General features: G+C 70.5%; 52 protein-coding genes and 1 pseudogene. 38 read left to right on the top strand and 15 right to left on the bottom strand.

The window, feature by feature from the left end; translation table 11 throughout:
• The first annotated feature begins 338 nt into the window (after positions 1-338).
• Entirely contained in the window at positions 339-584 is a 246-nt protein-coding gene (locus UK23_RS14705) for a hypothetical protein (protein ID WP_045312064.1), read from the top strand.
• 199 nt (positions 585-783) lie between these two features.
• Positions 784-2,793, top strand: a complete 2,010-nt coding sequence (locus UK23_RS14710; protein WP_045312097.1) for an APC family permease — start codon at positions 784-786, stop codon at positions 2,791-2,793.
• A 1-nt stretch (position 2,794) separates the two neighbouring features.
• On the opposite strand, the gene UK23_RS14715 is transcribed toward UK23_RS14710, so the two are convergent.
• The 5 genes from UK23_RS14715 to UK23_RS51530 form a co-directional block, all read right to left on the bottom strand.
• Positions 2,795-3,505, bottom strand: a complete 711-nt coding sequence (locus tag UK23_RS14715; RefSeq protein WP_045312065.1) for a hypothetical protein — start codon at positions 3,503-3,505, stop codon at positions 2,795-2,797.
• A 93-nt stretch (positions 3,506-3,598) separates the two neighbouring features.
• Positions 3,599-4,360, bottom strand: coding sequence for a hypothetical protein (locus tag UK23_RS14720; protein WP_045312066.1), 762 nt, complete (start codon positions 4,358-4,360; stop codon positions 3,599-3,601).
• A 144-nt stretch (positions 4,361-4,504) separates the two neighbouring features.
• The gene (locus UK23_RS14725) at positions 4,505-5,629 is read right to left on the bottom strand and encodes a PrsW family intramembrane metalloprotease (RefSeq protein ID WP_045312067.1); all 1,125 of its coding nucleotides are present in this window, start codon (positions 5,627-5,629) and stop codon (positions 4,505-4,507) included.
• Entirely contained in the window at positions 5,626-6,144 is a 519-nt protein-coding gene (locus tag UK23_RS14730; RefSeq protein WP_045312068.1) for a hypothetical protein, read from the bottom strand. The genes UK23_RS14725 and UK23_RS14730 overlap by 4 nt, the downstream gene beginning before the upstream one ends.
• Before the next feature lie 380 nt (positions 6,145-6,524).
• Positions 6,525-6,701 carry a hypothetical protein gene (locus tag UK23_RS51530; RefSeq protein WP_156213108.1) on the bottom strand — a complete coding sequence of 59 codons (177 nt, stop codon included), beginning with the start codon at positions 6,699-6,701 and terminating at the stop codon, positions 6,525-6,527.
• 132 nt (positions 6,702-6,833) lie between these two features.
• On the opposite strand from UK23_RS51530, the gene UK23_RS14740 reads away from it, so the two are divergent.
• Complete coding sequence (locus UK23_RS14740) at positions 6,834-7,310, top strand: hypothetical protein (protein ID WP_045312070.1); 477 nt, start codon at positions 6,834-6,836, stop codon at positions 7,308-7,310.
• A gap of 60 nt (positions 7,311-7,370) precedes the next feature.
• Positions 7,371-8,864 (top strand): hypothetical protein, encoded by a 1,494-nt coding sequence (locus tag UK23_RS14745; protein ID WP_156213109.1) that lies wholly within the window; start codon positions 7,371-7,373, stop codon positions 8,862-8,864.
• A gap of 46 nt (positions 8,865-8,910) precedes the next feature.
• On the opposite strand, the gene UK23_RS14750 is transcribed toward UK23_RS14745, so the two are convergent.
• Positions 8,911-9,540, bottom strand: coding sequence for a response regulator transcription factor (locus tag UK23_RS14750; protein WP_045312072.1), 630 nt, complete (start codon positions 9,538-9,540; stop codon positions 8,911-8,913).
• A 168-nt stretch (positions 9,541-9,708) separates the two neighbouring features.
• Here UK23_RS14750 and UK23_RS14755 point away from each other — a divergent pair, with 168 nt between their 5' ends.
• The 4 genes and pseudogenes from UK23_RS14755 (at position 9,709) to UK23_RS54990 (ending at position 14,672) form a co-directional block, all read left to right on the top strand.
• Entirely contained in the window at positions 9,709-11,667 is a 1,959-nt protein-coding gene (locus UK23_RS14755) for a putative adhesin (RefSeq protein ID WP_045312073.1), read from the top strand.
• Between the two features lie 54 nt (positions 11,668-11,721).
• Positions 11,722-13,977, top strand: coding sequence for a sigma-70 family RNA polymerase sigma factor (locus UK23_RS48630; protein WP_052684669.1), 2,256 nt, complete (start codon positions 11,722-11,724; stop codon positions 13,975-13,977).
• Between the two features lie 22 nt (positions 13,978-13,999).
• Positions 14,000-14,311, top strand: a pseudogene (locus UK23_RS54985) (response regulator); the annotation flags it as partial.
• A gap of 193 nt (positions 14,312-14,504) precedes the next feature.
• Complete coding sequence (locus UK23_RS54990; protein ID WP_231114510.1) at positions 14,505-14,672, top strand: LuxR C-terminal-related transcriptional regulator; 168 nt, start codon at positions 14,505-14,507, stop codon at positions 14,670-14,672.
• Positions 14,673-14,685: 13 nt separating this feature from the next.
• Here the strand turns inward: UK23_RS54990 and UK23_RS14770 are convergent, their stop codons facing one another.
• On the bottom strand, positions 14,686-14,985 hold the full coding sequence (locus tag UK23_RS14770) for a hypothetical protein (RefSeq protein WP_045312074.1): 300 nt from the start codon (positions 14,983-14,985) through the stop codon (positions 14,686-14,688).
• 157 nt (positions 14,986-15,142) lie between these two features.
• Between UK23_RS14770 and UK23_RS14775 the strand changes: the two genes are divergently transcribed.
• Positions 15,143-16,330 (top strand): ABC transporter permease, encoded by a 1,188-nt coding sequence (locus UK23_RS14775; protein WP_231114508.1) that lies wholly within the window; start codon positions 15,143-15,145, stop codon positions 16,328-16,330.
• Positions 16,327-17,019 (top strand): ABC transporter ATP-binding protein, encoded by a 693-nt coding sequence (locus UK23_RS14780; RefSeq protein ID WP_045312075.1) that lies wholly within the window; start codon positions 16,327-16,329, stop codon positions 17,017-17,019. The genes UK23_RS14775 and UK23_RS14780 overlap by 4 nt, the downstream gene beginning before the upstream one ends.
• Before the next feature lie 9 nt (positions 17,020-17,028).
• Here UK23_RS14780 and UK23_RS14785 read toward each other — a convergent pair whose 3' ends face one another.
• Entirely contained in the window at positions 17,029-17,790 is a 762-nt protein-coding gene (locus UK23_RS14785; protein WP_045312076.1) for a DUF4389 domain-containing protein, read from the bottom strand.
• 456 nt (positions 17,791-18,246) lie between these two features.
• On the opposite strand from UK23_RS14785, the gene UK23_RS14790 reads away from it, so the two are divergent.
• Positions 18,247-18,438: a cold shock domain-containing protein gene (locus tag UK23_RS14790; RefSeq protein WP_045312100.1), complete on the top strand. Its 192-nt coding sequence runs from the start codon at positions 18,247-18,249 to the stop codon at positions 18,436-18,438.
• A 51-nt stretch (positions 18,439-18,489) separates the two neighbouring features.
• Here the strand turns inward: UK23_RS14790 and UK23_RS14795 are convergent, their stop codons facing one another.
• The 4 genes from UK23_RS14795 to UK23_RS14810 are packed head-to-tail and all read right to left on the bottom strand — an operon-like array spanning position 18,490 to position 23,313.
• Complete coding sequence (locus tag UK23_RS14795) at positions 18,490-19,509, bottom strand: NAD-dependent epimerase/dehydratase family protein (protein WP_045312077.1); 1,020 nt, start codon at positions 19,507-19,509, stop codon at positions 18,490-18,492.
• Positions 19,506-21,389, bottom strand: a complete 1,884-nt coding sequence (locus UK23_RS14800; protein ID WP_045312078.1) for an AMP-binding protein — start codon at positions 21,387-21,389, stop codon at positions 19,506-19,508. Before UK23_RS14800 ends, UK23_RS14795 begins: the two co-directional genes overlap by 4 nt.
• Positions 21,386-22,279, bottom strand: coding sequence for a hypothetical protein (locus UK23_RS14805; RefSeq protein ID WP_052684670.1), 894 nt, complete (start codon positions 22,277-22,279; stop codon positions 21,386-21,388). Before UK23_RS14805 ends, UK23_RS14800 begins: the two co-directional genes overlap by 4 nt.
• Before the next feature lie 2 nt (positions 22,280-22,281).
• The gene (locus UK23_RS14810) at positions 22,282-23,313 is read right to left on the bottom strand and encodes a 3-oxoacyl-ACP synthase III family protein (RefSeq protein ID WP_156213110.1); all 1,032 of its coding nucleotides are present in this window, start codon (positions 23,311-23,313) and stop codon (positions 22,282-22,284) included.
• 685 nt (positions 23,314-23,998) lie between these two features.
• Here UK23_RS14810 and UK23_RS48635 point away from each other — a divergent pair.
• The 4 genes from UK23_RS48635 (at position 23,999) to UK23_RS14830 (ending at position 28,745) form a co-directional block, all read left to right on the top strand.
• Complete coding sequence (locus UK23_RS48635) at positions 23,999-25,402, top strand: sigma-70 family RNA polymerase sigma factor (protein WP_052684671.1); 1,404 nt, start codon at positions 23,999-24,001, stop codon at positions 25,400-25,402.
• A gap of 378 nt (positions 25,403-25,780) precedes the next feature.
• On the top strand, positions 25,781-26,479 hold the full coding sequence (locus UK23_RS14820) for a helix-turn-helix transcriptional regulator (protein WP_045312079.1): 699 nt from the start codon (positions 25,781-25,783) through the stop codon (positions 26,477-26,479).
• 14 nt (positions 26,480-26,493) lie between these two features.
• Positions 26,494-27,660, top strand: coding sequence for a sensor histidine kinase (locus tag UK23_RS48640; RefSeq protein ID WP_052684672.1), 1,167 nt, complete (start codon positions 26,494-26,496; stop codon positions 27,658-27,660).
• A 227-nt stretch (positions 27,661-27,887) separates the two neighbouring features.
• Positions 27,888-28,745, top strand: a complete 858-nt coding sequence (locus tag UK23_RS14830) for a hypothetical protein (RefSeq protein ID WP_045312080.1) — start codon at positions 27,888-27,890, stop codon at positions 28,743-28,745.
• A 41-nt stretch (positions 28,746-28,786) separates the two neighbouring features.
• Here the strand turns inward: UK23_RS14830 and UK23_RS48645 are convergent, their stop codons facing one another.
• On the bottom strand, positions 28,787-29,749 hold the full coding sequence (locus UK23_RS48645) for a helix-turn-helix transcriptional regulator (RefSeq protein WP_052684673.1): 963 nt from the start codon (positions 29,747-29,749) through the stop codon (positions 28,787-28,789).
• Positions 29,750-29,971: 222 nt separating this feature from the next.
• On the opposite strand from UK23_RS48645, the gene UK23_RS14840 reads away from it, so the two are divergent.
• Positions 29,972-32,860, top strand: coding sequence for a non-ribosomal peptide synthetase (locus tag UK23_RS14840; protein ID WP_045312081.1), 2,889 nt, complete (start codon positions 29,972-29,974; stop codon positions 32,858-32,860).
• On the opposite strand, the gene UK23_RS52650 is transcribed toward UK23_RS14840, so the two are convergent.
• Together UK23_RS52650 and UK23_RS14845 are read right to left on the bottom strand one after the other, a co-directional pair.
• Positions 32,853-33,008: a hypothetical protein gene (locus tag UK23_RS52650; protein ID WP_196777743.1), complete on the bottom strand. Its 156-nt coding sequence runs from the start codon at positions 33,006-33,008 to the stop codon at positions 32,853-32,855. The two genes, UK23_RS14840 and UK23_RS52650, sit on opposite strands and share 8 nt — an antisense overlap.
• Before the next feature lie 2 nt (positions 33,009-33,010).
• Positions 33,011-33,670, bottom strand: coding sequence for a class E sortase (locus UK23_RS14845; protein WP_156213111.1), 660 nt, complete (start codon positions 33,668-33,670; stop codon positions 33,011-33,013).
• Positions 33,671-33,950: 280 nt separating this feature from the next.
• Here UK23_RS14845 and UK23_RS14850 point away from each other — a divergent pair, with 280 nt between their 5' ends.
• The 22 genes from UK23_RS14850 to UK23_RS14945 all read left to right on the top strand — a co-directional run bounded on the left by UK23_RS14850 (position 33,951) and on the right by UK23_RS14945 (position 57,600).
• Entirely contained in the window at positions 33,951-35,354 is a 1,404-nt protein-coding gene (locus UK23_RS14850) for a hypothetical protein (protein WP_156213112.1), read from the top strand.
• A 1-nt stretch (position 35,355) separates the two neighbouring features.
• A complete protein-coding gene (locus UK23_RS14855) occupies positions 35,356-35,748 on the top strand; it encodes a PAAR domain-containing protein (protein ID WP_156213113.1) in 393 nt (130 codons plus the stop codon).
• A gap of 284 nt (positions 35,749-36,032) precedes the next feature.
• Entirely contained in the window at positions 36,033-36,650 is a 618-nt protein-coding gene (locus tag UK23_RS14860; RefSeq protein ID WP_045312083.1) for a helix-turn-helix transcriptional regulator, read from the top strand.
• 331 nt (positions 36,651-36,981) lie between these two features.
• Complete coding sequence (locus UK23_RS48650; RefSeq protein ID WP_052684675.1) at positions 36,982-37,623, top strand: Pvc16 family protein; 642 nt, start codon at positions 36,982-36,984, stop codon at positions 37,621-37,623.
• 115 nt (positions 37,624-37,738) lie between these two features.
• Positions 37,739-39,283, top strand: coding sequence for a phage tail sheath family protein (locus tag UK23_RS14870; protein ID WP_045312084.1), 1,545 nt, complete (start codon positions 37,739-37,741; stop codon positions 39,281-39,283).
• A gap of 30 nt (positions 39,284-39,313) precedes the next feature.
• Positions 39,314-39,793 (top strand): phage tail protein, encoded by a 480-nt coding sequence (locus UK23_RS14875; RefSeq protein WP_052684676.1) that lies wholly within the window; start codon positions 39,314-39,316, stop codon positions 39,791-39,793.
• Complete coding sequence (locus tag UK23_RS14880; RefSeq protein WP_045312085.1) at positions 39,793-40,182, top strand: hypothetical protein; 390 nt, start codon at positions 39,793-39,795, stop codon at positions 40,180-40,182. Before UK23_RS14875 ends, UK23_RS14880 begins: the two co-directional genes overlap by 1 nt.
• Positions 40,179-40,346, top strand: coding sequence for a DUF6760 family protein (locus UK23_RS54580; RefSeq protein ID WP_330770105.1), 168 nt, complete (start codon positions 40,179-40,181; stop codon positions 40,344-40,346). The genes UK23_RS14880 and UK23_RS54580 overlap by 4 nt, the downstream gene beginning before the upstream one ends.
• 16 nt (positions 40,347-40,362) lie before the next feature.
• Positions 40,363-43,467, top strand: coding sequence for a DUF4157 domain-containing protein (locus tag UK23_RS14885; protein ID WP_082114662.1), 3,105 nt, complete (start codon positions 40,363-40,365; stop codon positions 43,465-43,467).
• Positions 43,468-43,476: 9 nt separating this feature from the next.
• The gene (locus tag UK23_RS14890; RefSeq protein WP_045312087.1) at positions 43,477-44,007 is read left to right on the top strand and encodes a phage tail protein; all 531 of its coding nucleotides are present in this window, start codon (positions 43,477-43,479) and stop codon (positions 44,005-44,007) included.
• A gap of 13 nt (positions 44,008-44,020) precedes the next feature.
• Positions 44,021-44,485: a phage tail protein gene (locus tag UK23_RS14895; RefSeq protein ID WP_045312088.1), complete on the top strand. Its 465-nt coding sequence runs from the start codon at positions 44,021-44,023 to the stop codon at positions 44,483-44,485.
• Positions 44,486-44,495: 10 nt separating this feature from the next.
• Entirely contained in the window at positions 44,496-45,356 is an 861-nt protein-coding gene (locus UK23_RS48655) for a LysM peptidoglycan-binding domain-containing protein (protein WP_156213115.1), read from the top strand.
• 2 nt (positions 45,357-45,358) lie between these two features.
• Entirely contained in the window at positions 45,359-47,269 is a 1,911-nt protein-coding gene (locus UK23_RS14905) for a VgrG-related protein (RefSeq protein ID WP_045312089.1), read from the top strand.
• 10 nt (positions 47,270-47,279) lie between these two features.
• The gene (locus UK23_RS14910; RefSeq protein WP_231114509.1) at positions 47,280-47,699 is read left to right on the top strand and encodes a GPW/gp25 family protein; all 420 of its coding nucleotides are present in this window, start codon (positions 47,280-47,282) and stop codon (positions 47,697-47,699) included.
• 15 nt (positions 47,700-47,714) lie between these two features.
• Entirely contained in the window at positions 47,715-49,658 is a 1,944-nt protein-coding gene (locus UK23_RS14915) for a putative baseplate assembly protein (RefSeq protein WP_045312090.1), read from the top strand.
• Positions 49,655-50,179, top strand: coding sequence for a phage tail protein (locus UK23_RS14920; RefSeq protein ID WP_045312091.1), 525 nt, complete (start codon positions 49,655-49,657; stop codon positions 50,177-50,179). The genes UK23_RS14915 and UK23_RS14920 overlap by 4 nt, the downstream gene beginning before the upstream one ends.
• Complete coding sequence (locus tag UK23_RS54585) at positions 50,176-52,647, top strand: discoidin domain-containing protein (protein WP_052684678.1); 2,472 nt, start codon at positions 50,176-50,178, stop codon at positions 52,645-52,647. Before UK23_RS14920 ends, UK23_RS54585 begins: the two co-directional genes overlap by 4 nt.
• Positions 52,648-52,706: 59 nt before the next feature.
• A complete protein-coding gene (locus UK23_RS51535) occupies positions 52,707-52,850 on the top strand; it encodes a hypothetical protein (RefSeq protein WP_156213116.1) in 144 nt (47 codons plus the stop codon).
• A gap of 12 nt (positions 52,851-52,862) precedes the next feature.
• Entirely contained in the window at positions 52,863-53,603 is a 741-nt protein-coding gene (locus UK23_RS14930; protein ID WP_045312092.1) for a hypothetical protein, read from the top strand.
• Positions 53,604-53,628: 25 nt separating this feature from the next.
• Positions 53,629-54,870, top strand: coding sequence for a hypothetical protein (locus tag UK23_RS14935; protein ID WP_156213117.1), 1,242 nt, complete (start codon positions 53,629-53,631; stop codon positions 54,868-54,870).
• 61 nt (positions 54,871-54,931) lie between these two features.
• Positions 54,932-56,512, top strand: coding sequence for a M4 family metallopeptidase (locus tag UK23_RS14940; RefSeq protein WP_082114664.1), 1,581 nt, complete (start codon positions 54,932-54,934; stop codon positions 56,510-56,512).
• A gap of 68 nt (positions 56,513-56,580) precedes the next feature.
• Complete coding sequence (locus tag UK23_RS14945) at positions 56,581-57,600, top strand: lytic transglycosylase domain-containing protein (RefSeq protein WP_052684679.1); 1,020 nt, start codon at positions 56,581-56,583, stop codon at positions 57,598-57,600.
• Positions 57,601-57,671: the final 71 nt, after the last annotated feature.

The following is a 57,671-nucleotide window of genomic DNA, read 5'->3' on the forward strand; positions in this document are numbered from 1 at the left end:
GGTCTCGTCCGCGACAGCTGCGGCCGATGAGCACAGAGGCGGCACCGCCGGAACGCCCGAATGCGCGCCTGGTGTCCGGCCACTCCCTCCGTGCCTCTCGCCGGCGGCTCTCGTCGAACTGACCGGCAGGACGAGGCCTGGGCGAGGTACCCGTGGCAGGGTCTGTCCACTCAGGCGCAACCCGAAAGGGTTACTGCACAGCGTGAGCACCGCCACTGACAGCGATGAGTTGCTAGGTTGCGGTGGCAACCAACTCGTGGAGGTCCGGGGGTGAGCCCATTTCGGGATTCGGAAGCGATCGGGGTGCCGGAAGTGGTGACGAGGACCTTCTCAACCGGGTGCGGTCGGGCGACGTCGAGTCGTTCGCCGAACTGCGCAGGACGCGCGAGGATGAGGTCGTCGAGTGGGTTCGGTTGCTCACCGCGACCGAGGCGGATGCGCGGGTGCTGGCCGCGCGGTCGTTCGACCTGACGCTGCGGCGGTTGACCGCCGGCGGCGGACCGCGGCGCGACCTCGTGTCCTATGTGGTCGCCACGGCGCGGTACCTCCTGTCCAAGAAGGACGATCTGGCGGATCAGGACTGACCTCCCGGCTGCGCGTCGCGGTGCGCGAACGGGCAGTGAGCCGGAGCTTGCCCGCCGTTACGGTTGGTCGGCGGCGGGGGGCCGGGGACGGTGTGGGTGTGTCGTCGCCGGCCGTGACGGGCTGAGACTCACGGCATCGCCTCCCCGCCGCGTCCCGCTCGGCAGCGCCCGTCGCACGACTGGGTGGTTGGGGGTGCTCGTGACCAGTACCGGCCCGCGGCTGAAGCGGCTGTTGATCGGCAGCCCGGTCCGCAGTGACCGGCGCGCGGAGACGCTGCTGCCGAAGCGGCTGGCGTTGCCGATCTTCGCGAGCGACCCGCTGTCCTCGGTGGCGTACGCCACCCAGGAGATCATGCTGATCCTCACCCTCGGTGGCCTGGCGTTCCTGCATCTCGCTCCGTTCGTGGGGCTCGCGGTCGCGCTGCTGCTCGTCGTCGTGGTCGTGTCGTACCGGCAGGTCGTGCGCGCCTACCCCGGCGGGGGTGGTTCCTACGAGGTCGTGTCGCGCAACCTCGGCGCGCCCGCCGGCATCGTCGTGGCCGGTGCTCTGCTGGTGGACTACGTGCTCACGGTCGCGGTGTCGGTGACCGCCGGGGTGGACAACCTGGTGTCGATGCTGCCCGCGCTGCACCAGCACCGGTTGCTGCTCGACGTGGCCATCATCGCCCTGCTCGCGGTTGTGAACCTGCGCGGCGTGCGGGAGTCGGGCAGGGTGTTCGCGCTGCCGACCTACCTGTTCGTCGCCGGTGTCCTGGTGATGATCGTGGCCGGGCTGGCGAGAACGGCCGCCGGTGCGGCGCCGGTGGCGGAGAGCGCCGGCCACGCGATCAGGCCGGAGCTGGTCACCTCGAACACCGTCGCGATCGTGTTCCTGGTGCTGCGCGCCTTCTCCTCCGGCTGCACCGCGCTGACCGGTGCCGAGGCGATCTCCAACGGCGTGCCCGCGTTCAGGGAGCCCAAGGCTCGCAACGCCGCGCGCACGATGACGGTGATGGGTTTGCTCGCGGTCGTGATGTTCGCCGGTGTGACCGCCCTCGCCGTGATCGCCGATGTGCACTACACGCAGAACACCTGCGATCTGGTGGGATTCGCCGGTGACTGCGCGACGCAGCCGCAGCGCACGGTGGTCGCGCAGCTCGCCGCGGCCGTCTTCGGCGGCCACGACACGATCGCCTATCACTACCTGCTCGGCAGCACCGCGCTGGTGCTGGTGCTCGCCGCCAACACCGGGTTCAACGGCTTCCCGTTGCTCACCTCGATCCTGGCGCGCGACAGCTACCTGCCGCGTCAGCTCGCCACCCGCGGCGGCAGGCTGGCGCTCTCCAACGGCATCCTGCTGCTCGCCTTCGTCGCGATCACGCTCGTCCTCGTGTTCGGCGGCTCGTCGACCCGTCTCATCCAGCTCTACATCGTGGGTGTGTTCACATCGTTCACGTTGTGCCAGACGGGAATGGTGCGGCACTGGACCGCGCGGCTCGCCGACTGCCCGCCTGCCGAAAGCGGGCGCGTCCGCCGCGCCCGGCTCGTCAACGCGGTCGGCGCTGTGATGACAGGTGTCGTTCTGGTCGTCGTGGTGCTGACGAAGTTCACGCACGGCGCGTATCTCGTGGTTCTCGCGATTCCGTTGTGTTGCTTCACAATGCTCGCTGTGCGCAGGCACTACCGGCGGGTCGGGCAGGAGCTCGCGCTCAACGGCGACGAGGACGAACCGGTGACACGGGTGCACGGCATCGTTCTCGTCGCGGCGTTGCACAAGCCGACCTTGCGCGCACTCGCGTTCGCCCGCGCGACCGGGCCGGCGTCGCTGACGGCCCTCACCGTCGCTCTCGACGGCGCGACCACCGGCGAGCTGCGCGAGCGGTGGGCGCAACGGGTGCCCGACGTGCCGCTCGTGGTGGTCGACTCGCCGTATCGCGAGATGGCCCGGCCAGTGGTCGAGTACGTCCGCCGGTTCCGCGCCGCGCACGGCGACGACCTGGTGTGCGTGTTCGTGCCCGAGTACGTCGTCGGCCGGTGGTGGGAGGCGTTGCTGCACAACCAGAGCGCGTTGCGGCTCAAGGGCAGGCTGCTGTTCGAGCGCGGCGTGATGGTGGCGAACGTGCCGTGGCACCTGGAGTCGAGCAGCCGCGACCGGGTGGACCGGCCGCGGCCGGGCGATCTGCGCCTCGGCATCGCCCGCGCCGCCGATTCGTCCGAAGTGGACGGCTAGCTCAGAAGATGGCCGATCTGCGGGCCTTCGTGCCGAACGGTCCGTGCGCGAGCATGCGCATCTGCTCGATCTGCTTGCGCAACTTGGGATAGCCGCGTCCCTCGCGCTCCGCCCAGCGGACCAGCTCCTCCAGGTAGTCGGCCTCCTCCCGGACGAGTCCCGCGAGCTCCAGCCACAGCTCACCGAACCTGTGACCCAGCGCGGTGACCGTCGCGGGAGCGGGCACAGGCGTCATGCTGTGCTCGAGGATGTCGTTGAGCTGGTCGGGTGTCAGCATGCGGCCGGCGAACTGGGTCCACAGGTCGCCGTACTCGCCGACGGTGAACACGACCGCGTCGAGCTGCTTGCGCAACAACACGATGTGCTCCACCCCGGACAACGGTGCGAGCACGCCGTCGAACAACATCACGAGCTCCCGCAGCGGTGACCTCAGGTCGTCGACGTGGAACTGCTCAGGGGTGTGCGGCGCTCCGGTGCCGTCGTCGGTCGCCGCACCGAACACGGCGTTCGCTTGCCAGACGAGCGCGCCCGCGGCGAACCGGCTGAGCTTCGCCGCGGACGGCAGCGCGAGCAGCGCCTCGTGCTGACGCACCACCCACCTCTCGATGTCGTCGAGCCTGCCCCCGTCGGGCGACTGGTTGAACTGCTCGACCTGACGCGCGAGCGCGCCGCCGTCGATTTCCGTGATCAGCAGGGACGCCTGCAGCTTCAAGGTGGTTCCTAGTGCTCTTCTGTCCGGTGCGAAGGGCACGTTCGTGCCACTGGACGGCACGAACGTGCCCTTCGCACCGAAAATGGTCAGGGGTCAGCGCGGGGCGTTGAGGCGCAGCACCGCGCCGGTCGCGAGCTCGCGCTGCCTGTCGGTGTTCCACGTGAGCTGCTGGGTGCACTGCTCCGCGAGGGTCTGCAGTGCACCCATCCGCGCGAAGGTCCACTCGTTCACCGCCATCAGCGCCTGCGGGATCAGACCGGTGCCACCGGAACCGGTCAGCGCGGCCGCCGCGGCCGCCAGCGTCTCCTGGCTGGAGGTCAGCAGCGCCAGGGCTTTGGCGCGGTGCTGGTTCCACTGGTTGGCCGCGCGCTGGATGTCCGCGTGGTACTGGCGGACGATGGTGTGCACGTTCTCCAGCTCCGGCACGTGCCGCAGGCGTTCGAACACCGAGACGAGAACCTCCATGCCCTCGTCGATCCGGTCGGTGTTGATAGTGGGAAGGTGCAGGCTCATCGCTTCGTTCTCCAGTGCCTCGGAGGCCACGAACGCGGCGGTGGTCGCCCGGCGGCCTTCCTCGGCGACGGCACGTTGCGCCTCGATGGCCCGCATGATGTTCATGATCACCGAACGCGTCTCGCCCAGATGCGCGACGAGCTCCTCGGCCACCTGGGTCGGGCGCTCGTCCGCGTCCTCGTACGGTTCGGCGAGTTCGAGGAACTCGTCGGTCAGCCGGTGGTAGACCTCGATGAGGTCGTTCAGCCGGCCGCCGTCGACGTCCGCGGTGGCGAGCAGGTCGGCGTCGATCTCCGAGTCGGAGCCGGAGCTGGAGTCCGAGAGGTCGTGAGGTGGGTGCACACCACGAGGATCAGGTCGCCGGGCGCGCCTGTGCGATGTCCTCGAGGGCACTCGCGGAGGCACGCCCGAGCACCGGATGGACTTCGGCTCGTCGTGTGAGGGTGACGTGTGCCGGCGGACGTGAGCAGTTCATCGGTGAGCCGATCACGCCGTGGCCGCGGAGCTCGGTACCTCATTCCGCGGCAGGGCTTTCAAATACCAGATCTGGGCGCGGTACTTCTCCGCCGAAGCCTCGTCGAAGCCCACCATCGGCACCAGGCGCAGTTGCGCGCGCTGGAGCCGGCGCATCCGCTTCTTCTCCTCTCCGCGCAATCCCTTGCGCGCCTTGCGGCGAAGGCGGCGAGTGCGCAACGACACCGCCTCCTCGGAGGTGATGATCCCGTCCCGCTCCGCGGCAGCCGTCGAGGTGAACCACCGCCATTCCGACCGCATGGCGCGCCGGTAGACCAGGACGACGACGATCACGGCCGCGGCCACCTTGACGACGACTTGCGCGGTGACCACGGCTGGAGAACCAGGGGCGTCGGCGTTCCACATGAAGTGCAGGCCCCAGCTCAGAGCGAACAGCGAGACCGCCACGGCCGAACGCCGGCTGAACGACCTGTCGCGACGCGTCAGCGCGTAGCCGACGCCGAGGCCGCAGATCGCGCTGTACACCCAGTGCGACGTCCCGGCCATGAGGGTGCGAACGCCCAGGGTCACGAAGCCGGCGCTGTCCGTGTCCACGCTGTTCAGCGCCGAGTTCCAGGCGTAGGTGATGTTCTCGAGCAATTGGAAACCCAGCCCGGTGCAGGCACCCAGCACGAATCCCTGCATCGGCCGACGGACGAACGGACGTCCGATGAGGACGATCGTGACGACTCCCAGCGTCTTGAGCCATTCCTCGGTGGACGCACCGGCGATCGGCGGTGTCCACTTCTCACCGAACGGCGCGCCGTACCAGTCTGCGAGCAGCTCCTCGATGTGCCCGTTGGCGAATCCGGCGATACCGGCTGCGACGAACGCTCCCCAGAGGAATCCGGCGACCAGCAGAGGTGTGGGAGTGGCGCGGAACAGGTCGATCCTGCGCACCACGAAGGTGATCACCAGCCCGAGCAGGACGGTGGCGAGCACGACCAGTGCGGTCAGCCCTGGCATGGCGAGCACCGGATCGGTGGCCTCGTCGACGATCAGGGCGAAGCCGAAAGCGGTGAGCGCGAGGTACACCCAGAACACCCACAGCCTCGGTTGCCAAAAGGGTCTGGTCGTCTCCGAAGTGGTGGTGGTCATGACGCCTCCTCGATGGACTCGATCATCCTGACGACGTCGGCGGCGTGTTCGTCGGAGGACGGTGTGTGCAGCCAAAGCACGCTCATGACCGCCTTGTTCTTCGAGAGCACGACGAGCTCACCGAGCCTGCCTTCCGCCACCGCGACGCCGCGCAGTGCCGCGAACTCCTTGCGCGTGCGGAACTCCGCGCCGTCGGCGACCTCGACGCCGCTGCGGTCGAAGGAGCGCGCAATGCGCCCGAAATGCCTGCGGGGCTCGTCTGTCGTGGCCTTCCTCGCCTCGAAGAGCACGGTCGCGTCGCCGCGCTGCACGGTGGCGGTGCTGGACTCTCCTGGGTTGACCAGGACCCATCCCGGCGACACTTCGACGCGAAGCTTCTTGTCCTGCGCCTCGAGCGTGAGCCACCGCGGTGCTTCGATGTTCTCCGTACGAGGCGAAGCGCTGTGATCCAGCAGGGCCGCGCCGCCCCACGGCAGCACGGCCAGAACGAGAACGACTACAGCCCAGATCTTCATGGAGGAAGTGTGAAGTGGGTCGCTCCGTGCACCACTGGACAGCGGGGCAGTCGCGCGGGCACGCGCCTGCGGGAACATCGGTCTGTTGAGGACAGACGCGTGTCGCGGCACGCAGCAACGGCACCACGCACGAACACTTCTCAACGGTCCTGAAGGTCAGCGCCACTGGCTGCACGGGGACGAAGCGGTGAGCCGGAGTGACCGCGGTCCGGACGCGCCGTTCGGGCGGGCGCGACGCTGCCTTTCCGCGCGGCAGAAGGACTTCTGGAAGCGATTGCGGTTCCCGGCGGACGTGGATCCGTCTCCAGGAGGTGCCATGTGGCATCGCTGTGCAGCCCGCGATCGGGTTGCAGCCGAGGTCGCGGCCGATGCGGTGGTCGTCACCGGCGGTGGGTCTCCGCGACGTGCGTGAGCTCATCCGCCGGCTGGCTGAGGTCGCTGAAGAGCTGTGCTTCGGCCACCCAGAGGTCGACCTCGCGTGCGGCGCGACGCAGTCGCACCACGGTGACCGGTACGACGACGGCCAGCAGGACGAGTACCGCGACTATGACGAACACGGGGACCTCCTCGTTGTCGTTCGCTCTTACTGACCACCACACGGCACACGGCTTACGGCCGGAACACTGCTGATTTCGGGCCTGAGAAGTGCGGTCGCCGCGTGTCTCACCGGTGAGTGGAGGTTGGTCGAGATGAAGATCGGCACCGAAGCGGCGGTCACGTCGCTCGACCGGCACCTGACTGCCGCGCGGGCGGCTCAGCTCGACCACCAGGCACTGCTGGGCTGGCCGACCGCGCTGGAGGCCGGCGTGGTGCGACTCGTGCCCGGTGGTGAGTGCGGTGCCGCCCAGGTGCCCGCCGTCACCGGCCTACTGGTCGCGGAGATGCTGCGGGCACGGGGAAGTCTGCCAGCCGCCGTCACGCAGGGCGCGGGGTGGGGTCTTCCTCACCAGAGGACCTCGTGCGGACACGGAGGCGCCGCCCGAGATCGCGCACGTGGCCAGGCACGTCGACGGGCCGATGTTGCTGCCACCGTCGGTCGCACCGGACGGCCGGGTGCTGTGGGCGGTGCGGCTGCGTCGGTCCGTTGCCCACCGCCGCAGGTGTTCGCCTCACTGCGGCTCACGCTCGGGGCTGCGCGGGACGTTGCACGAACGAGCAAGCTCTGAGGAGCTGCCGACTCCTAGCGTCGGACGGGACACGGTCGCCGTGGCCTGGGAGGGCGTCGAATGAACGGACGTCGGATTTTGCTGGCCGGAGCCGGACATGTTGATCCGGCTGCGCACGTGCTCGTGCCGCCGGGCCACGTCGTCCACTTGAGCACACCGTCCGAACAGGACGTTCGAGCCGTGGTGGATCGGGTGGCGTCGGCATCCTCGGGTGACGCGGGCGCGGATCGCACCTTCGGGTTCGCGGAGGAACCCTCGTCGTGCCCGAACGCCCGGTTCGCGCCGCTGCCGAAGGAGTCGTTGCCGGAGCACGTGCCCGCCGACACCGTGGTTGTGCACGCCGACGATCCGCGTTACTACGTGGACGACCGGATGCGGGAGCTGTGCGACCGGCCTGCGGACTGCGCCGGCGAGGGCAGGCACGTCTGCGGTGGGTGGTTCGCGCTCTTCCCGGAGGCGGTGGAGTGGCACGTCGTCGTGGCGCCGACGTGGCCGCAGGAGGAGGAGAACGACGGCCACCTGCTGGAGTGGATCACGAAGTGGGAGGACGGCACGTGGCTCGCCGACGACGCGAGCCGGGCGCTCGCCGAGCTGGCCGAGCACGACCTGGACGTGTTGCGGGACAACGAGCCCGACGTGCTGGCGTTTGCCGAGCAGGCGGCGCGGCTCTACCCGGACGGGCTCACGGACGCCGCGCTGCGGGAGCTCGCCGCAAAGGTGTGCCTCGACCGCGTGCGCGCGGTGACGACGGCGGAGGTGCTGGCGTGCGCGACCAGTGGCCTCGCGGACGTCGCCGACCCCGGGCAGGTAGCCGATCCGGTGTTGCGGCGGGCGATCGGTGACTGGCCGGTGGCCGAGGACGCGGTGATGGTGCAGGTGCTGCCCGACGGCAGGCGCGTGCTGTCGGGACCACGTGCACTTGAACCCGGCTCGTTCTGGCGCCAGCTCGCCGAAGCACACGACGACCTCGTGGTGGGAGTGCCCGCGCCACCGGTCGACCTCGCGGGTGTGGACACCGTGCGGGAGCCCGAGATCATCGCCGGATTGACCGCCCAGGTGCTGCACGCGGTGCAGGACTACCACGAGACCGGGGCGCGCGAAGCGCTCGTGCGACTGGACGACGTGCTGGTGGCCCGGCACGAACGCCTGCGGGTGCTGGAAAGCGCGGCGATGGCGGAGTGCGCGGACCGGCTGGAGGAGTGGCGGGAGGCCGTGCGGTCGGGTTTTCCCCAGGTGCTGCCGGACCTCGCCGAGCTCGCCGAGCTGGCCGAGCACCCGGACCTGCTGGACGCGGTGCACGAACTGCACCGCGTCGACGAGGAAGTGCGGCGCTGCTGGGAGGTTCGTGGCGCGGGCACCGATGCCTCCGAGGTGCTGCACCACGCGGCCGAGCTGCGCGCGACGCTGGAGTCGTTGGGGAACAGGGCGATGGAGCCGGTGGCGGCCGCGACGCGGGTGTTGCGCGAGATGCCGGGTCTGGTGCGCAGGGCCGAGGACGACAACACGGCCTTGCGGGCTCAGGTCGAGCAGCGCATGGCGTACGCGTCCGGATGAGCGCCCGGTGACCACCGGGGCGGGGAGGTCCGGTGGTCACCGCGACTCAGAGATAGCCCTCCTGCATCGCGTACGCCACAGCGTGCGCGCGGTTGCGCAGGTTGAACCGGCGCGTGATGTCGTGCAGCACGTTCTTGATCGTGCGTTCCGAATAGGACAGCTCGAGCGCGATCTCCTTGGTGTCGAGCCCACCCGCGATCAGCTTGAGCACGGAGATCTCCCGCTCGTCCAGACCCGCCGTGGCGGAGCTCTGCTGAGGGGTGGTGCCGCCGCTGCCCTGGATGCGGGTGATCTGCCGCAGCAGGCGGGTGACGAGATCGGGCGGCAGGGCGGCCTGACCGGACGCGACCCGCGACGCGGTGTTCACGAGCTGCGTCGGTGTCGCCTCGTGCCGCCACACCAGCGCGCAGACGCCGTAGCTCACCGCGGAGAGCAGTTCCTCCTCCCGCAACGAGCTCACGACCAGGACTATCCGGTTGCGACTGCGCCCGTGTGTGCGGCGCAGCAGTCTTTCCAGATCCTCGTCCAGCTGGGCACCGACGACGAACACGATGGTCTGCTCGTCGACCTCGTGCTCGTCGACGAGCCGGATGGCGTTCTCGTAGCGCAACGACGCGCTGACACCGAGCTTCGAGATCGTGTCGATGCTGTCCACCAGAACGGGAATGCGGTCCATGGCTGCCTCCTGGCCTCGTTTCAACGGAGAAGACAGCCTTCGAGGGAAGTGCTTACGGGCGTTTTCCGAATTCGGTTCGCGAGATGTGCACCAGCGACTGCCCCTTCGGCTCGGCGGTGCCGCCCTCACCGCGCCTACGTTCGGGCACGTGGCCAGGAGTGCGTTCAGATGAGCCGGGGCACGGTGTTCCTCATGGGACACGGGGCCGTCGCCGACGGCGAGCACGCCCGAGTGCCCGCCGGCACCCGGCTGCACCTGTACGCGTTGGCCGGGGAGAACCTGGCGTGGCCGGTGGGACTCGCGGCGGTGAGCACGGCCGGTGCGAGCGGCGCGCTGACCGTGGTGACCGGGTCGGGCGATGAAGCGATCATGTGCCCGAACGTCACGCTCGGCCCGCTGAGCCCGTCCGACGTCGAACAGGCGCGTGCGATCGCGCCCAGCGGCGTGAGACTGGTGCTCGCCGGCGAACAGGGCGACACCGGGGTCCGGCCGTTGTGCGACCAGCCGGACGTGTGCGGATCGGCCGCCGGCGAGCACCGTTGCACCGGCTGGTTCGGGGTGCTCGCCGACGCGACCGACCTCCACCTGCTCGCCTGCCTGAGCGCCGCCGATCCCGGCGCACCGCTGACCGTGGTCACCGGTGAGGAGCGGTACTGGACCGACCGCGGTGAGGTGGGCACCGCGACCCTGGTGGAGGAGCTCGAGGAGATCGCCGAGGACTTCGCGAAGCTGCCCGACGAGCAGAAGGTCATCACGTACTACTCGTGGCCGACAGCGACAAGAGCGTTGATGCGCGGCATCGGTTCCATCGACGAGTGGGCGGTCGCCCTGCACGGCTGCGAGGCGTACGACCGGGATGGACCCTTCGGTCTCCTTCGCCACGTCCGCGGGCTCGATCCCCGGCAGCGTCCGGCGGCGTTCAACGTGGTGGGCCTCGAGGCAGTGGTGCGGTGGGCGGAGGAGTGGATCTCGCAGTGGCGGTCCGGCACGGCTGGCCCCGAGGACGCGGCGCGGAGGTGGGCCACGCTCGGCGAACGGGACCGGCTGGCGCTGGCCGAGACCGATCCCGAGGTGCACGAGGTCGTGCGCGCCTGGGCGCGGGCGTTCCCGGACGGTGTCGAAGCCGAGACCGTGCGCCTGATCGCCGACGCGCACAACCGCGCCGTGCTGGCCGAGCTGGTCGACCTCTCCGACTTCACCGACGACGAGACGATCGACTGCGTCGTCGGCGACGGGATCGCCGTCCTCGCACCGAAGCTGCTGGAGGACCGCGACGACGAGGCCGTGAACGCGCAGGCGGCCGGCGTGCTGCGCCGGTGGTGCGCCGGGCACCCGGTGTTCCCGGACGGCGTCGTGATCACCGTTCCGGACGACGAGCAGCCGGAACTCACGGGGCTCGCGGTCGAGGCCGCCCGGCCGTACTGGGCCGAACTGGCCGCCGGTGGACCGCTGCTCATGATGCCGATCCGGCGCAGGACGCTGGGCCTCGCCGAGCTGACCAGCTTCGCGGACACGACCATTCCCGAGGCGTGCAACGCCGCGGTGCGGACGTTGGTCGCCGACTACAACGCCGTGGCGGCCGCGGGCGAGTCCGGCAGCGCCGCGCTGAGAGCCGCGCGCCGAAAGCTGCGCGCCGCGGTTCGTGAACGGGACGAGCTCGTGCACGAGCTCGCTGACCGGCTGACGAGGGTGTTCAACCAGACGGTCGAGTACTACCTGGCCGCGCAACCGTTCGGCGAGCTGTGCCGGGCCGCGCTGCACGGGGTGGAGCTCGGCGCGGACCTGGCTCTCGTGCTGCCGGGCCTGGCCGAGTACCGGTTCCTGAAGCTGCCGTCGCCGCTGACCGCGGCCGAGGCGAAGGAGTGGCCCGCGCTCGCCGAGCACGTCACCGGCACCGGTGAGTTCCTCGTCGCACCGGAGGACGGCCGCGACGACCTGCTCGACCCGGCGCGGCAGGGCGAGAAACCCGGCGCGCGGCTCGCCGAACTGGTGCACGGCATGGAGGTCTACGAGGAGGTGGTGGGCGGCCGGGTGCACGCCTTCCAGATCTTCGCGCAGGAGATGGCCGAGCGGTTCGAGACGGCACTCGACGACGGTGAACAGTTGCTGTCGGAGCTCGACGCGTGAGCACGGCGCCGCGTTCCGATCCACGACCGCGACAGCGATGAGGAGGAGGCGCGCGTGACGGTCCTGGTCGACCTCGACGGGCTCGGTGACGCCGAGCTCGTCGACGCGGTGCGCGAACGTGGTGACACCACGGCGTTCGGTGCGCTGTGGGAGCGGCACCGCAGCGCGGCGCTCGGACTCGCCACGGTGATCACCCGCAGCAGGCACGATGCACAGGACGTGGTGTCCGAGGCGGCGGAGCGGGTGCTCAAGATCCTGCTCTCCGGCGGCGGACCGACCGGTGCGTTCCGGCCCTACCTGCTGATGTCGGTGCGCAACATCTGCACGAACCGGTACCAGCGCGCGAAGCGCGAGTCCACGCAGGACGACCTGGAACCGTTCATGGCGGCGGTGTTCCCGACCGACTCGGCCGTCGGCGGGTTCGAGCGGATGGCGGTTACGCGGGCGTTCCGCTCGTTGCCGGAACGCTGGCAGGCGGTGCTGTGGCACACCGTGGTCGAGGACGAGCCGCTGGCAAAGGTCGCCGAGGTGCTCGGCATCAAGGCCAACGCCGTCGCCGCGCTCGCCTTCCGGGCCCGCGAGGGTCTGCGGCGCGCGTACCTCGTCGAGCACCTCAAGGAAGGCGCGCCCGAGGAGTGCCGGGGCATCCGCCCGAAGCTCGCCACCTGGGTGCGCGGCGGCAGCGGCAAGGCCGAGGCGGCCGCGGTCGAACGGCACGTCGCGTCGTGCGCGGACTGCGCCCAGCTGGTCGACGAGGTGCGCGAGGTCAACGGCCAGATGCGGGCCGTGCTCCTGCCCGCGATCGTAGGTGGCGCGGCGTTGGCGGCGGCCTACCTGAAGACTTCGGCGGCGGGCAAGTGGATGCTCGCCGCCCGGATGTCGTGGACCGAGACGGCGTCTGCCGCCACGCGGCTGCCGTGGATGCTCGGTGTGCTCGCGGTCGTCGGCACGCTCGTCGTGCTGGGCACGTATCCGGGCGAACCGCTCAGCGGGCAGGCTGACGAATACTCGCCGCCGGGCACGGCGCAGCCGGGAGACCGCGCGCCGGGGCTGCCCGAGACCGAGCCGACCGGCGAGCACGGCGCGTCGCCGTTCGTCGTGCCGGCCGCGACCACGTTCGGCGACCTGCGTGACGGCCGGGTCGGCCACGTCGGGCAACGGCTGGTGTACAAGGGAGATCCGGCACGGCCCGCACAGTTCGACCTCGCCGCGCGGGGCGCGACGGTGCTCGACGTCCGTGATGTCGCAGCCACCGGTGGCCGGGCCTGGCGATGCACGACCACCACTACCGGCGCGCGCTGTGTGAACGCCGGTGAGGTGCCGGGGGAGAGCACGTTCCTGCTGCGGGTGCGCGTCGATCCGGGTGCGGGCGGGGTCTCGGTCAGCGCCGTCGCGACCTCGCCGGATCAGCGGGAGGCGTCGCGCGAGACCGTGCTCGGCGTCACGGCCGCGCCGACGGCGTCGAACGTGCTGTACGCAGACATCGGACCCGGTATGTCGCACAGCGTCGGAAGCGGTGTGCTGACCTGCGATCCGGCCGACAACGGATGTGCCGCGGCGCTGGCGGTCGGCGCGGTGCCGGACGGGGCGACGCTCGCGATGGTGCACCGCCGCGAGGTCGCGGGCACCACGAACTCGAGCCAGGCCGACCTCGTGCTCGCCGACGGGGAGAAGATCGTGTGGGCAGGGCTGTTCTGGGGGGCGTCCGGAGTCGCACCGGGTGGTGCGCCGGAACGGGTGCGGTTCGCCGCGCCGGGTGACGTGCTGCGAACCTTGGCCGCCGAGCCTTCCGACGTCAGCACCGACGGCCCGGCGTTCGCGGCCTACGCCGACGTGACCGACCTGGTGCGGTCCGGCGGCCGGGTGACCGTGGCCGACGTGGCCACCGCGACCGGTCGTGGCGCCACCGCGGGATGGACGCTGCACGTGGTGACGACGAAGGCGGGCGCGCCGGTGCGGGCGATCGCGGTGGCCGACCAGTACCTGGCCGCCGCGCCGTCGGCCTCCCTGCCGCTGCGCTGGCTCGTGCCGGTGACGTCGCCGCGTGTCGCACTGACCCTGTGGGAGTCGCAGCCGGTCAGTCGCAGCGGAGGCGGATGGAGCGTCGGCGGCTGGGCGCTGTCGTGGCCGCCGGAGTTCTTGCGGGACAGGGCACCGGGAGCGCAGGTGAGGACGTTCGGCGTGGCGGTGCTCGGCTCGGAACTACCCGGTCTGTCCTCTGAGGACGGATCACTGCTCGCCTTCACCCGGCCGGGGCGGACGGGCGCGGTGGTGCATCTCGGCGCCGTTGTGCTGGAGGGCACGCCGTGACGTGCCGGAGGAGGACTTGTCGATGGGCAACGCGGAGGCCGCGAACGTGAAGGTGCGAGTGGTGGTCGTCGACGACCACCCGATCTACCGGGACGGGCTCGCCCGCGCGCTCGGCTGGGGACACGACCTCGAGGTCGTCGCGCAGGTGCGCACCGGCCGCGAGGCACTCGACATGGCACGCGAGCACGCTCCGTGCGTGTTGCTCGTCGACTACCACCTGCCGGACATGGACGGTGGCCAGGTCGCCGCCGCGGTGTTGCGGGACAAGCTCGACTGCCGGGTGCTGCTGATCTCCGCGGTGACCGACGGCGCGGTCGTGTACCGGGCGCTGGAACGCGGTGCCTCCGGCTACCTCAGCAAGGAGGCGGGCCGGGACGAGATCCGCGACGCGGTGCTGCGCACCTCCCGCGGTGAGACGATCCTGCCGCCCGAGCTCGCGAGCGCGGTCGCCGGTCAGATCCGGTTGCGCGCGTCGGAGAACCAGCCGGTGCGAGAACCAGCCGGTGCTGACCGACCGGGAACGCGAGGTGCTGAAGTCGTTCGCAGCGGGGCTCAGCATCCCGCAGGTGGCGCGCAACCTCTACCTCAGCGCGAGCACGGTGAAGAGCCAGGCGTTGCGGCTCTACGAGAAGTTCGGGGTGTCGGATCGCGCGGCTGTGGTGGCGGAGGCCATGCGCCGCGGATACATCGAGTGACGTCCGGGCGAGGTCACGGGTGCGTCTTGTCGTGCTGGCCGAACACGACCCACCGGACGACTGCGCAGAGGTAGTCGCCGTAGTCGTGGTCGGGGCCGCCACCGGACCGCAGCCGGTGCGCCACCGCGGCCGCGGCGGCGGTGACGACGTGGTCGGGGTTGGATCGCGGGGCGAGCTGGCCCGCGAGCCGCAGCGCCTTGGGGAAGTGCCGTGACTGCAGCTCCACCAGCGCGTGGTCGTCACCCGCGCGCGCCCGGTCGAGGAGAGCGCTCTCGGGCAGCTGATGTGCCTCGTTGTCGTCCTGTTCGTCCACAGTGCACCCTCGGAGTGATCAAGTCGGTCGCGACATGACTAGCAGCGCCTGCTGCGCGGTGCTTTCAGGCATATGCCTGAAAGCCGCTCCGTCCTGCGTTTTCCTCACCGACAATCACCCGATCTCGCGTCGGGCCTTACGCCGCGGCACCCGAATCGTGATCGAGCTGGTGCGTAAGGGCTGCGATGGTGTGCGGTCGGATCTGTTGCGGCACACCGCCGTGCCCACCGACGACCACCTCGGAGCCGCCATGTATCTCGCGGTACGGGAGATTCGCTTCGCCCGCGGCCGGTTCGCGTTGATGACCGGGGTGATCGCGCTGGTCGCGCTGCTGGTCGTGCTGCTGTCCGGACTGACCGCGGGCCTCTCGGAGGACAGCAGCTCGGCGATCACCGGGCTGCCCGGTGACCACGTCGTGCTGGACTCCCCGACCGCCGACGGCACCGCGCCGACGTTCGAGAGCAGCGCGGTCACCGACGACCAGGTGACCAGGTGGGCGGCGACGAAAGGTGTGACGAGCGCGGAGCCGTTCGGAGTCGCGCAGGCGAGGCTCGTGGCGCGGGACGCGGCGAGCACAGGGGTGAGCGTTTTCGGCGTGCGGCCGGGCAGCGCCCTGCTGCCCGCAGTGGTCTCCGGCCGCGCACCGGAGGGGAACCAGGTGCTCGTCAGCGCCGGGCTCGCGGCGAAGTCACGACTGTCCACAAACGACACGATCACGATCGAAGGCGCGAGTCTCGTGGTGAGCGGGCTCGCGGAAGACCGCCACTACAGCCACACCCCGGTCGTCTGGGTCACTCTGGACACCTGGCACGCGCTGAGCGGCAGCACGGGTGGTGGCCGCGGCAGTGTCACCGCGATCGACATCATCTCCAACGGAGCCGACATCGCGGCCGCGGACCGTCTCATCGGGACGCACACGATCGCACGCGCCGACGCGCCGACCGCGATCTCGTCCTACAAGGCGGAGAACGGTTCGCTGCGCACGATGCAGGGGTTCCTGCTGGCGATCTCGACGCTCGTGGTCGGCGCGTTCCTCGCCATCTGGACCGTGCAACGGCGCGCGGACATTGCGGTGCTCAAAGCACTCGGCGCGGCGAACAGGTACCTCCTGGGCGATGCACTGGGACAAGCACTCGTCGTGCTCGCCGTGGGCATCGGCACCGGTGGCGCGGCCGGGTTCGGCATCGGTCTGCTGGCCCGCTCGGTGGTGCCCTTCTCCGTCACGGCGGCGACGACGTTGCTGCCCATGACCGTCATGGTCGCGCTGGGACTCGTGGGGGCGCTGCTCGCCGTGTGGCGCATCACGTCGGTGGATCCGTTGATCGCGTTGGGAGCGTCCCGATGAGCCTGTTGATGCGCGGCGTCACATTGACCTACCCGGATGGCGCGTCGCGGCTGCGCGCGCTCGACGCCGTCGATTTCACGGTCAACGGTGGTGAGTTCTCGGCGGTCGTCGGACGTTCCGGATCCGGCAAGTCGAGCCTGCTCGCCGTGGCGGGCACGCTGCTCACCCCGGACGAGGGCGGGGTGACCGTGGCAGGCACACCGGTGCACGAGCTCGACGACGCGTGCCGGACGAGGCTGCGGCGTGACCGGATCGGCATCGTGTTCCAGCAGTCGAACCTCATCGCCGCGCTGACGGCTGCGGAACAGCTGGAGCTCGCCGGCCATCTGCGCGGCCACCCGCGCCGGGACCGCGCCCGGCGGGCACGCGAGCTGCTCGCCGCGGTGGGCCTGGACGAGGCGCAGCAGTCCCGGCGGCCGCACCAGCTCTCCGGTGGTGAACGGCAGCGGGTCAACATCGCCCGCGCGCTCGTGGCGGAACCGGCCCTGCTGCTGGTCGACGAACCGACCGCGGCGCTGGACGAGGAACGCTCGGCCCAGATCGTGGCGTTGCTCGGCGCACTGACCCGCGACCGGGGACTCGCGACGGTCATGGTCACGCACGACCTGGCGCACTTGGCCGCAGTGGACCGGGTGCACCGGATGGCGGACGGCCGACTGTCCGAAGTGGAGCAGTCGACCGTCGCGTGACGCGTGCGGTCAGCCCGCCGGTTGCACCTCGGGTTCCTCCGCCGCCCGGACCTCGGGGTCGTCCGCGCCCTGGTCGAGCCGGAAGGGCGGGTAGGAGTCGGTCATCAGCAACGCGTACGCGCCCACCCGGATCGCCCACCGGTGGACGCCGACCACGAAGGCGTAGAGCCCCTTGGGATAGCGGCCGGTGAACAACAGCGCGAGCGCCACGATCAGCGTCAGCAGGCCGAGGAACGTCAGGTGCAGGGACGGCTCGAAGATCCGGTCGGTGATCATCGTCGAGTTCGCACCGTACGTGACGTCCTGCACGCTCGTGCGGAACAGCGGCAGCCGGACCGAGGTGTTCGTGATGAGCGCGTCCAGCACCAGGTAGTGCGGGATGGCGAGCAGCCACCACTTCACCAGCACGAGCCCGCGGGAGAGCTGTTCCGGGTAGTGGACGTCCAACGTGGCCGGGTAGTCCGGTTCCGCGCCGAGGCTGAACGGCGGGTAGCGGTCCGTCGCCAGCGCGCCGTAGGAGTAGTAGGCCACGCGCCAGTTCCAGCGCATCACGCCGAGGGTGAAGTCGAACAGCGCACGGGGATAGCGGCCGGTGAACAGCACGGCGAAGAACGCGATGACCGTCACGACGAGCACCGCGATGTCGAGGAAGAACAGCACCACGTAGTGCGGGATGGCGAGCAGCCACTTCACGAGCCAGAGCCAGCGGCCTGCCTCGGGGTCGGGCTGGGCCGCCACGCGCACCGGTTGTTCCTGGGAAGCGGTAACCATGTCGAGCTCCTTGCCGGATCATGACGACACGAATCGGTGCCTCCACGACCACGCCGGTCGGTGCTCCTTACGCCGGAAACCCGGCCTTGCGACGGCGTTCCGCGCGGTGATCGGCGGTGGTGCCCTTCCGGCTGCCCGCACCGCACTGTCACCGCACGACCGGTGTATCGATCCTCGGTGGTGGCATGGCTTCCGGTGTGGCGTTCCAGCGAGGTCTCCCTGTGCGGTGCGTCCAGAAAGGACGGACAGGTGTTTCCAGATCATCGCGCGCCCGGCGGGGCGCCGCTGCTGGACGTGGCCTGGCCGGCGGAGGTGCTCCAGGGCTGCCCCGGCACCGCGATCGTGGACACCGCCGATCACCTCAACACGATGTGGCAGGCCGGTGACTTCGCGAGCGAGCACTTCGCAGTCGCGCTCGGCCGGTTGCACACCGACCTCACGATCGCCCGCGAGGAGATGGGGACCGGCACGGATCAGCTGCGGCTCGAAGTGATCGCGCGGGACGAGGCCGGTGCACCTGACGTCTTCGTGCACTACTCGGCCATCGATGGACATGGTTACCGCACGCTCGAAGAAGGCCAGGCGGTCGAGTTCGAGATCACCGAGGGGGCGAAGGGACCGCAGGCGACGAACGTGCGCGCCCGGTGAACCAGCACTGTCAGGGGCGCCTCGTCGCGACGAGGCGCCCCTGACAGCCGTTCAGCCCAGGAACGCGTCGAGGCCGCCGTTCGCCTCCACCCACTCCCGCAGCTCGGCGAGTCCCTCCCGCCTGCCGATGACCGGTTCGTACGCGAGGTCGGCTCTGGCGGCGCTCGTGTCGTAGGTGGCGTGCCGGGTGAGCAGCGCGATCGAGTACCGCGAGAGCGGAGCAGGGCGGTCGGCGAGCACGGGCAACCGCCACACGACATCCGCTGCGCGCGCAAGCCCGCGCACCACGGGCAGTGGCACCTTCCGTCCCGGCGGTGGAACGGAGAAGACCTCGGCGGCCTCGGCCAGGAAAGCCCAGACGTCGACGTCGTCCTCGTCGGTGACGAAGTACGCCTTGCCGCCGACGTCCCTGGCCCGACCCGCTTGCACGCACGCCAACGCCGCGTTGAGGCAGTGGCACGTGGAGGCGTAGACGCGCCTGCCGCCGGAGAGGTCGGGCAACCTGCCGGCACGCATCAGGCGCAGCAGCCTCGGCAGGAACCCGTGCCGGTCGCGCGGACCCCACACCGCCCGCGGGCGCAACGCACATGTGGTGAACGTCGGCCCGTTCGCGCGGAGCACGATCCGTTCGGCCGCGGCCTTGGTGCGGCAGTACTCGCTGAGATGATGCTCGGGATACGGCTCCGCCTCGGTGATGCCGATGCCGTCCTCGTCCCGCATCACGGCGCTGGGACTGCTCATGTGCACGAACCGGCGCACCCCCGCGGCCATCGACTGGACGAGCAGCATCCGCGTCGCATCGACGTTGACCGCGTGATGCCGGGCCGCCGAACCCACGCCGGTGGCCAGTGCCGCCACGTGGTAGACGACCTCGACGCCGGTGAGTGCCGCCCGCACGGCCTCGCGGTCGGCCAGGTCGCCGTATCGGAGGTCGACGCCCGGCAAGGCGACGAGGTGCCGCACGTCGCTGGTCCTGCGCACGAGCGCCCGCACCTCGTCGCCCGCGGCGTGGCACGCCGCGGCCACGTGCCCGCCGACGAACCCGCTCGCTCCGGTGATGAGCACCCTCACCGGCGGCCTCTCCGCCAGGTGACGCCGAAGAGCATCGTGCCGAGCACTGCCCGCCTCTGCGAACCACCCTGCGCGCGGGCCCTGCGGAGTGCGGAGGGCAGCTGTACCGCGTGGCCCACGACGGACAGCGCGGTCACGATCCACCAGAGGGCGCGCAGTCTGCCATTGCGGAACGGGCGGGCAAGGCCCAGGAGGACGTAGGCCCACCCGGCCAGCGGCACGAGCCGCAGCGGCACCCGGTCCGCCACACCGGAACGCGCCTGGTCGTCCAGCTGGCCGGCCGCCCATTCGGCGAGCAGCTCGCGACGGATCTTCGCGTTGTGCCGGATGTCCACGGGTAAGCCGGGGTGAAGCAGGAAGTGTTCGATCGGCCGCGTCGCCTCGTGCGCCGCCGCGGTGGTCCGCAGTTCCGCCCGGATCGCGGGCCAACCAGCCCTCGGCACGCCCCGCCGCAGCTCCACGCAGCACACGGGCACGTTCCGCACCTCGACCACCGCGGTCCGCAGCACCTCCGGATGCCGGTCGAGAACCCGCTCGCACGGCACCGGCAGCAGATCTCCGTACGAGGTGCGCACGATCTGGTTGATCCGGCCCTGGAACCACAGCACCCCGTTGTCGTCGAACCGGGCCAGGTCGCCGGTGCGGTGCCAGGTCACGCCGCCGAGGCGGATCTTGTGCGCGAGGTCGTGCGCCGGTGCCCGGTGGTAGGCGGTGCTCACGTGCGGTCCTGACACCACGATCTCACCGATCTCACCCGCCGCCACCTCGTCCAGCGCCCGCAGCGGTCCGGGCGCCACCCGGACGAGCCGCACACCGGCACCGGGCACGGGCCTGCCCAGCGGGGTGCCGAGCTCCGGCCGGTCGTCGACACCGGTGTGGTCGACCGAGCAGATCGGCAGCGCCTCCGACGACCCGTAGGTGGTGACCAGCCGGGCCGCTGGGTGGAACACCGCGCGTGCGCGGGTCATCAGCGCGGGCGGAACCGGCGCCCCGCCGCTGATCACTTTGCGCACCGCCGGTACCCGCGTGGCGGTGCTGTCCAGGTACTCGACCAGATCCCGCAGCACCGGCGGCGAGGCGAAGAACGTGGTCACCCGGAAGCGGATCAGGGCGTCGGCCAGCAGCGCGGGGCCGGCCGACGCCACAGCCGCCGGGCGGACCGGCGGCAGCACACAGGTCAACCCGTTCATCAGGTCCGCGACCGCGAGGAACGGGGAGAGCACCAGCGACACGTCGTCCTCGGTCAGCCCGTGCACGGCGGCGAGCTGCCCGGCCATCGCGACCAGCCCGCCGTGGCTCGACTCGACGGGCTTCGCCGGGCCGGTGCTGCCGGTGGTGAAACCGATGCAGGCGAGGTCGTCGGTGTGGACCGGCTCGCAGATCGGTTCGCTGTCGGGCGCGGTGCCGCCGGTGGCGATCGAGCGCGTGCCGGGCAGCGAGGTGACCGACGTGCTCAGCCACAGCCGGACGGTGCCGAACGCGACGCGGTTGGCACGGGCGTATGCGTGCAGGCGTGGCGGGCCGACGAACGCTTCCGGCCGGACGTGGCGGTAGCAGCGGGTCGACGCGCGCAGGCCCAGCCCCGGATCGGCGACCACGGGCACCGCGCCGATCCGCAGCAGCGCGAGCACCAGCGCGAAGAGATCGGCGCCCGGTGGGCAGGCGAGCACGGTCCGGGTCGACTTCCGCACACCTTCGCGCAGCAGCGCCGCCGCGTACCGATGCGTGCGCTCGTCGAGCTCCGCGTAGGACGTCGTCGTGTAGTGCAAGACACCGTCCGCGCCTCTCTCTCCGCACACCAGCGCCGCTTTGGCCGGATGCCGGGCGACGGCGGCGGACCAGCGGGCGCCGACGGTGTCCAGCGCAGGAGCCTGGGTCACGGGCGGTAAACCCCGCAGGCCGCCGAGACACCCGCGCCGGCGGTCACGAACAGCACCTGGCCGAACTCCGCGAGCAACCCCGAACGCTCCGCCTCGTGGAAGGAACAGCCGAGTGCCGCGGTGTGGACAGTCCTCTTCGGACCGGTGGGTGGCGGCGGGCAGTACGGGGTGCCGAGTCGTTCGGCGAGCTCGTCGCCGAACGACGGGAAGGGCATTCCGGCCAGCAGCAGCGTGGTCTCCGGATCCAGGTCCTCGTCGCGCATGCGGTCGGCCGCGAGCTCGGTCGCGAGGTCGAGCTGGAGCCGTTCGCCCGTTGTGGTGCGGTGCACGGTGAGCGACGACCGGCCCTTCGAACCCATGGTCGCCACGTCGACGTAACCCGTGGTGTCGTGCTCCCCGGCGGCCACCGTTCGCACGTCGATGGTGCCGAAACCGGTGTCGTCGGGTGAGCGTTCCAGCACGAGCGCGGCGGCTGCGGGTACGTGCCGGAAGCCGCCGTCGCCGACTTCCAGCGGCGCCGTGCCGGACGGGTGGTCGTCGGAGGCGACGACGACCACGCGTTGCGCCGTGCCGGACTCCAGCAGGCCCTGCGCGACCTGGACCGCGTTCAGGACGCCGCACGCGCCGTTGAGCAGGTCGAACGAGAACATCGGCCGGGCCGACGTGCCGAAGTCGAGGTTGAGCCCCGCCGCCTGCTGGACGAGCGCCGCGAGAGCGGGTTCGACCACGTTGGCGTCGCGGTACACGCCGACGTTGATCAGCACGTCGACGTCCTGCCGCGCCAGGCCGAGCCCGTCGAGTGCTTCGGCCACCGCCTTGGCCGCGTGCGGGGTCGAGCCGCGCAGCCACGGTTCCTCGCTCACCCCGCAGCGCGTGATGACGACACCCATTGTCAGACCTCCAGCTTCGAGACGGTCGCGGACATGAACCCGGTCACCAGACCCGATGCCGCGGGGACGAAGAGGTACTTGCGCGGCCCCCGCAGCGGAGCGCGACGCAGGTGGTCGTGCAGCGCGAGGAAGTGCGACGTGCTCGCCGTGTTGCCGTACTGCTCGTACACGGTGGGCGAGTCCGGCATCGGCACCCCGAACGCAGCCTCGCCGCAACGCTGGAAGTTCCTGATCGCGACCGCGCCGACCTGGTGGTGGATGAGGTGGTCGTACCCCTCGCCGGCGAACGTGGTGCCCGCCTTCTCCAGCACGAGGCGGTGCAGGTCCGGCCACAGCCGCAACCTGTCCTTGTTGTGCATGCGGCGGTTGTCGGTGTAGAGCGCGACGCCCTGGGTGCGGTTGCTCGGCATGCCGAGGCAGAGACCCGCGTACTCGGCGCACGACATCATCTCGATGTGGTGGATGCGATCGTGCTCGTCCACCGACTCGTCCAGCACCACCGCCGCGGCCGAGTCACCGACGGTCAGCGAGGCGAACTGCAGGTCGTCGTCGCGGTCGATCTCGCGGACCGCGGTGTCGGCGATCGGCGTGATGCGCTCGCCGCTGACCACGAGCCCGTTGCGCACGACGCCCGCCCGGATGAGCCGGTCGAGAACCAGCACGCCGGTCATCATCCCGGCGCAGGCGTTCGACACGTCGAACTGGATCGCCTGCACGGCACCGAGCGAGCGGGCGATGTGCGTGGCGAGCGCCGGTTCGAAGGTCAGCCTGCTGCCGTCGTGGAACCGGGAGATCGAGCACGAGATCACGACGTCGAGCTCACCGGGGGCGTAGCTCGACCGGCTGAGCGCGTCGCGCGCGGCGTCGGCCGCGAGTGCTGTGCAGTCCGAGGTGGTGACCCGGTGCTGCTCGATGCCGGTGACGGCCTGCAGGTCGAACGGCGGCGTAACGGACAACGCGTCCAGCAGCTGCGCGGTGGATCTGCGGTCCGGTGGCAGAAACACGCCCAAGGACTCCACTCTGGAAAACCTCACCTGTCGCTCCTTCGTCCAAGATCGTTGCTTCACACCGTGGCGTGGGCGAGGACGGCACAGCACGGCGAATCGGCCGGTGTAGCGGGCAGCGGGCAGTTCACCGATCGGCCAGGCCGATCGGGCGGCGCCCTGGTTTCCGGTGGGACGGCGGAAACCCACGTCTGATCGAGCGGCGAGTCAACCAGGTAATTGGAAGGTCGGGCGGCGCGTGCGGTCGAACGGTGATGGACTGACCACGGAAAGTGGCCACAGTGGACGGCTGTAGTCCTTTGTGGACGAGCTGTTTCCGTTCGCTCGCTGAGTGTGATGAATTCGCCGTGGAGTAACGCCGTGTGTTCTCCAAGTCACCGCGTGGATCGGGCCAATTAGGTGAGTTTTCGCTAGTGCCATTGGCGGAAGCAGCGGTTATAGTCTCAAATGGACGCGGAGGACGCGCTCTCACGAAGTCTTTGTCGAGTCGGCGAAGATCTTTGTGTGCGAGGTTTTCTGAGGGCTCGGTACGTCACTCGGGTGATGGTTGTAACGTTTTTCATCATCAACCCGATAGGGGCGGATCTGCAGGTCGGGAGCACTGGAACGCCGCGTTCGGAATGAAGGGTGTCGTCGGCTGTGTCGATTCGTGAAATGGAGTATCACGATGGTCGCTGCCTTTGGGGAAGACAGTGGTTGCGCAGCCGCTGACGGTGTGAGCGATGACGAGTTGGTGGCGCGCGTCGGGGCCGGTGACAAACAGGCGTTCGCCTCTCTCTACGAAAGACATGTCGACGCGGCGCGGGCCTACGCCCGCGTGCTGGTGGGGTCGTGGCAACAGGTCGACGATCTCGTCGCCGAGGCGTTCGTCAAGATCTTCGACCGGATGACGGTCGGTGGCGGCCGCGTCTCGGCGTTCCGCGCCTACCTGATCGCGACTGTGCGCACGACGTTCTACAAGCGCAACGTCGTCGAGAAGCGCTACTCGCAGTGGGACGAGTTCAGCGACATCCCGAGCGACGACCAGGACATGGCCGAGCGCGCCGTCGACAAGCTCGACTTCCAGCTGGCCGCGAAGGCGTTCGCGTCGCTGCCCGAACGCTGGCAGCAGGTGCTGTGGATGCTCGAGGTCCGGCAGGAGAGCACCGAGGCCATCGGCGAAGTGCTCGGCATCAAGGCCAACGCGGTGTCCGCGCTGGCGTTCCGCGCCCGCGACGGCCTGCGCCTCGCCTACCTGCAGCTGCACATCGGTGGCAAGCGCCCGGCCGAGTGCCGCAAGCCCGCGGGCGAACTGGCCCAATGGCTGTGCGGAAGGCTCGGCCGAGCCGAACGCGCCAGGATCAGCCTGCACGTCGAAGGCTGTGCGCCGTGCGCGGAGGCCGTGCGCGAGCTCAGCGACCTGCTGGACCAGATGCACCGGTTCGTGCCCGCGGTGTCAAGGGGCACCACCGAACCGCGGCAACCGCGCGACCACGGCCGGGCGACCCGCCGCGTGCGGGGGATGACCGGACTGAGCGTGATCGCACTCGCCGCGGGTTTCGCCCTCATGTGGTCGATGCAGATGGTCAGCCCGGTGGTGGCCGACATCATGGGCGGGTCGACCTTCGCCGCCGGGGGCGGCACCGCGGCGGAGGATGCTCATGGGCACGCACAGCCCGTGGCTGATGTGAGCCAAGTGGCGGCACAACCCGTGGTGAACGTCGCCGACAGCCGTCCCACCGTGCGCAGCAAGGCCGTCTGGCGCGTGGTGGTGCCCGCACCTGTTGCGGCTGCTGTGGCGCCGGTGGAGGTGGCCGCCAGTCCGCAGGTGAGCGCGGCGCAGGTGGCGACCGGTCCGCAGTCAGTGGTGCAGACACCGCCGGACACGCCGGTGGAGCCAGCCGCGCCTGCTCCGGAGGACACCGGCACCGGTCGGCCTGCGCCGGAGCCTTCGTCCGGTGACGAGGGTGACTCGGGCGAGAGTGGCTCGGGCGGTGGCAGGTCGGGTGGTGGCAGGTCGGGTGACGGCGTCTTGGCGGCGGCGAGCGACACGATCATTGCGGAAACGAAGTCGCGACTGCCGGTCGGCGTCTCCGCGCTGACCGTGCAGGGGTACGTGACGCTGGCCGTGGCGGCGTGAGCTCCGGCAGGCGCTGAATCGCGTGTGGCCCGCTGTTGCTCTGGCCCACCGCAGGTGGCCTGCGCCGCCGTGCCGCGCGACCTCGGCCATGCCTGCTCCACCGCCTGCCGCGCTCGGTTGTCGCGCGCACCGCACCGTGCTGTGTCACATCACGCTGTGCCGCGTCGCCGCGCTCGGTCTGCCGCCCGCACCGCAGCGCGCCGCACCACGCCGCACCGCGACCCTGCCCGTTCGGCGGCGTCCGGTTTGCCCTTGCGGTCCCTGCTGTTCACGAGCCGTAAGCAAGGTCGTTCCCCCTGGTCTTGTGCTTGTCGGCCCACATGGCGCCGGCGGCCGGGTGGCAGGCGGCGCCACCGCGGCGGTGCGGAAGGGGGTGCCATGCAGGCGGACGGCGTGGCGAGGTACTCGGCGGGGGAGGCCGGACGACGGCAGCGGCGGGTGGGCATGTTGTGCGCCAGTCCGTTGCTCGTCGCCGGGGTCGCGGGTGCGGTGGCAGGTGATCGCAGGCTCGAGTGGATGGGCGCTGTGCCGGACGTGCGGCACGCCATCGAGCTGTGTGTGGTGTCCGAGGTGGATGCGTTGGTGGTCGACCTCGATGCTGCGATTGGCACGTATGGGTGCCGGTTGCTGGCGGGCATGTTCCGGGAGACTCGGGTCGTGGTGATCATGCCCGCGTGGCCGATGGCCGGGCGGGAAGTGCGCCGGGTGCTCGGGCACGGGCAGGCCGACCTCGTGCCCAGGGAAGCCGACGTCGACCGGTTGCTCGACCTGCTCGCCACGGCGGTTACCGCGGCTGCGGCGACGTCGGTGACCGGGTTGCTGGATGCCGCGCCCACCCGCCATCAGCTGGACGTGCTGCGGTTGTGCGCCGAGGGCCTGAGCAACCACGAGATCGCCGATCGGCTCGGTCTCACCGAAGAGGCGGTGCGGCGCAACCTCCGCATCGCGTTGCGCAAGTTGCACAACCACGAGACCGCGGTGCTGGTGGCGCGGGCGTTCATGCCCGAGGAGCCGATCGGTGCGGCCGTGCCGACCACGAGGGCGACCGATCGGCCGACGAGACCGCCGGACGACTGAGCTTGGCTGGGACGATGACCGAGCACCCCGAGTACCGCACCGCCGCGTGGACGCGGCTCGGCGTGCTCGTGCCGATGAGTGCGAGCCTGCTGGTGTCCGAGAGCGTGCACAAGGGGACGCTGGCGGTGATCCTGCTGGGTTACGCGGCGTGGAACGTGGGCTGGTTCCGCTGGGCGCGCAGACCCTCGGTGCCGCAGGTGAGACGGGTGCTCGTACCGATCACCGTGGACCTGGTCGCCATCACGGCGCTGTCGTGGTTCTCCGGCGGTCCGGATGCCGAGGTGAGTTACGCGTACTTCCTGCTGCCGGTGGCCGCCATTCCGCTGTACCGCGCGGGCGTGACGCTGGCGGTCGGGGCGATCGCGACGGGGGCGTACGGGCTGCTCGCCGCCTTTCCGCTGGCCCAGGCCGACTTCGACGACCTCGACCCGCACCGCGGCGCGGCGTATGACCTGGTGCGCGTGCTCACCTACTCGGGCTACCTGCTGTGGTTCGCCGCCGTCTGCGCCGCGCTCACCGCCGCGTTGCGCCGCCGGGGCATGCGGATCGCCGACCTGCTCGACCAGCGCGAGCAACTGCTCTCCGACGCGGTGTCGGCGGAAGAACGCGAACGCGCGGCGCTCGCCGACTCGCTGCACGACAGCGCCATCCAGAACCTCCTCGCGGCGAAGCTCGAACTGGAGGACCTTCCTCCCGGTGAGTCACGGGAACGGGTGGAACGCCTTCTCGGCACGACCCTGCGCGAACTGCGGGAAGCGGTGTTCGAATTGCACCCGCGCATTCTGGCGGAGCTCGGGCTCGCCGCGGCGTTGAAAGGGCTCGGCGACCGAATCGCGGCGCGCTCGGCGCTGCGGATCAGCTATGACCTTTCCGAGATCGGACGGCACGAGCACGAGGCGCTGCTGTACTCCGCGGGGCGCGAGCTCCTGCGCAACGTGGCGCGGCACTCCGGCGCCGAGCACGTGAGCGTGCACCTGTTCCAGCAGGAAGGCCGATTGTGGCTGCAGGTGCTCGACGACGGCGTGGGAGTGCGGCACGACCACCTCCTGCACAAGCTCGCCGAGGGTCACGTCGGACTGGCCAGCCACCGCGTCCGGGTGGAGGGCGCCGGTGGCGAGCTGCACCTGCGGTCGAGACGCGACGGTGGTACCGAAGCCTCGGTAGTTCTGCCAATCGGTTGACCGCGCAACTTAATTTGCTGGCCTGTAACAGCACTGCGGGGAAATTCGATTCACGGTCGGGGACTTGCTCCGCGGCGAAGCGAAGAACGGGCACGTTGTGGTGAACTTGCCCTGCTGAAGACGTGCTGGAAGTCGGGCACTAAGCCTACTGTTGCACAATGCGTGCGACATAGACTTGGCGGCAGGTACCCGCGGTGCGGGCGATCGACTGATTCGAGGTGCTTCGCGTGACCGACGACCTGAGCGGACTGGGGCGCGATCGCACGCCCGTGCGCACGGCGTTGGAGAGCGCCCTCGGTGCGGCCGATCGCGTCTCGGCCGTCGACGAGCAGGCGGCGTTGCTGCGGGCGGTCCACCTCATGCACCAGCCAGCGATCGCGGTGCGCAACACCAGCCCGGACGACCTGCGCGGCGTTTACTCCATTGTGGACCACAACGAGGAAGCCGCGCTGCACCTGCGCTGCTCGCCCGCCGAACTCGCGAGCCAGCCGCTGAGCCTGCTCCTCGCCGCGGACACCGCTCGCGCGGTCAGCGCGCTCGCCGACCGCGCGATGCGCGCGGGTGGCCGGGTGACGGCCGAGGTGTTCGCACCGGATCCGCTCGCCGACCTCATCGGAGGTCCCGTCGTGTCGGTGCGCGCCACCCCGGCGGGTGGGTTGGTGCTGGTGAGCTGGTTCGCCGGGCACGAGCAGTACCGGCGGGCGGGTTCCGAGGCCACCGTCGGCGACCGGCTCGCCGTCGCCGACGCGCTCGATCTCGTCGCGGACGCGGGGATCGGGTTGTTCACGATGGACCTGGTGACCGGCGACGTGGTGTGGACCGACGGCATGTACGAGTTGTTCGGCGTCGCGCGCGTAGGCGAGCGGGCGCCGAACCTGGACGCCGTGCTCGCACTGACGACCGTCGAGACGGCGGAGTTGGGCTTGGCCGCGTGGCTCGAACTGGTGCACCACGGCACCCCGATGAACGTGCGGTTCCAGTTCCGGCCCGCGTCCAGTGGCCGGTGGGTCCGGCTGGTGGCGCGTGCGAGCACGGGTGCGGACGGGTTTCCCCAGCGCGTGTCCGGCATCTGCATGGGAGACTGAGCAGCGACCGCCCGACCGTCCACTGCGGACAGCCGGCCGGGTCACTGCAGGTGCCGAGCCCGCACCTTCGGCGGCCAGCTCCGGATGTCCAGCACACCGTGGAAGTAGGCCCGTGCCACGATCTCGGCGCGGCTGGCCGCGGCCATCTCGTCCCGCAGTTGCCGGATGTGGTAATCAAGGCCCTGCCGGGACAGGCCCATGTCCATCGCCAGTTGCGCGTTGTCCCGCCCGGTCGCGAGGCGTTCGAGCAACGTGCGCTGCCTGCCGGTCAGCACGTGCGGTGCCGGTGTCAGTGGACCGGACACGAGCGCGCACACGATGAGACGTTCCTTCTCCGCCCTTTCGACCCTCAGCTCGACTGGCAACAGGTCACCGGAGGCGTGCCACATGAAGGCGTCCACCGGCTCGCCGGTGCGGCCGTGTTCATGCAGCAGACCGACGACTTCCGACGGATTCGGGTGCCGGACGTAGCGGGCGAGCGGTTCCGCGTTCCTCGTGTCATCGGAGAAACCCAGCAGCGCCGACCACCGCCGATTGGTGTCGAGCAGAACACCGTCCGCGCTCACCACGGCGAGTGCGACCGGTGCCTGCTTCCACGGTGACGACAGCACACGGGCGCGCGCGTCGACCGGATGTGCCCGCGCGCCTGCGGTGTCGGAGTACATCCCGCCGGCCGCGACGTCGCCGTCCGGCAGGGTCACGCCGAAGACGTGGCCGGGCAGCAGGAACCGCCGTCCGTCCCACTCGACCTGCAACGCGTGCGGCAGCGGGTGGCCGGATCGCCGTGCGGCCCGGTCGGCGGCGGCCTTGTCCTCGGCGACCGCGGTCGGGTTGAGGTCGGCGATCCGTTTGCCGACCATGTCTTTCGGGTTGGCGATGCCGTGCAACGCGGCGTAGGCGGCGTTCACCCACAGGTACCGTCCAGACCGGTCGCGCAGGAACGCGGGGAAGGGCGACATCTGCACGACGGTCGCGAGCACGTCACCGGAGTTGCTGCGGTCCACTCGGTCTCCCTGACAGTCGATGATCAACTGCCATGCTCGGCCGGGCAGAGGTCCGCGCGCCTGCGGCGATCGGTTCTCAGCGCGGTGCGGCGCGCATCACCGTTCGTGTGCCGGAAGCGGTGATCGCGTGCTGACCGGGCGCATGGCCGATCGGACGTGTCGTGGCCACCCGGCCGGTTCGTAGAACTGAGTGCCACCGACCCACCGCTGCCGAGGACACAGATGCCCAACCACAGCCGCATTCGCGCGGACGCCTTCCACCGCCCGCTGTCGCCTGCGGAACGCCTGTACGTCGCCGCGGCGGGGCCGCGCACGCCACTGGTGATCCAGTTCATCGTGCGGGGCACAGGTGGGTTCGACGTGGCCGCGTTGTCCGAGGCGGTGCGGGTGGCGTCACAGGCGTGTCCCGGCGCCCGGCTCGTCCGGCGCGGCCGCACGTGGGTCGACAGCGGACTGACGCCGCCGGTGCGGACTTTGGTCGGAGACGACGACGCGGGTCTGCCGTTCCTCGACGAGCCGCTCGACCCGGAGAGCGGGCCGACGTGTGAGGTGGTCGTGGTGCACGGCAGCCGCAGCCTCGTGGTGTTCCGCGCGTTCCACGGTGTGATGGACGGCAGAGGTGTGCTCGCGTGGGCACACGACGTCTTCCGGGCACTGCGCGGCGAACGCCTCGCCGGCGCGCCGTCGGCGGACACCGAGCTCACCGTGCTGAGGAGAACCCGACCGACGGTCGAACCGCCGGTCGTGCGGTTCGACCGCCCGGCACCGCTGCCCGATCTCGCGCGCTGTACCGAACCTGGTGAGCTGCGATGGGCGCGGCACACGGTGGCGGGCAACCACGCGGGTGTGGTCGCGCGCATCGCCACCGCGATCGCGTCCACCGCGGACGGTGCGCGGGTGATGGTTCCGGTTGACCTGCGCAGGCACACCGATGCCCGGTCGACGGCCAACCTCGCGTTGCCGATCCTGCTCGACGTCGTGGCCGGTGCCGACTGGAGCACCGTCCACACCGGACTGCTCACGGCGCTGGCGGAGCGTCGTGAGCTCGCCGTGCCCGGCGGACTGCGCACGATCGCACACCGTGCCCCGAACGCGGTGCTGCGCTCTTTGCTCAGGCGCGCCGCCGGGCGCGGCTACCCCTGCTCGGCCGTCGTCTCGCACCTCGGGCACGTGGAGCTCGCCGCGTTCTCGGCACCGGACTTCACCGCGACGGCGGCGTACTCGCTGCCCGTGCACGACCCGGTCACGCCGATGTCGGTGTGCGTCACCGAAACCGACGACCGCACCGAAATCGCGCTGGCGTACCGGGCACGCCCGGACAGCGACGGCACGACGGCGCGGGCGTTGCTGCACGCGATGGGTGACGCGGTGATCGGCGAACGGCAGGCGGTCGACGGCGAGACCGTGCTCAGTCGCTTCCTGGCACAGGTGCGGAGGTCGCCGTCGGCGGTCGCGGTCGTCGGCCGGGACGCCACGCTGACCTACGAGGAGCTCGACCGCCGTTCGGATGCCGTGGCGGACTTGTTGCGGGCCAACGGCGTCGCGGCCAAGACGGTCGTGGGTGTGCTCGCCGAGCGGTCCGCCGCCGCGGTCGTGGCGATCTGGGGAGTGCTCAAGGCAGGCGCGTCCTACCTGCCGCTGGACACGCACCACCCCGCACGGCGGATCAACACCACGCTCGTCGCCGCCGGCGCGCGAGTCTGTCTCGCGCAACGGTTGCAGCGTCAGCGGATCACCGCGCCGTGCGAGGTGATGGTGCTGGAGGAGGCGTGGTTGCCCGCTACGGCGCGGCGGCCGGTCACCCCGGCACCGCACGACCCGGCCTACGTGGTGTTCACATCCGGTTCCACCGGCGCGCCCAAGGGCGTCGTGGTCAGCCACGGCGCACTCGCGAGCTACACCGGCTGGGCCGTGCGCTTGTACGGCGTCGACCGCGACACCAGGTTTGCCGTGTTCACCTCGCTCGCCGTCGACCTCACCGTCACGGCGCTGTTCCTGCCGCTGCTCGTGGGCGGCAGCGTGGTGATGGTGCCCGACGAGGTGAACCACGTGTCGCTGCGCGAAGTCGTCGAGCAGTGCGGGGCGAACTCGTTGAAGCTCACGCCGACGCACCTCGACCTGATCTACCGGCTCGACCTGCGGCCGGACGGTTTCCGCCTGCTCGTCGTCGGGGGCGAGCAGCTCAGAACGGACCTGGTGCGGCGGGTCCGGTGGTCGTTCGGTGAGAATTGCCGCATCTTCAACGCCTACGGTCCCACCGAGGCGACCGTCGAGTGCGTGGTGGCCGAGTACGACCCGGAGGTTCACGGCGGTGTCGTGGTGCCGATTGGCACACCCCGAGGTGAGACGTCCGTGCTGGTGCTCGACCGGGAGGGAGACGATCCGGTCGAACCGGGCGAGTTCGGTGAGCTGTGCCTCGCCGGCGACCAGCTGGCCGACGGCTACCTCGGCGCGGGGCCGGCCGAGTCGGCGCGGTTCGTGGTGCTGCCCTCCGGGCGGCGCGCCTACCGGACCGGGGATCTCGTGCGGCAGCTGCCCGGTGGCGAGTTCGAGTACGCCGGGCGGATCGACCGGCAGATCACCGTGCGTGGCCACCGGATCGAGCCGTCGGAAGTCGAGGTGGCGCTGGAGCGGCATCCCGAGATCGGCCGGGCCGTGGTGAGCGCGGTCGAGTCCGCGACGGGCGAGATGGTGCTGCGGGCGCACGTGATCGCCGCGCCGGGCTTCGACGAGGCCGACGTGCGCCGCCACGTCGCGGCCACGCTGCCGTGGCACATGGTGCCGCAGTCCGTAGTGCCGGTCGGGGAGCTCCCCCACACGACGAGCGGCAAGACCGACCTGGCCGCGTTGTACCCGCCGGTGGTGGACGAGGTGATCCGGATCTGGGCCCGCGTGCTCGGCGTCGAACCGGACGCGGTCACGCCCGACACCGAGTTCCACCGGCTCGGCGGCACCTCGCTGACACTGCTGAAGGTGCTCGCGCTCATCGCCGTCGACGTGGTCGGCGCCGAGCGCGAGGCGGACTTCATGACCCACCTGCGGCAGATCGTCCGCACCCCGACCCCACGTGCGATCGGCGCCGCGGTCGAACGCGCGCTCGCCCTCAGCTGACCGTCACGTCGTCGAAGGGCAGCAACCTGTCCACGAACGGGAACACCAGGTACCACAACAGGGCCAGCACACCGGTCAGCAGCACCAGCAGCAGTGCGACGCGGATCGCGGCACCGCCGGGCAGCACCCGCCACAACCATCCGTACACGGTCAGCCTCCGAGTTCCGCGGGACGACCGTTGGCCTTGTCCAGCACGGTGCTGAGCACACCGTGCACGACGAGCCGCTGGTAGTTGTCCCACTTGGGGTTGCAGGTCGTGAGCGTGATCCGGGCGGCGTCCGGCTCCGCATCCGGCCGGTCGGGCACCGGTGCGATCTCCTCGATCGCCGTCGGTGCCACGATCTTCTGCTCGGACACGCGGTAGGTGAACCACCGGCTGCGGGTCTCCACGACCACCACGTCACCCTCGACGACGTCGTCGAGGTCCCAGAAGATGCCGGGGGAGCGGTGACCGGCGACGGCGAAGTTGCCGGCCTGACCGGGCAGCTGGCTGCTCGGGTAGTGACCGGGTCCCTTCGTCAGCGCCGACAGCGTCACGCCCTCGACGACGACCAGCTTCAGCCCCAGCCGCGGGACGTGCAGCACTGCCATCGGCTGACCGGCCACGGGCACCTCGTCCTCCTGCGCCGTGCCCGGAGGTGGCGGGTCGCGGTGCCAGTCCTGCTCCACCTGGTGCGTGAGGTCGTCCTGGGCGCGCTGGTACTGACCGGCCTTCCCCCACGTCTCCCATGCCACGAAGAGCAGCAGCACGAGCCCGATCGTCATCGCGAGCTCGCCGAACGTCCGCACCGCCGTGCGACCGGAAACCACCCGCACCACCTCCACTCCACCGGGACGTGTTGCAGACCCGGCAGTGGGCCGGAGATGACGCACGCACCGCTCAACTCACCGATCGGGTGAGCCGATCGGATCCCGTGACGTGACCGTACTGGTGCCTGCCTGGCTGTTGCCGCAGCAGGTGAACCGGGGTGTCGGCGCGTGCGTCCGGAGCGGACGGTCGCCGGGCGCGTGCACCGGGTACTGCCCGAACGGGCATCTCCCGCGCTCTGTGCGCGGCCTACTGTCGATCCGACCGGAGAGGGATCGCAAGATGCGTGACAGAGTTTTCCTGCTCGGTCGCGGCAGCACCGGCCGGCCACCTGAGGTGTTCGTCCCCGAGGGGCTCGAGCTTCACCTCCACTCGTGCGCGGCTCCTGGCCGCGCGGCGGAGACGGTGCTGCGCGCGGCGGCGGGCGGCGCGTCCGGGTCGTCGGTGCACCGCACCGGTGGCAGACTGCCCAACTGGACGCTCCGGCCGGTGGCCGCCGCCGACGCCGCACGGGCGCTGGCGTTGACTCCCGCGACGATCGACCTCGTGGTCGCCGGCGGCACGTTGCGGCTGTGCGAGGCGCCGCTGCGGTGCGGCACCCGGCACGACTGCGGCGGCTGGCTCGACCTGCTCGGTGGCCATCGAGTGCTGCACCTGTTGCGGTGCGAGGACTCCGAGGACGAGCTGCTGCGCGCTGCCGCGCACGAGCACAACCTGGTGCAGCTCGCCTGGAGCGAGGACGGCGCGCGGTTGCACTGCGTCCAGACCGAACGGGTGCTGGTGCTGAACCCGCTGCGGCTGGAGCCCGAACCGCACGGCGCGGCGGAGATCCTGCACAGGCACGTCGCCGGCCTGCCGCACGTGGCGGACGCCGTGGTGGTGCGGCACGACGAGGACGACCCGGCCGTGCGCTGGCTCGACGTCCGCCGGTCCAACCCGGCGCTGGCCGAGTCGCTGCAGTTGCATCTCGGCGACTTCGGCCCGTGGCTGTCGGTGCGCTTCTACTCCTCCGCCTGGCTCGTCGACCTCGATTCGCTGTCGCTGACCGGAGGTCCCGTGCCGGAAGAGGTCGACCACGCACTGCGCGCCGTGCTGGCGCGGTTCAACGACCACGTACGTGCCGAACGGCCACAGCTCGGGGCGTTGCGCGGGCTGCTCGAGGTGGCCGTCGACCTGCTGGACACCCGGCAGGCGGTCGCCGACGAGATCCGGGACGCCGCGCGGGCGGTGCACCGGCAGGTGTGCCCGTGGCTGGAGGAGCTGAAGGCGGTCGCCGGCGCGTGCGAACAGGTGCTGCGCGACCTCGCGATCGCGGACCCGGCGCAGCGGCTGGTCACGCAACTGCCGGGGTTGGGACTGCTCCCGCCCGACCTGGAGCCGGTCGGCAGGCCGCCGGTCGAAGCGTGCGTGGCGCTCGAGATGAACGCGTTCCGGCGCGAGGCACACGCCTGCGCGGACGCCGTTGCGGTCGCCAGGGAACGCATCGCCCGCGAGCCGGTCGCCGGTGTCGTGGTCGCGGTGTGCGCGGCGATCGTGCCGTGGCTCGGGCTCGCCGAGAACGCCGCGGCCGAGCTGCTGGCGAAGCTTGAACAGGTGATCACCTCGGTGGAGGACGACAACGACGCCGTGGCGCGGCGGCTGCGTGCGGCCGCCTGCGCGGTGAGCGGCGTGACGACAGGAGGCTGACGTGGGCAACCCCGCGGCGAAGATGGGTGACCAGGTGGTCGGGCAGGACATCCACATCGTCATGGTTCCCTCACCGGGCGGGCCGGTGCCGACACCGATGGCGTTCCCGTTCGCCGGGATCATCGGCGACGGGTGCTGCCAGACGGTGCTGATCGAGGGCAAACCAGCCGCCACGGCCGGCAGCGCCGCGCGGAACACACCACCGCACCTCGCTCCCAGCGGCCAGTTCCAGGTGGAACCCACCAACACCGCGCAGATCCTGCCGTCCGCCAGCCGCGTGCTCATCGGCGGCAAGCCCGCCGCGCGGGCCGGCGACAAGGCGCAGACGTGCAACGATCCCGCGCCGCTCCCGGTCGGCACGGTGCAGGCGGTTGGAACCGTGTTCATCGGGTGAGCTGCGCCCGTTGTGCGCGCCGGTCGAGCGATGTCACCAGCCGGTGCGAAGAGGGCGTGCCGATGCGCTCTGGTCCGTCCTCATCGGACTGGTGGACGGCTCCTTCGGATCGGTTGGCACCTGCCGTCCACCGATCCGCCCCCGGTGGTACCCCATCGGATCGTCCGATCGGTCGACCGAACCGTCCTCGATGTGCCTGATCGGCCCTCAGGACGGGCCGCGCGCTGAGGTCGAATGGAGGAGGTCACCTGTGTAGGGCGGAATTCTCCAAACGAGGAGCGGTTGTGCGGCGCGTGCCGGTGCTGGTGAAGGGCGTAGACGAGCTGTCGGAGCTGGGGGTGCGGGCTGCGCTCCGGTACGAGGACGGCGTGCATCTCGTCGACTCGGCCGATGACAACGATGTCGTCGCGGTCGTGGTGGGTCACGCGCTCGACGGCGGGCTCATCGCGGTGCTCAGGCTGTTGTGGAGCCAGAACGTCCGGCGCAGCGTGCTGGTCGTCAACGAGCTCGACGACACCGAGATGCTGACCGCGGTCGAGCTCGGCGTGTGCGCACTGGTGTGGTGGCGCGAGGCGGGTTCGACCCGGCTGTCCAGGGTGGTGCACCAGGTGCACCGGGGACAGGCGGCGTTACCGCCGGACCTGCTGTCCCGGTTCCTGGCGCAAGTCTCCCGGCTGCAGCGCACGCAGGAGGATCCGCGGCTGGTCGGCAGCGGGTTGAAGGAACGCGAGCTGCACGTGCTCCGCCTCGTCGCGAACGGACTGGACACCAGGGAGATCGCCGACGAGCTGAACTACTCCGAGCGCACCATCAAGAACGTCCTGCGCGACGTGACGAACCGGTTCCAGCTGCGCAACCGCACGCACGCGGTGGCGTACGCGATGCGCGCCGGACTGCTTTGAGCACTTGGTCAGAAGCCCTGTCCGCCCCTGTGCTGGTGCGTCCGCTGGTACCGACAACTCGTGATCGAGTCGCCGCGAACCACACCCGACCGCCGTGGGGGGAGCGGGAGCGCGTGCCGGACCGCTGGACACCAAGGCGATGGCGGCTGCTGGGTGCGGTTCGGTTGGTGGTGGTGCTTGCAGGGCTCAGTTGGCGAACCCGGGTTCTGCCGGATTCCCGGGTGCCCCTGACGGCAACCGGCAGCCGGTGCCCGAAAAGGCACCGCCCCTGCTTGCTGAGGTGCCTCGCCGGGCACCCGTCCAACCCACACGGGCACCGAGGATCGTCAACGTGATCGCAGACCTGGACGCGACGCTCGAAGCCGTTGTGCTGCGGGCGGTTCCCGAAGGCACGCGGGTCGGTTTCGACACCCCGGCACCGTCCTGGGAGGACGCCGGGGTCACCGGTCCGCTGGTGAACATGGTGCTGCTGGAGATCGAGCAGCACGCCGACGGCGCGTCCGCGCAACCGTGGCAGGAACGCCGCGACGGCACCGGACGGCTGGTCGAGCGGCGGGCAGAGGGCACCCAGTTCGCGTTCACCTACCTCGTCTCGGTGTGGACCGGGGACCGCGTCACCGAACACGCATTGCTCGGTGCCCTGCTCGCCGCGTTCCCACCCGATGTGCCCGAGCCCCTGCTCGTCGGTGCGGTTCGCGTCGGCGGTGTGCGCGTTCGGGTGGGTTCTGGCGGCGCGCACGGCCCGACGTGGCGATCATGGGGTGTGCGCGCCCGCGCGTGTTTGGCGCTCATGGTGATCGCGCGTGTTCCCGTGCTGCAGCCAGAAGAACTCCCCGCCGCGGTGGAGAGCGTCGCGCTGGCCGTTGCGTCCGAAGTGGACACACGGCGGGTGCCGGTGCCGCTGCCGGGGGAGGGCTGGCAGCGCAGGCGCCGCGGGTCCGTGATCGAACCGCCGGGTGGGCAGCAGGAGTGATCGTGCCCGATGGGGCAGGCCATGTGCCCTCCGCTGCGCCCGCTCGCGCGGGCATCGACCGGGACAGCGGCCGGATTCTGGTCTTGAGGACAGCAACCGAATCGTGGGAGTTGTGATGCCGAACTACCTTTCACCCGGCGTGTACGTCCAGGAGGTCTCTTCAGGGTCGAAGCCCATCGAGGGCGTCGGCACGGCCGTCGCGGCGTTCGTGGGCTTCGCCGAGAAAGGTCCTTTCCACGAGCCGACGCTCGTGACGAACTGGACGCAGTTCACCAACACGTTCGGCGGTTTCACCGAGGGGCAGTACCTCGCCCACTCCGTGTACGGCTATTTCCTCAACGGCGGTGGTGTCGCCTACGTCGTGCGCATCGGTTCCGATGGCGCGCAGCAGGCGCTTCCTCCGGTGGCCACCGCGGAGCTCACCGCGGGGGACGGTTCGGGCAACACCGACGTCAAGGCCTCGTTGCGGATCAAGGCGTTGGAGGCGGCCAAGGGTGACGTGACCGTCGAGGTGGCGGAGGCGTCCGAGCCGAGCGACGACAGGTTCAAGCTGCTCGTCAAGCAGGACGGCAAGGTCAGGGAAACTTTCGACAACGTGAGCCTGCACCGCGGCGACAACAACGTCGTGACTGCGGTGCGCGAGAAGTCGCGGCTGATCGAGCTGGAGGAGACGAAGTGGTCCCCGCTCGCCAAGCGTCCGGAGAGCGGCGTGGTCGAGCTGCGCCGCGAGGAGACGCCGTCCACCGAGCTGGTCGTCAGCGCGGAGCAGTACGTCGGTGACGCGGCGGACCGCACCGGCTTCGCGGGACTCGAAGCGGTCGACGCGGTCACCATGCTGTGCGTGCCGGATCTCATGGCCGCCTACCAGAACGGTGATCTGGACGACGACGGGCTCAAGGCCGTGCAGCTCGCCATGATCGCGCACTGCGAGCTGATGGGTGACCGGGTCGCCATCCTCGACGCGCCGCCGGGACTCAACGCCCAGCAGGTCAGGACGTGGCGCCAGGACACCGCCGGCTACGACTCGAAGTACGCCGCGCTGTACTGGCCGTGGATCAAGGTGATGGACCCGGCCAGCGGCAAGCCGATCACCCTGCCGCCGAGCGCGCACGTGGGTGGCATCTGGGCGCGCAACGACAACGAGCGCGGCGTCCACAAGGCACCGGCCAACGAGGTCGTGCGCGGTGCGATCACCTTGGAGCGCAACATCACCAGGGGCGAGCAGGACCAGCTCAACCCCATCGGGGTCAACTGCATCCGCGCCTTCCCCGGCCAGGGCATCAGGGTGTGGGGCGCGCGCACGTTGTCCAGTGACCCGGAGTGGCGCTACCTGAACGTCCGCAGGCTCTTCAACTTCGTGGAGGAGTCGATCCTGCTGAGCACCAACTGGGTCGTGTTCGAGCCGAACGACCCGAAGCTGTGGGACACGGTGCGGCGCGTCATCTCGTCGTTCCTGCGGACCCTGTGGCGTTCCGGCGCGTTGTTCGGCCAGACCGCCGAGAGCTCGTTCTACGTCAAGTGTGACGCGGAGAACAACCCGCCGGAGAGCCGCGACCAGGGCTACCTGAACGTCGAGATCGGCATCGCGCCGGTCAAGCCGGCCGAGTTCATCGTCTTCCGGATCTCCCAGTACGCCGAAGGCGCTGGAGTGCAGGAATAACCGGAACAACAGCAACGAAGGAGTACTGCAGTGACGGAGAAGGACCCCACCGCCGCCGACATCGACCGGCCGATCACAGCGAACCGGTTCGTGCTGTCGCTCGACCCGAACGCGAACCTCAAGCCGCTGGGCATCTTCACCGAGCTCACCGGCATCTCCACCGAGGTGGAGCCGGTGGAGTACGTCGCGTCCAACGGCGACAAGGGCCCGATGAACATGAAGCTGCCCGGCAAGCAGAAGCCACCGACGGTGGTGCTCAAGCGCGGCAAGACGCACAACACGGCGTTGTGGGCGTGGCACCAGAACGTGCGGGACGGGCTGTTGAAGCTCGCACGCGTCGACGCCCACCTGACCATGTTCGACAGCGAGGGCAACCGCGTCGCCGGCTACACGCTGCACTACGCCTGGCCGTCCAAGCTCGAGGTGAGCGGCATGCGCGCAGGCGCGAGCGAGGTGCTCATGGAGACGCTGACCCTCGTGTGCGAGTCGATCACCAGGGCTGACATGTGATGACGGCGCCACAGACGACTCTGCGCACGGAGTTCCCCTTCGTGCTGCCGCGCGGCTACGTCGACGGCAACGGCCAGGTGCACCGCGAAGGCGTGATGCGGCTGGCCACCGCCCGTGACGAGCTGGCTCCGCAGAACGACCCGAGAGTTCGGCAGAACCCGCCGTACCTCAGCGTGCTGTTGCTGGAGCGCACCGTGGTCCGGCTGGGCACTCTGCCCACTGTGGACGAGTCGGTGATCGAGCGGATGTTCGCGTCCGACCTGTCGTTCCTGCAGGACCTGTACCGGCGCATCAACGCGGAAGGGCATGCCGAGGCCGCAGTTGCTTGCCCGTCGTGCGGGCACGAGTTCGCGGTGGACCTCTCCGGTGATGCGTCGGGGGAATCCTGACGTACACGGCCGAGCGGCTGTGGGAAGAGGCCGTGTACGTCGCCTACTACCTGCACTGGTCACTCGACTCGATCCTCGACCTCGAGCACCCGGCGCGCGTGCGGGTGATCGAACAGCTCAACGACATCCACAGGAAGATCTCCGGCGCAGACGACGGGGAGTGAGAAGGGAGGGCCCGGCATGCGTTGGCCATGGCAGCGCAAGCGCGCCAAGACACCGCGAAGCGGCGTCGCGTCGTCGGCGGCCGCTGTGCCCGCTCTGCCCGCGTGGCGCGGTCTTCCCCGGTTGCGTCCGACTCTTCCGCGCGTGCGCACCACCGCCATCGCCGCCGGCCTGACCGGCGTGCTGCGGACACCCCGTCCGCTCTCTCATGTCAAAGCCGATGTTCAGCCGCGGCCGAGAGGTGTGGTGCACGGGCTCGCGCACCCGATCGAGCTGTTCCCGGCCGAACCGGTCGAGCTCGTTCATCCCGCACAGCCGGGGGTGAACCCGGTCGAATCCGAGCTCGGGGTCGACTCGCTGCCGGTGCGGCGGGCGGCGGTCGTGGCCGCTCCGGCCGTCGAGCGGCCCGTGCTGACCCACCCCACGGTGGCGACCGTGGGCGAGCCCCGTGAGCGGGTTCGGCAGGAACGGCCTGATCTGCCGCCGTGGGCCCAGGTTCTGCTCGACGACGTCGAGGACGACCTGTCGCTGTTCGGCCGGACCATGCCACCCACTCCGGCCGCGCAACCGGTGACGCTCGACTCGTGGGAACCGCCGGGCAAGCCGCCGTCGGCCGTGCCGCAACCGACCACGATGCGACGCAGGCGAGCCGGACTCGGCCTGCCGTCGTCGCGTCCCGGCGGCACGCCGTTCGTGGCACCGGATGCCGAGAACACTCCAGAACCCGAGGAGTTCTCCCCGGAACCGGAGATCGACGTCGAGCCCGAGGTCGTCGCCGAACCGGCCACCGTCGCCCGTGCGTTCTTTCGCGCAGCGGAAGTGCCCGCGCAGCAACGGTTCCCGGAAAACGACGTGCTGGCGCTGCCGGTGCTCCCGGTGCGGGTGCGGCGGCAGGAGGACGAGGCGCCACCGGCCGAGCCAGGCGATGCCGGGACACCGCGGGAGCTGACCAAGGGTCCCCGGCGGATCACGTCGGCCGGCACCGCGGTGGAGCTCGCGCACCCCCGCGCGACCGGCCGGTCGCGGTCGTCCCGCGACGGCTCAGCCGACGAGCTGACCGACGAGGACGCGCGGCCGTGGGCGGACGAACGGCTGTCGGGTGACGCCGGGCAGGGTGTCGCGGTGCCGTCCGACATGGTCGAGGACTTCCAGCGGCGGCACGGTGTCGACCTGTCGACCGTGATCGTCCACAGAGGACCCGAGGTTTCGGTGGTGGCGGGCGCGTTCGGTGCGCACGCTTTCACCAGGGAGGGCGAGGTCTTCCTGCCCGCCGAGGCGGGTTCACTGGACACACCTCGGGCGCGCGCGTTGCTGGCGCACGAACTGACGCACGTCGTGCAGCACCGCAGGGCGACGGTGGTGGCCGCCGATCCGGCGCAGGAGGCGCGCAACTGGGAGGACGAGGCACAGGCCGCGGAGCTGCGGTACGACGCGTCCTCCGCACCCGTGGCGGCGCATCAGGAACGGGCCCGCTCCCTTGAGCTGGTGCCGCTGCGCCCGCTGGGCGGTGAGCGCGTTCAGTTCGCGCTCGGCGACCGGGCCGTGCGGCGGATGCGGTCGATCGACGAGCTGGTCCAGGAAGAGCTGGAGAAGCACAACCGCGCCGCGGAGCTGCCGTCGTCCGGCCTGACGAAGCTGACCACCGCCGACGCGGGCATCCGCGCGCGGGCCGAGGCCGCCTACCAGATGCAGCAGCGGGACCAGTGGAGCGCGGAGTTCGAGACGTTGTCCGCGACGGATCCCCAGTTCGCCCGCGAGGCGGCCGAGATCGGTGAGGTCCGGCGGATGGAGACGGCCGACGACTTCGACGGCGAGCTGCGGCTGGCCCTCGCGATGATGCGGTACCGCAGGTTCGGTGTGTTCCTCGACGAGGAGGACGAGCAGCCCTACCTCGGTGCGGCGCACCAGGAGCGCCGCACCCGGCTGGACGAGGCGACGCGTCGCAGCCAGCAGCGGCGGAACGCGCCCGCGCCGGGCCCCGTGGTGCCGAGGTTCCGCCCGCCGGACGCCGGGTTGCCCGCGACCGCCACGGGAGTGCGGTCCGGGCCTGTGCGACCGCCGGTGGCTTCGGCGGGACTGCCCGCGGCCACTGGGCTGCGCGCTGCCGCGACCGGATCGCGTGAGGCCACGTCTGGGCTGGGCGGGGCCATGATCGGACCGCACAGGGCCCCAGCTGGACGGCATGGGTCCACGGCCGGGGTGTACGACGCCGCGACTGGGCTGCGCGGGCACACGACTGAACTGCACGGCGCTGCAGCAGGGCTTGGTGGCGCTACGGCTGGACCGCATGGGACCACGGCTGGGCTGCACGGGGCGACAGCTGGAATGCGCGAGGCCACGAGCGGACTGCCCGAGGCACCGGCGCGGCCTGCGTGGGTGCTGCCAGGGGCCGTCCCGGGATCGAGGGCGGGAGCCGCGGTCGCGGCACTGGTCACGCCACCGCGACCAGCGGGGTTCCCGCTCCTGTCGCAGCGACCCGGCGGCGAGGCGACCGCACCGCAGATCGGCGCCGATCCGGTGTCGTTCGCACCGGAACCGGCACCCGCCGGCGTGGTGCGGACCGCCGGTGCGGCCGTGCTTCCGCTCGTGATGGCGCCCCCGCCCGCGTCGAGTGCCGCGGTGGAGGTCCTGCGACGGCGGATCGACGAGATCAGGCCGGTGCGCGCGATGGAGACCGAGGCGGACTTCCAGCGGGAGCACGACCTGACCATGCGCACGATGGCGCTCGGCCGGTTCGGCGTCGAGCACCTGGAGGACGACGCAGAGCAGCACAGCGCGGGCCACCCGTCGTCGGCCGACGCGCCGCAGAGCCTCCTGCACGAGCGCGAGGCGATGACCTGGCCGGGCCGCGCGCGCGACCGCGGTGGCGCACTCGATGCCGCACTCGATGCCGCACCGACGCCGGAGGCGGTTCAGGAGCAAGTCGCGGTACCTGGCCCGATTCCGCTCGAGGAGGCGCCCGGCACGCCAGCGGAGCAGCAGCCCCGGCTGGACGTGTCACAGCTCGACGACACCACCGTGGAGGACCTCGTGCACCGCATGTACGCACGGATCAGGTCACGGCTGCGGCGTGAGCTGATCATCGATCGCGAGCGGGCCGGCCGGCTCGCCGACCGGCGCTAGGAGCAGTTGATGTTCGACGGAGCCGTGGGAGCCGTCCAGACGGCCGGGGGTTACGTCACCTCCGCGGGCAACTACGCCAACAACCTGACGCGCACGAGCCCAGGTGTTGTCAGCCAGTTCAGCGTGGTGATCGACGCGGGCGCGAAGACGTACGACCTCGGCCTGTGGGCCAAAGTGGACGGTCTGTCGGTGCAGTGGGACATGGCCGAGTACCGCGCCGGTGACATGGGCAACCACCGCTGGTACATGCCCGGCCGGACCAAGTACGCGAACGTCAAGCTCGAACGCGCCGCCTGCGCGGACTCGCAGAAGGTCAAGCAGTGGTTGACCGAGACGTCGTTCAGCCCCACCGGCTACACCGGCGCGATCAAGCTGCTCGACCCGTCGTGGTCGGGTGACGCGCTGATGACGTGGGAACTGCGGCACATCGTCCCGTGCCGCTGGTCGGTCGTCGGTTTCCAGGCTTCGGCCAGTGGCGTGGCGCTGGAGACCCTCGAGTTCGCACACGAAGGCTTTCTCGACGACCACAAGAAGTCATGAAGGGGGTGAACCGATGAGCAGCAGACCGCTGAGCCCGCGCGCGGTGCTCGGGATGGCGATGCGCTTCCAGGTGACCGTCGACGGGCTCAGCCTGGGCAACTGGGCGACCTGCTCGGGGCTGGCTGTGACGTTCGAGTCGGAGACGGTCATGAGCGGCGGGCAGTACGACGCGGTGAAGCTGCTGCCCAAGGCGCTCAAGTACTCCACGATCACGCTGAAGCGGATCATGGAGCAGCAGCAGTCCATGGCCGTCCAGCAGTGGCTGCGGCAGTCGGTCAACGTGTGGATCAACGGCGACCAGACCTATCCCGGTGGCACCGCGCAGATCCAGCTCTTCGACAGCACCGCGGACACCGTGGTCGCGTCGTGGACGCTGCGCGGCGTCGTGCCGCAGGAGTGGCAGGGACCCGACCTCTCGGCCAACGGAACGGACTTCGCGATCGAGACCCTCCGGCTCGCTCACGAGGGATTCCTGTAGGAGCGTGGCGATGAATTTTCCCCCGAGCGCGCCGATGCCCGGCGGCGGTCCGGCGCCGTCGACCGGCGGCGGCAAGGACTACGACCAGCTGGCGACGCAGTGGCCCGCCGCGATCCTCTGCGTGGACGGCGACAACGCGGGCACCGTGGCGTTCGACTTCAACCCGCAGACCATGCAGGTGGAGCGGCGATGTGAGAGCCGGTCGCACGGCAACTCCGCGATGAGCGGTGCCCGGCCACCGGGTGCCACGTTCCGCAGCTTCCTCAAGGCCGACCCGCCGACGATCAGGCTGGACAACCTGATCTTCATCGGCACGACGACCAAGCCGAGGGTCGACCAGCTGCTCAACTGGGCCGGCCTGGGCGGCTCGCTGGGCGCGCGGATCAACGCGGGCAGGCGAGCGGTGACCGCGGAGGAGAGGTACCAGCAGGAGCTCAAGATCAACCCGAGCGCCAAGAAACCGAACCTCTACCAGAAGCTGATGAACCACCAGCCGGTGGTGACGTTGTGCTGGGGGCCGGAAGGGTCCGGCATCCGCTACGACGGGGTGATCGAGTCGGTGAACGCCACGTTCACCCGGTTCAGCGCGACCGGCGTTCCGGTGCAGGCCAAGGTGAACATCACCATCAAGGAGCAGCCGAGCTTCTACGGCACCATGCCGACCAATCCGACGTCGGGCGGTCTGCCCGGCCGCACCGGGCAGGTCGTCGGCGAGGGTGACAGCCTGCAGCGCATCGCACTCGGCCACTACGGCAGGCCGTCGCACTGGCGTGAGCTCGCCGTGGCCAACGGGATCGACGACCCGATGCGGGTGCGCCCCGGCCGGACCGTGTACGTGCCGAACCCCGCCGAGCTGGAAAGCGGGCGCTGACCATGACCGCCAATGCGGGAGCCGAGGCGCCGACGGCGGAGAACGTCCGCGCGCTCGTGCAGTTCGGCCGCACCCGCACCGCGCTGAACGACCAGATGAACCACCTGCTGCTGCGGGTCGTGGTGGACAACGACCTGCACCGGCCGGACATGGTGGAACTGACCTTCCTCGACACCAACTGCGACGTTCTGACCAACCTGGACGTCACCATCGGCACCGCGGTGCGGGTGGTCGACGGCGAGCAGGGGTGCACGCTGATCGACGGTGAGGTCACCGCGATCGAGGCGGTGTGCGACGAGATGGAGATCTGCACGGTCGTCCGCGGGTACGAGAAGACGCACCGGCTGCAGCGCGCCCGGCGCACCCGGACGTTCCTCAACCGCACCGACTCCGACATCGTCAGGGAGATCGCCGAGGCGGCGGGCGTGCCGTGCGACGTGGTCGAGGAGTCGGGCATCACGCACGACCACATCGGGCAGGTCGCGCAGACGGACTGGGACTTCCTGCGCCACCGCGCGAACGAGATCGGCTTCGAGATCGGGGTGTCCGACGGCAAGCTGTACTTCCGCCGCGCCGGGAAGGACCTGCCCTCCGCCGGTGCGCTGCCGCCCGAGCTCACCTTCGGCACGAACCTCTTCACCTTCCTGCCGAGGATCAGCGGAGCGAACCTGGTGCCGGAGGTGGAGGTCCGGGTGTGGGACGGCGAGCAGGGAAAGGTCGTCGCCGAGACCGTGCCTTCGGCCAGCACGACCGCCGAGCTCAGTTCGCTGACACCCGACTCGCTCGCGGCGCGGTTCCAGCCTGTCGGCGCCGCGGTGCCACCGCAGGAACCCGACGGTGCCGACCTCGGTCCGGTGGCGAAACCGGACGCCCAGGTGGTCGTCGACCGGCCGTTGGCCGCGGGTGCGGCGATCAGCCGGGCGGCCGAAGGCACCGGCAAGGCGATGTCCGAGCACTACGCGAGCACGTTCGCGGAGGCGGAGGGCCGCTGCGACGGGAACTCCGCGGTGGTGCCCGGTGCCCAGGTGACCGTGAAGGGCGTGCCGGAGCAGTTCGCAGGGACGTGGCGGGTGACCGCCGCGCAGCACGTGTTCGACGACGCCGAGGGCGGCTACTACACGCGGTTCGAAGTCAGCGGTGGTCACGAACGTTCGCTGCTGGGTCTGGTCGCGGGCCAGGAGACGCCGTCGCACCGGCCGCGCATCGACGGTGTCGTGCCCGGCATCGTGACCAACACGGCGGACCCCTCGGCGCTGCACCGGGTCAAGGTCGCGCTGCCGTGGCTGTCGGCGGACTTCGAGACGGACTGGGCCCGCACCGTCCACTTCGGAGCGGGCACGCGGTCGGGCGCGGTGTTCCTGCCGGAGAGCGGGGACGAGGTGCTCGTCGCTTTCGAGCACGGCGACCCGCGCAGGCCGTACGTGGTCGGCGGCCTGGTGAACCGCCGGTCGAAGTACGACCTCGGCGCGGAGGTGCTGAAGCAGAACGGGCAGACGAGCTCTGTGGTGGCGCGCGGGTTCTCGTCGCCGACCGGCAACCGGTTGCTGTTCGTCGACGACGCACTGCCGCCACCGGACACGTCGCCGCCGAACGCGTCGAAGCTCGCGCTGGGAACGAAGAACGACGACATCGCGCTGGTGATCGACCAGGTGGCGGGCACGATCACGCTGTCGTGCACGCCGAAGCCGCCTGCCAGCCAGAGCGAGCAGGGCACGATCAACATCACCTGTGGTGCCGGTGGCGCGGTGAACATCGCCGCCGGCGACGGGGGAGCAGTGCACATCTCCGGTGGTGCCAACGGTTCCGTCAGCGTGGACGGAGGCGCGAACCTCGATCTCAAGGCGCAGGGCGCTATCTCCATCCAGAGCGAGGGCACCGTGAAGATCAAGGGCACCACGATCGAGCTGAACTGAGAGGGACGACGTGAGCACAGGCGCGATCAGCGAGTTCGTCGGGAAGCGCTGGGCGTTCCCGATGGGCGTCGACGCGAACGGCAGGATCGCGCTCGCCGGTGGACACGAGGGCATCGAGCAGGCGATGTCGCTCGTGCTGCTGACCTATCCGGGAGAACGGCCGATGCGGCCGGACTTCGGCTGCAGGTTGAAGGACTTCGTGTTCTCGAGCATCGACGGCGAGATGATCACCGAGCTGACCATGGAGGTGCGGCAGTCGCTGCTGCGCTGGGAACCCAGGATCGACGTGATGGACGTGGTGGTGCGGCCCGACCCCCGTCAGCACACGCTCGTGCACATCGACGTCGAGTATCGGGTGAAGGAGACGAACGACCACCGCAACCTCGTCTTTCCCTTCTACACGATTCCCGACGACGGCTCGGATTACTGACGAGGAGCGCCCGCGATGACACTTCCCGTGCCGAACCTGGACGACCGGCGGTTCCAGGACCTCGTCGACGACGCCAAGCGCCTGGTGATGAAGCACTGTCCGGAGTGGACGGACCACAACGTGTCCGACCCCGGCGTGACGCTCATCGAGACGTTCGCGTTCATGACCGACCAGCTGCTCTACCGGCTCAACCGCGTGCCGGACCGGCTGTACGTGAAGTTCCTGGAACTGATCGGCGTGCGGCTGATGCCGCCCACCGCGGCCAGCGCGCCGGTCACGTTCTGGCTGTCCGCGCCCGCGACTGCGGTCGTCACCGTGTCGGCGGGCACGCGGGTGGCGACCGGGCGCACCGAGACCATCGAATCGATCCTCTTCACCACCACCGAGCCGCTCGCGATCGTGCCGAGCAGCGTCGTCAGCGTGAAGACGTGCTCGAACGGCGCGACGACGTTCGTCGAACGGCTCGACACGATGCGCAGGCGGCTGACGTTCGACGCCTTCACGCCCGTGCCGAAGCCGGGGGACGCGCTACTGGTCGGCCTGCCCGAGGCGGTGCCGTGCTGCGCGGTGCAGCTGGACGTGGACTGCCACATCGACGGTGTCGGCGTCGACCCGGTGAACCCGCCGCTCGCGTGGGAGGCGTGGACCGGCACGTCGTGGGAACCGTGCGAGGTCTCGCGCGATGACACGGGCGGACTCAACCGCAAAGGCGTGGTGGTGCTGCACGTTCCGCCGAGCCACACCACCGAGATCGTGGGCGAGCAGCACGCGGGGTGGCTGCGCGCGGTGGTGACTCCGTCCGATCCCGGCCAGCCCCGCTACAGCGCGACGCCGGTGATCCACGGCATCACCGCGTGCACGGTCGGCGGCACGGTCACCGCCCGGCACGCCGAACCCGTCGAGAACGAGGTGCTCGGGGAGTCCGAGGGCGTACCCGGCCAGTCGTTCACCGTGCGGCGCACGCCCGTGCTGACCGATCTCGAGGACGTCGTCGTCGAGGTGAGCGACGACTCCGGCTGGCAGCAGTGGACCGTGGTGGAGTCGTTCGGCGACAGCGGCCCGGACGACCGGCATGTCACGCTCGACGCCGCTTCGGGCGTGGTGACGTTCGGGCCGGTCGTACGGGAGCAGGACGGCGGCTTGCGCCAGTACGGCGCCGTGCCGGAACGCGGTGTGCTCGTCCGATTGCGCCGCTACCTGACCGGCGGCGGCGTGCGCGGCAACGTGCGCGCCGGGGCGATCTCGACGCTGAAGACGTCCATCCCGTTCGTCGACGCCGTGGAGAACCGCCGCCCCGCGCTGGGCGGCGTCGACGCGGAGTCGCTGGAACAGGCGAAGCTGCGCGGCCCGATGGCGCTGCAGAGCCGCAACCGGGCGGTGACCGCGCGGGACTACGAGCTGATCTGCGCGCACGTCGCTCCTGAGCTCGCCCGCATCCGTTGCCTGCCACCGGACTCGCCCGGCGGACCGGTGCGCGTGCTGCTCGTCCCCTCTGCGTCGGTGGACCGCGGTCGCATCCGCATCGAGGACCTGCTGCCTTCGCCGTCCACGACCCGCCGCATCGCCGCGCGGCTGGAGGAGACCAGGGTGATCGGCACGAGCGTCGTGCTCGGCCCGCCCACCTACCGCGGTGTCACGGTGGTGGCGAGGCTCGTCGCACTGGCGGGCCACGACCCGGACCGCGTGCACGAGTCGGCGCTGGCCGCCTTGTACGGCCTGCTCAACCCGCTCACCGGAGGCCAGGACGGCACCGGCTGGCCGTTCGGCCGGGCAGTGCACCAGGGACAGGTGTACGCGGTGCTGCAGTCGGTGCCCGGCGTCGCGCTGGTGGAGGACGTGCAGCTGTTCGGTGCGAACCCGGTGACCGGCGAACGCGGTGCCTCGACGACGAAGCTGGAGCTCGAACCGCACAGCCTCGTCTTCTCCTACGAGCACCAGATCTGGGTGGAGACGCCGTGAACAGGGCAGCGGCCGAGGGTGCCGTGAACCCGTTTCCGATTCTGGGCTACCTGCCGTCGGTGTTCCAGGAGGACCAGTTCGCCGCGCGGTTCACCGCCGGCCTGGACGAGGTCAGCGCCCCGGCCATCGGAGTGCTCGACTGCCTGCCCGCCTACCTCGACCCGCGCACCACACCGTCGGACTTCCTGCCGTGGCTGGGTTCCTGGGTCGGCCTGGACCTGCGCGGTCTGCCGGAGGACCGGATGCGCGCACTGGTCGTCGCGGCCCCGAGCCTGCACAGCCTGCGCGGCACGCTCACAGGTCTGCGGCTGTGGCTCGAACTCCTCACCGGCGGCACGGTGCACGTCGTCGACGGCGCCGGCGTGTTCGCGGGCGACGCGGCCGCCACCACACCGTTCCTCGAGGTGAAGATAGCGGCGCCCGACCCCGCCGCGGTGTCGATGGACGCCGTGGACCGCGTTATCGCCGCCAACAAGCCAGTGCACGTGCCGCACGCGGTGACGGTGGTGAGACGGCGATGATCCTTTGCCGCAAATGCGGATTCCACAACGCGGGTGACGACTCGTTCTGCGGCTCGTGCGGCAGTTTCCTGGAATGGACCGGCAAGACCGTCGAGACCGCCGAACCGCAGGAGATCGACGACGCCGGGGAAGCCGGACAGGAACAGGAGCCACCTCGGCGCAGGCGCAAGTTCGCCGAGGTGCTGCTGGACGGTCTGCTTTTCGGGACGAAGCGGTTGCCGGAGTGGAAGGGGAACCCGTCCGGTGGGTTGGGCGGTGGGCTCGGTGGTGGGCTCGGTGGTGGGTTGGGCGGTGGGCTCGGTAGTGGGCTCGGTGGTGGACGTGCCGGCGGGCTTAGTGGTGGGCTCGGCGGCGGTGGGCTCGGTGGGCTCGGTGGGCTCGGTGGGCGCGCGGGTGGGCTCGGTGGGCTGAGCGGGCTCGGGGGTACTGACGGTGGTGACCGGAAGCCTGGAGGGTTGTCCGGGTTGGGTGAGCGGAAGTCTGGCGGTCTGCCGGAGTTGCCGGGGTTGGGTGAGCGCCGGCCTGCCGGTCTGCCGGAGTTGCCGGGCCTCAGCGAGCGCAAGCCTGGTGGGTTGGCCGATCTGTCTGGCCTCCGGGAGCGGAAATCTGGTGGCGTGCCGGAACTCCCGGGGTTGAACGAACGGCAGTCGGCTGGGTTGCCCGACCTCCCAGGTCTCGGCGAGCGCAAGTCTGGCGGGCTGCCGGAGCTGCCGGGTTTGGGCGAACGGAAGCGTGGCGGCTTGCCGGAGCTGCCTGGGCTGGGTGAGCGTGAGTCCGGCGGTCTCGGTGAGCGAGGCTCGGCTGGGCTGCCTGAGCTACCGGGGTTGGGTGAGCGGAAGTCCGCTGGTCTGCCCGATCTTCCGGGGTTGGGTGAGCGGAAGCCGGGTGGTTTGTCGGATCTTCCGGGGTTGGGTGAGCGGAAGCCGGGTGGTTTGCCGGATCTTCCGGCGTTGGGTGAGCGGAGGTCCGCTGATCTGTCCGATCTCCACGGATTGGGCAAGCGCGAACCTGGCGGTCTGCCGGAGTCGGGTGAGCGGAAGTCCGCCGGACTGCCGGACCTGCCTGGCCTCGGTGACCGCGAGTCCGGTGGCCTGGGCGCGCGAGGTTCGGCCGCGGTGCACGGCCTAGGTGAGCGGAAGCCGGGTGGGCTGCCGGAACTTCCCGCGCTGGGTAGGGGGAACGCGGACCAGCTCCCCGACCTTCCCGGCCTCGGCGACAGGAGGCCCGCCGGCCTGTCAGCCATTGGTGAGCGCGAACCCGGCGAACTCCCGGACCTGCCGGGGCTCGGCGCGCGGAAGCAGGCCGGCCTGCGCTCGTTCGGTGCGCTGCCGGCAGCGACGAGACTTGGCGAGTCCGGAGTGGACGGTGATGTTCCCGGAGCGGAGTTCGACGACGACGGCCAGCTCGTCCACCTCGCGGGCGAACTCGCTGACGACTTCACGCCGCCGGAGGCACCGGCGGCCGCGCTCAGCTCACGCGCCACGGCCGCGCCGCAGGAGCCGAAAGCGTCCCCGCAGGACGTGGCATCGCTGATCCTGCCGGTCCCGAAGGGAAGCAGGCGGCCGCGGCTGGAACAGACCAAGATCGCCGAACCGGTCGTGGCCGAAGACACCCGGCCTGAGCCGGAAGCCGTTGTGCCGCAGGCACCCGCGCGGAAACGGCCGCGGCCCGCCACCGCTGAGAAGCCGACGCGCAAGTTGCACGTCGGTGACCTCGTGTGTGGCGCCTGCGGTCAGCCGAACATCCCGTCGCGCCGGTTCTGCTCGCGTTGCGGCGAGTCGCTCGCGGACGCCGAGGTGGTGCGGCCGTCGTGGTGGCGGCGGTTGCTGAACTGGCGCAAACCCAAGACGCACGCGGCAGGTACGCGGCCTGGACGTGACGGCACGCCCGGGGTGCGGGAGCGGCGCGGCAAGGTCAAGGGCATCGTGCGGCTCGTGGCGGGTGTGCTGATCACGGTGCTCTCGCTCGTCTACGGGTTCGTGCCGCCGGTGCACGACTACGTCGACCGCAAGTTCTACGGTGCGCGGGACTACCTGGAGCGGCTGGTCTTCCCGCGTTACGACCCGGTGCACCCCACGGAGATCAGCGCGCCCGACGGCGAGGAGCCCGGGCATCCGGCGGCAGCGGCGTTCGACGGGTACAAGGACACCTTCTGGTCGGCGCCGGTGCGGACGGAGCCGGTGCTCGTGGTCACCTTCGACGAGGAGGAGAACCTCGCCAAGGTGATCGTCTACTCCGGGAACAAGGCCGACTTCGTCAAGTACGACCGGCCCAAGACGCTGCACCTCGTCTACTCGACGGGGCAGACCGAGGACGTGCACCTCGAGGACTCGCCCAACCCGCAGACGCTGAGCCTGAATAACGGCAAGGGCGCGAAGACCGTCGAGATCCACGTGACCGAGCTGTACAACGCCGTCGACGGCACCGCGGTCGCCGTCTCGGAGATCGAGTTCTTCGTGCGGGGCTGACGGAAGGTATGCCTCATCGGGCACTTTTCATTGTGCCGCAAGAGGTTATGGTGATTCTCGTGGACGAGACGGACTACGCGGTGGACCCGGTCGAGCTGGGTCTGTACTACGTGGACGACCGCCTGATGGTGCGCGATGAGCACGTCGAGACGGTCCAGCAGGCGTTCGCGGCCGGAACGTTCGTCGTCGAACCCGAACACTGATCGGAACCAACCATGTCGCAGCCGAGGTTCACGCCCTCGACCTTCGCCGATCTCGGCGTGCTCACGAACATGGCCGCCGGGCTGGCCGGTCCGGCACTGCTCAGGGTGGCCGGAGCCGTCGTCGAGTACTTCGGCGGCTCCCAGCTGCGCTTCCCGCCGGTGGAGGTGCGCGACGGCACGCTGCACCCGAGCGTGACGTCGCCCGAGGAGATCGAGACCGCCCGCCGGGCCGTGCCGGACGTGTACACGTTCGAGTTCGCGATGTGCACCCGTTACACAGTGTCGGGTTACCTGCCGCTGTCGTCCGGGAACGTCGTGTGGTTCCGGCCGGACGGGCGCATCTCCTCGCGCATCCCGGTCGAGGTGTCGTTCGAACGGCCGCGCGGCACGTGCGCGGTCACGAACCTGGTGGTGCGGCGGGGTTCCGCGCAACCGCAGCTGGCGTACGGCACCGAGGTGAGCCTCGCCGTCGACGTGCACGTGGGCCGCGACCCCGAACCGGACAGCGCCTACGTGGAGATCACCTTCGACTGGACCGAGACCAGCCGCACCACGCTGACCCAGCCGCTCGCGCGGCTGCGGATCTACGGGTCCGGCAAGGTCGTGCCCGACCAGAACTTCCGCCACGCCGTCGGCGGCGAGGACACCGCCGAGGTGGTGGGCGCCCTGTCCGGGCGCGCGCACCTTGAGCGGGTGACCGAGCAGCTGCTTGCCGAGTTCACGGAGCTCGGCACGACGGTGGATCTGACCTGAGGCGGGCTGGCGGATGGGTGCTGCGGTGTCGCTGAGCCAGGAGGCCGTCGAGGTCGTTCCGGGCGAGGTCGCCACGATCGATCTGACGATCCGCAACACGGGCGGTGTCGTCGACCAGTTCATGCTCGACGTGATGGGTGCCGCGACCGAGTGGACGACCGTCGAGCCGCAGTCGGTCAACCTCATGCCCGACCAGGAGGCGACGGCGCGCATCGAGTTCGCCCCGCCGAGGTCGAGCGACGTGGCCGCGGAGGAGCTGTACTTCGCCGTGCGGGTGATGTCGGTGGAGGACACCGAGAACACCGTCGTCGAAGAGGGTGTCGTGGAGGTGCGTGAGTTCCGCGAGCTCGCCGCGGAGATCGTGCCGTCGAGAACCACCGGGCGGCGCAAGGGCCGCACCCAGCTCGCGGTGGACAATCTCGGCAACACGATGGCGTTCGTGTCGCTCAACGGGTTCGACCCGGCCGACGAGGTCGGGGTGGACTTCCGTCAGCACTCGGTCGACATTCCGGCCGGCCGCACCGTGCTGGTGAGGACGGTGGTCCGGCCGTGGCGCAGGTTCTTCAAGGGCGCGGACAAGACGCACTCGTTCGAGGTGAACGTGGTGCCGTCGCACGGGACGCCGATCAAGACCAGCGGCACGTACGTGCAGACGCAGCTGCTGCCGAGGGGACTGCTGGCAGCCTTGGGCATCGTGGTGGCGGGCGTTGTCGTGCTGGCCGCGCTGATGATGACGGTGCTCAAGCCGAAGGTCGTGTCGACGGCGTCGGACGCGCCACCGGGCGTGAGCGGTGCCGCGGGCACGTCGAGCAGCGGGCCGTCGTCGGCCGCGAGCTCCTCGGCCCCCTCGTCGTCGAGCGCCGCCCCGTCGAGCTCTGTCAGCCCGTCCGGGGGCGTGCAGCCGAGCGGTTCGCCGCTGCCGCCCTCCAGCGCCGCGCCGGAACCGATCGACTTCCGGATCGTGGCCGACCCGAAGCCGGGCGCCGGGTACGTGAGCTTCGCCTACCAGCCACCGGCGGGCAAGACGCTGCTGGTGTCGGACCTGATGATCGAGAACCCGAACGGCGACCTCGGCACGCTGCGCATCCAGCGCAACGACAGCGTGCTCATGCAGTTCGGCCTCGCGAACTTCAAGGACATGGAACGCACCTTCTCCCAGCCGATCGTGTTCCGGCCGGGCCAGCGGGTCGTGGTGAGCGTCAAGTGCGACAACACAGGAGACACCAAGTGCGGGACGTCCGTGTACTTCACCGGTCAGGTGAGGTAGCCGCGAACGGACGGGCCCGCGCGCACCAGGTCACGTCCCGCCCGACTCGGAGGAGGCGCTCATGCCACCGTCGGGACGAGCGACGTGGACGATGTGGCTCGTGGCCGCGGTCTGCGCGGGTGCCGTGCTCGCGCTGACCGCCGGACAGTCCACTGTGTACGCCGATCTGCCGGACCTGGTGCCGCACGACGCCGAAGGGCACGTCGTGGCGGTGGGCGGCGACCCTCGGCAGGACGCGCCGGACGCCGCCGGGATCGAACAGGCGGCGCGGCGCAACCTCGCGGCGCTCGACGTTCGTTACGGCAGGTCGTTCGGCGACTTGGAGGTGGTGAGCACCCGCAGGACGATCGCGGGCACGGTCGTGCGGGCGCGGCAGGTCTTCCGCGGCACACCCGTCGAAGGCGCCGAGGTCGTGCAGGTCTACGACGCGCGCGGCGGGTTCGTCGGCGCGGTCGGACACGTGGTGCTGGCGCGGCAGGGTGACTTCCCGCCGGACTACGACGCGGACGTGCTCCGCGACCGCGCGGTGCGGGCGGTCGCGGCCAGTGCGTCCGTGCCCGCCCAGGATCTGTCCGCGGAGGAACCAGCGCCCGTCTGGCACGATCCGGACCTGGCCAGGCCCGGTGACCTGTCGATCGCCGTTCCCGCCTTCAAGGTCACCGTGCGGGGAACGGCACCAGACCACGCGTGGACAGCTGTGCTGCACGCCACCGAGGACGAGGTGCTGGAGGTGCGTCCGGCCGTGCTGGGCGTGGTGGACCACGCCGTCTGCGACGCGCGCGGCAAGGTCGTCACCGGGGCGCCAGCAACCGTCCGATGTGGACTGACGTTCCCGATCGCCGACCCCGGGGCAGCCAAAGGCGCGGCGGCCACGGCCTACGCGCGGCTCGCGGACGTCAGCGCGTTCTACTCGCGGTTTCTGCGCACCGACCTGGTGGCATTGATCGGCACCGACGCCGGCGACGAGGAGGGCCTCGCACTGCGCGCGACCGTGCGGGTCTGCGCCGCCGGCGGATGTCCGTACCGGTCGTCGTTCTGGAACGGCGAGCAGCTCGTCTTCGGTGACGTGGTCACCGACGCGGTGGTGGGGCACGAGGTCGCGCACGCGGTGGCGGCACGAGTAGCGGGTGATCCGGTGACAGGACGGGCACGGGAGGTCGCCGAGGGCATGGCGGACGTCCTCGGCCAGTTCGCGGCGATCGGTTCCGGCCCGGCCGGCGTCGAGGGTGGTGATCGGTGGCAGTTCACGGATCCGGCGAGCGGGGAGGTTCGGAACATGGCCGATCCCGGCCTGTCCGCCGTGCCGCAACCGGCGAGCGTGGGCGGCGCGCACTGGCAGTCCGGCGCCACCGATCCGCACGTGAACGCGGGTGTCGTCGCCAAGGCCGCGGCACTGCTCGTGGACGGCGGAGAGGTGGACGGGCAACACGTCCAGGGCATCGGCCTGGACAAGGCAGTGGCGATCTGGTGGGGCGCGCAGAACTACCTCACGCCCTCAGCGACGTTCCTCGACCTCGCGAACGCGTTGGAGATCTCCTGCAACGTGGCCGTGCGCGACGTGGTCAACGGCGTCGACTGGGAGGACTGCGACTCCGTGAGCGCGGTCATCACCGCGACACGGCTGGATTCCCCGGCGGAATAGGCGTCATCGACAGCCGGTGCCGTGGTCAAGGTGGGCAACCGGACGAACCTTTCGAGGAGAGCAGTGGTATGGATCGAACCGAGCCGCGCGACGGCACACCGAAAGCGGTGCTGGTCGTGTCCGCGGCCTGGCTCGCGACGGCGGTCGTGATCGGGGCGCTCGCGCTGGGCCACGAGTACGGGCAGGCGGCACCTGCACGGCCGCGCACCGAGCCCACCACACCCGCGCAGAAACCCGTTGGGCTGCGGGTGAAGGACAACCGTCTGCCTGCGGAGAGCAAGACGACGCAGGCACCCGAGAGCGAGCGGGCGAAGGCGAGTGCCATGTCCGTCGTGGCGTCGGCGCTCGCGGCCAACGGCATCCCGGAAACCGCGTACAAGGCCTACGTGCACGCGGCCGAGGTGATCGCGAGCGAACAGCCGGGCTGCGGTCTGCACTGGTCCCTGCTGGCGGGCATCGGCAAGGTCGAGTCCGGCCACGGCAGGGGCAAGTACCTGGCCGACGGCACGGTGGCGCAACCGATTCTCGGGCCATCGCTGGACGGCAGCCCCGGCGTGGCGCGCATCGTCGACGCGAACGGCGAGTACGTCCGGGCCACCGGGCCGATGCAGTTCCTGCCGTCCTCCTGGGCGCCGGTCGCGTCCGACGGCAACGGCGACGGCGTCAAGGACATCAACAACATGTACGACGCGGCGCTCGGCGCGGCGAAGTACCTGTGCCGGGGTGGTGGCGACCTGCGGGACGAGTCGCAGCGCCGCGCGGCGGTGTTCCGCTACAACCAGTCGCAGGCATACGTGAACCTGGTGCTGGCGATCGCGGACTCCTACCGCACCGGCGAACCCGTGCGCGCCACCGAGTCGATCCTGCCCGCACCGCTCCCGCAGCCGGAGCAGCAGGCGCAACCGGTGCAGGCTCCGGAAAGCACGGGTACGAGCACCACGAGCACCACGGGTACCACCACCGCGGTCACGTCCACGCCGACGACCACCGTGCCGGTGCCGAGCGTCACGGGGTCGTCGACGTCGGTGCCGCCGAGCTCTTCGGCGGCGAGCTCGGCCGCAGCCAGCTCCGCTGACCAGATCGGCTGACCAGATCGCCTGAGCAGGCAACGGAAAAGCCGCCGCCCGAACCGTTCGGGCGGCGGCTTTTCCGGTGTGCC

The sequence above is a fragment of the Lentzea aerocolonigenes genome (assembly GCF_000955955.1).
In the GTDB taxonomy this organism is placed as follows: Bacteria; Actinomycetota; Actinomycetes; order Mycobacteriales; family Pseudonocardiaceae; genus Lentzea; species Lentzea aerocolonigenes_A.

Coding starts and splice junctions, on each gene's coding strand:
- UK23_RS14725 (WP_045312067.1), bottom strand. CDS start 5,629: ATGACCACCACCACTTCGGAGACGACCAGACCCTTTTGGCAACCGAGG.
- UK23_RS14730 (WP_045312068.1), bottom strand. CDS start 6,144: ATGAAGATCTGGGCTGTAGTCGTTCTCGTTCTGGCCGTGCTGCCGTGG.
- UK23_RS14740 (WP_045312070.1), top strand. CDS start 6,834: ATGAAGATCGGCACCGAAGCGGCGGTCACGTCGCTCGACCGGCACCTG.
- UK23_RS14745 (WP_156213109.1), top strand. CDS start 7,371: ATGAACGGACGTCGGATTTTGCTGGCCGGAGCCGGACATGTTGATCCG.
- UK23_RS14750 (WP_045312072.1), bottom strand. CDS start 9,540: ATGGACCGCATTCCCGTTCTGGTGGACAGCATCGACACGATCTCGAAG.
- UK23_RS14755 (WP_045312073.1), top strand. CDS start 9,709: ATGAGCCGGGGCACGGTGTTCCTCATGGGACACGGGGCCGTCGCCGAC.
- UK23_RS14780 (WP_045312075.1), top strand. CDS start 16,327: ATGAGCCTGTTGATGCGCGGCGTCACATTGACCTACCCGGATGGCGCG.
- UK23_RS14785 (WP_045312076.1), bottom strand. CDS start 17,790: ATGGTTACCGCTTCCCAGGAACAACCGGTGCGCGTGGCGGCCCAGCCC.
- UK23_RS14790 (WP_045312100.1), top strand. CDS start 18,247: ATGGGGACCGGCACGGATCAGCTGCGGCTCGAAGTGATCGCGCGGGAC.
- UK23_RS14805 (WP_052684670.1), bottom strand. CDS start 22,279: ATGGGTGTCGTCATCACGCGCTGCGGGGTGAGCGAGGAACCGTGGCTG.
- UK23_RS14820 (WP_045312079.1), top strand. CDS start 25,781: ATGCAGGCGGACGGCGTGGCGAGGTACTCGGCGGGGGAGGCCGGACGA.
- UK23_RS48640 (WP_052684672.1), top strand. CDS start 26,494: ATGACCGAGCACCCCGAGTACCGCACCGCCGCGTGGACGCGGCTCGGC.
- UK23_RS14840 (WP_045312081.1), top strand. CDS start 29,972: ATGCCCAACCACAGCCGCATTCGCGCGGACGCCTTCCACCGCCCGCTG.
- UK23_RS14850 (WP_156213112.1), top strand. CDS start 33,951: ATGCGTGACAGAGTTTTCCTGCTCGGTCGCGGCAGCACCGGCCGGCCA.
- UK23_RS14870 (WP_045312084.1), top strand. CDS start 37,739: ATGCCGAACTACCTTTCACCCGGCGTGTACGTCCAGGAGGTCTCTTCA.
- UK23_RS14880 (WP_045312085.1), top strand. CDS start 39,793: ATGACGGCGCCACAGACGACTCTGCGCACGGAGTTCCCCTTCGTGCTG.
- UK23_RS14885 (WP_082114662.1), top strand. CDS start 40,363: ATGCGTTGGCCATGGCAGCGCAAGCGCGCCAAGACACCGCGAAGCGGC.
- UK23_RS14890 (WP_045312087.1), top strand. CDS start 43,477: ATGTTCGACGGAGCCGTGGGAGCCGTCCAGACGGCCGGGGGTTACGTC.
- UK23_RS14895 (WP_045312088.1), top strand. CDS start 44,021: ATGAGCAGCAGACCGCTGAGCCCGCGCGCGGTGCTCGGGATGGCGATG.
- UK23_RS48655 (WP_156213115.1), top strand. CDS start 44,496: ATGAATTTTCCCCCGAGCGCGCCGATGCCCGGCGGCGGTCCGGCGCCG.
- UK23_RS14905 (WP_045312089.1), top strand. CDS start 45,359: ATGACCGCCAATGCGGGAGCCGAGGCGCCGACGGCGGAGAACGTCCGC.
- UK23_RS14915 (WP_045312090.1), top strand. CDS start 47,715: ATGACACTTCCCGTGCCGAACCTGGACGACCGGCGGTTCCAGGACCTC.
- UK23_RS54585 (WP_052684678.1), top strand. CDS start 50,176: ATGATCCTTTGCCGCAAATGCGGATTCCACAACGCGGGTGACGACTCG.
- UK23_RS14930 (WP_045312092.1), top strand. CDS start 52,863: ATGTCGCAGCCGAGGTTCACGCCCTCGACCTTCGCCGATCTCGGCGTG.
- UK23_RS14940 (WP_082114664.1), top strand. CDS start 54,932: ATGCCACCGTCGGGACGAGCGACGTGGACGATGTGGCTCGTGGCCGCG.
- UK23_RS14945 (WP_052684679.1), top strand. CDS start 56,581: ATGGATCGAACCGAGCCGCGCGACGGCACACCGAAAGCGGTGCTGGTC.